The sequence below is a fragment of the Cryptosporangium minutisporangium genome, from assembly GCF_039536245.1.
Classification (GTDB): Bacteria; Actinomycetota; Actinomycetes; order Mycobacteriales; family Cryptosporangiaceae; genus Cryptosporangium; species Cryptosporangium minutisporangium.
The window spans coordinates 56,700-113,140 of sequence record NZ_BAAAYN010000048.1 but is presented as its reverse complement, the minus strand read 5'-3'; the positions used below and the strand labels follow the sequence as shown (position 1 = coordinate 113,140).

Below are 56,441 nucleotides of genomic sequence, written 5' to 3'. Positions count from 1 at the left end.
CAGTGCGTGGCGTGGTCGACGATGTGCTGCCGGACCTCCCAGTCGAAGATCTCGGCGCCACCGCCGGTCAGCGACTCCAGCCCGGCGTCGATCAGCTCGTCGAGGATCTCGTCGGCGGACAGGCCGGAGATCTTCTCGAACCAGTGGATCTCGGTAGCGGTGAACGCCTTCAGCGAGACGTTCGGCAGAACTTCCTTGAGCGCGCGCAGCGACCGCGGGTAGTACCGCCACGGCAGCGTCGGGTGCAGACCGTTGACGATGTGCAGCTCGGTGAGGCCCTCGGACTCCATGCCCTTGGCGAGTCGAACCGCCTCCTCGATGCGCATCGTGTACGCGTCCTTCTCGCCCGGCTTCCGCTGGAACGAGCAGTACGCGCACGACGCGGAGCAGACGTTGGTCATGTTCAGGTGACGGTTCACGTTGAACACGACGACGTCGCCGTTCTTGGCGGTGCGGACCTCGTGCGCGAGGCCACCGAGCCAGGCCAGGTCGTCACAGTCGTAGAGAGCGACGCCGTCGTCGTACGAGAGCCGCTCACCAGCTCGTACCTTCTGCTCGATCTCACGCTTGAGGCCGGAATCCATGCCAACCAGCGTACGCGCGCTCCGACGACCTGCGGCTAGGACCGCCTGTGTCGAGACCCACCCGGCACCAGCAACCGGACATACCGAACTAGCGAGCAATAACGATCAAAGACGTGACTGTTTACCCATATTTTGCTATACCCAGTTAGTGCCTCTAGACGGACATAACCGGCGAAGCCACCCTTCGGCGAGCCGGAGCCCAGAGAGCGGGAACCGAGGCTGATGGGCGGCGCACACCGGAAATCCACCCGCTTCTCCCCTCCTCGCTCGTTCTCCGGCGCGCTGCGCGCTCCGGCAGCACTCGTGCCACTGGCGAACGCGGTGCGCAACGTCCCCGCGCTGCTCCGCAGCCGGGAAAAGCAGGCCGCGATTCGGACGGTCCGGGCGTCGATCGCCGTCGGCACGGCTCTGACGCTCGTCACCGGCTCGGGCCTGGCACGAGCCGACGCCGGCCAGGCTGTCGCCGCACTGCACGGCAGCGCGTCCGGCGTACCGACGCGGGATACCGGCAACGCGCCGGGCCGCTCGGCGCTCAACCGGCCGCCGGTCGCCATCGACCTGCCGGACGGCGTGGACGGTCCGGCCATCTCCGCGACGTTCACGCTGCGACGGGCCGGCCGACCGACGGCCGACGCCGGACGGCGCCCCGGCGCATCGGCACGACCGGCGACCACGCCGGCCCGCCCGACCACCGATCCGGCACTGGCTCGGATCGCGCGCGAGTCCGCAGCCGCCGAGGCCGTCGCGGAGCAGCTCACCGACGCGCGCGAGGCGCTACCCCCGCTCACCGCAGCGCAGGCCACCGCGGCGTCCACGCTCGCCGCCGCCCGGGCGACCACGGCAGCGGCCGCGTCCGACGCGGAGGCCTGGGCTCGGGAGTCGTTCATCGCGGAGGCGAGCCGCCCGGAGGGCCTGGCGGTCGATCCGCGCGCCGCCATGCTCGGCCGTCCGAAACTCGGAACCGCGGTGTTGAGCCTGGAAGCTGCCGAGGCGCACGAGCGCGCGGCCGCCGACGCCGCCCGCCGCGCCGACGAGCGGCTGGCCGCACAGCAGAGCCGCGTCGATGCGCTCCGCCGGAACCTCACCGCCCGTGGTGAGGCGCTGCGCCGGTTGCGGGCAGCGCGGGCGTCCGCGCTGGCGGCGGCCGAACGTCGTCGGGACGCCGTCGAGGCCGCGCTGGCCCGCCGATACCTACGCGACGCGAAGGGCGCCGCCGGGAAGGCAGCGATCTCCGCGGTGGAGTACGCGCTCGCGCAGCGCGGGAAGCCGTACGAGTGGGGCGCGGAGGGGCCGGACCGGTTCGACTGCTCCGGTCTGGTGCAGACCGCGTACGCGTCGTCGGACGTGCTGCTGCCGCGTACCGCACGGCCGCAGTACCGAGCCAGCCGACCGGTGCCGATCACCGCGCTGCTCCCCGGTGACCTGCTGTTCTTCGCCACTGATCGAGCCGACTGGAACACGATCCACCACGTCGGCGTCTACCTCGGCCGCGGCCTGATGGTGCACGCGCCGACCACGGGGGACGTGGTGCGGGTGGCGCCGGTCTGGTGGTCGGAGTTCTTCTCGGCGGGGCGCGTGGTTCCGGGGCGCCCCCAAGACCGCGCGAGCGAACCGTCGCCGCGCGCAAGCAAGCCGACGCCGTCGCCGACCGTGCTCCGGCCCCGCACCGCGCCGCCGGCCGACCAGTCGCGGCGCGCGTCCGCCACCCCGCGAGCGTCGGGTACCCCGTCGAGCAGCCCCGAGTCAACGGGCGCCGGACGCCGGACGTCGGGTGCTCCCGCAACGTCGGGCAGCCCGCGCGCGTCGGGCAGCCCGACGGGGGCCAGCCGCCGGACGTCCGGGAGTCCGACGTCCTCGGCGAGCACGCCGGGGCGGGCCGGCAGCCCGCGCGCGAGCGAGCGGGGTACGGCGCCGCGGTCGGCGAAGGCGTCGGGGACCCCAGGACGGTCGGCGGACGCCCGCCGGAATCTGCGGTCAGCAGCGCCGACGCGGCCCGCGGCGCCGAGCGGCTCACGCCGATCGTCGACCGAACGGTCGAGCGCGGCGACCCTCGGTGACCATCGCTAACGAATCGACGGCATTTCCGCGCTGAACGGGGTTCTGTCAGCTGTCCAACGGAAATCCTTCCTCGCACGTGGGACGGTTTCGTCGGCCGCCCGAACGACCGAGAGGTAGGAGATCGTCATGGCCGAGGAGGAAGAGGGCCCCCGGACCGTACGGCTCGATCCGTCGCAGCTCCCGGGTGGTTCCCGCTTCACGCCGCCGGCCATCCCGGATCCGAAGCCGGCTACGCCGGCCGAGGGTGCCGCGACCGAGACGGCTCCCGACGCTCCTGGGGACGCGACGCCGCCGGCGCCGTCCCCCGCCGCGGAGGCTCAACCGACGAAAGCCCAACCGACGAAGCCCGAGCCGGTTGCGTCGCAGTCGGCACCGCCTGCCGAGGCCGCACCGCCCGCGGAGCCCGAGTCGGCGCCGTCCGGGACCGAGAGCTCGGCACCGGACGAGGAGGCAGTCCAGTCCAACGCGGAGACCCGCATCGCGCCGCTCCCGGCCGAGCTCGTCGCCCGCCTCGCCGAAGCCCGCCAGGACACACCGCCCACCCCGGCCCCGGAGAGCACGCCCGCCACTCCGGCTGCCCCGCAGACAGCGAGCCCGTCGACCGCGCCGGCCGCTGAGGCGGCGAGCACGCCCGCCGCAACCAAGGCTGAGACGAGCCCTCCGGCCACTACCCCGGCCGCTACTGCACCGGCCGCTGCTACCCCGGCGGCTGCTGCACCGGCCGCCACTACCCCGGCCCCCACGGCACCGGCCGCTTCCGCACCGGCCGCCAGCGACCCGGCCGCCACGAGCGAAAAGGCCGCGAGCCCGGCGGGCGACTCGCGTAGCGAACAGACCGCCGTCCACCAATCGCCGCTCGCGCCGGCTCGCACGGACGCGACCGCCGTGCACCAGGTCGCCTCCTCGACGCCGGTCGACCAGACCGTGGTGCGCCCGGTCAGCCCCGCCCCACCGGCATCGGGCAAGGCGTCGGTGCCGGTGGCGCCGAGTTCGGGCCCGGACGTCCAGCACGTTCCTCCGCCGCGCCCACCGGCCGGGGCCAGGGCCGCGGCCCGGGTACCGACGCCTCCGGTCGCCGCGCCGCCTCCGGTGTCCGCGCCGCCTCCGGTGTCCGCGCCGCCTCCGGTGTCCGCGCCACCGCCGGTGAACCGACCGGCGTGGACGATCGAGCCCGGTTGGTCGCCCTATCCGGACGGCGTCCGCCCGCCCGAGCCCGAGCAGCCGCCGAGTTTCGACGCACCGTTCGCACCGGGTCGCGCCACCACGAGGCGGGGCAGCCAGTCCCCGGAGAACGTGGAGAACACGTCGTCGCTGGCCGGAGCCCTGCTCGGCACCGGCACCGGCACCGTCGAGCCGGAACCGAAGGGCAGTGGACGCAAGACCGCGCTGATCGTGGCCATCGTCCTGATCGTCGCGGTCGCCGCCGGAGCCGGCATCGCGATGCTGGCCGGCGACGCGATCATGTCCGTCCTGGACGAGGTTCTCGCCTAGTGCATTGACCCCGCGAGGGCGTTACAAGGCTGCCGCTATGCGGGCGACCGCCTCCGCGAGGACTTCGGGGCGAGTCGCGAAGTTGAAGCGCGCGAATCCGGCACCCTCGGGACCGAAGTCGAGGCCGCGGTAGAGCGCGACCCGTCCACGGTCGAGCAGCGCAGCAGCGGGCTCGTCACCGAGTCCGAGGCCCCGGAAGTCGAGCCACGCGAGGAACGTCGCGTCCGGCGGCCGGTAGCCGATGCCCAGCGGCGCAAGCGCTTCCTCGAGCCACCGCCGGTTCACCTCGAGCGCCGCCCGCAGCTCGTCGAGCCACGCCTCTCCCTCGTTCAGCGCCGCGATCGACGCCACCACGCCGAAGAGCCCGGTGGACGACGTCGCGTCCTCCGGGATCCGCCGGAACTCCCCCACCACCTCGTCGCCACCGACGAGGAGCGCGGCCTTCAGCCCGGCGAGGTTCCACGCCTTCGACGCCGACACCGCGGCGAACCCGGTCCGCGCCGCCGGTCGATCCAGCGACAGGAACGGGGTGAAACGCGCGTCGCCGAGCGTCAGCGGCGCGTGGATCTCGTCGGACACGACGCGCACGTCGTACCGCTCGGCGAGTTCCGCGACCGCGTCGAGCTCGGCGCGGGTGTGGACGGTGCCGGTCGGGTTCTGCGGATTGCACAGCAGATGGACGCGGGCGCCGCCGGCGAACGCTGCCTCGAGCCCTTCCAGGTCCAGCCGCCATCCGTCCGGGCCTGGTCGGAGCGGGTTGGACACCAGCCGCCGTCCGGTCATCTCCAGCCACTCGTAGAACGGCGGATACACCGGCGGGTTGATCACTACCGCGTCACCCGGTTCGCTGACCAGCTCTATCGCGGTCCGCGCCGCCCGGGCGACGTCCGGCATGAGCGTCATCGTCGCCGGTTGCGGGTCCCATCCCCAGCGTCGGCCGGCGAAGCCGGCGAAGGCCTCCGGCAAGCCTTCCGGATGTGCGTAGCCGGTGTCGGAGTTGTCCAACGCGGACGCGAGCGCGGCCCGGACCGGCTCGGCGAGCGTCGAATCCATCTCGGCGACGAACACCGGGAGAACGTCCGCCGGGTAGTGCCGCCACTTCTCGCTCTGTCGCCGCCGCAAGTCGTCCAGGTTCGCCCAGAGGTCCATGACGCCATGATGCCTCTGCGGCAGAACCGCGAACCCGGAGCCCGGACGACGCTGTGGATCACCACAGGAAAGCGCCGCGACCGTGGCAGGGTTGTGCACGTCCGACAGCGACGGGTCGAGAGGAGCCGCGCACATGGAGCTGGCGTGGAATCGGTTGGGCTTCGGAGCAGAGCTGGCGGCTGTGAACACGGACCGCGGTCTCCGCGCCGCCGGATGGGCGCTCGGCGCGGCCCCCGAGCCGTACAGCGCCCGCTACACCCTCGCCACCGACGCGCAGTGGGCCACGATCGCGCTGGAGATCCAGACCGAGGGCGCCGGCTGGTCCCGCTCCCTGCGGCTGGCACGGCAGACCGGCCGTGATCCGTGGAAGGTACGGGCGAGCGAGACCGGCACGCTGGCCGGGCCGCCCGCCGGAGCCGAGTATCCGGAGACGTTCGCCGACGCGCTCGACATCGACCTCGAGTTCTCACCGCTCACCAACACGCTGCCGATCCGTCGGCTCGACCTGCTCCGGCAGTCCGTCGGCAGCGAATTCGAGCTGAACGTCGCGTTCGTCGAGCTGCCGTCGCTCGCGGTGATCGCCAATACCCAGCGGTACGCGGTGGCCGGTGACGGACAGATCGGGTTCCGCTCCGGCGACTACCGGGTCCAGATCTCCGTCGACACCGACGGCTTCGTCACCGACTATCCCGGGCTGGCGACCCGGGCGACGGATCGCCCGCGGGTCTGACGTCCGCTACCGGCTGGGTGGGCGCGGGGCGGAGGGTCGCAGGGCCGGAGCCTCGTAGGTCACGGTCGCGCTCGGACCGGCCGAGACCGGCAGGTCGTGGCCGGGGCCGATCACCGGCAGCTCCAGCCGGGTCTGGTGGATCACGGTGGCGCGGTGCCGGACGGCCAGGTGAACCCGGTAGACGTCCGGCCGCCGCGGGGCGACGAACGGCAGATCCAGCTGCTCGGACCGCTCCTCGGGCAGGCAGGTGTGCGGTCCGCCTGGCTCGCACGGACAGGTCCACGCAACGCCGTGCCGGGGCACGAACATCGCGTGCGGACCCACCGGCACCGTGACCGTCTCCGCGACGACCGACACCTGCACCCACGCGCCGACCGGGTCGGGCCTGGGATCCGGTGGCGCTGGGTCAGCGGGCGCTGGGTCAGTGGGCGCGGATCTCATCGTCAGCTGGATCAGGTAGTACCCACCCGGCGCCAACGGGCGATCGATCCGCATGCCGGTGGTGTCGGTGACGGCCACGGTGACGCCGACCGCGGGGTCCGAGGGCACCTCCTCGACGGGCTGCGCCGCGAACGGCAGGGTCCCTGGCTCCGGCCGCTGCCCGTCCGAACCGGGCGGAGGCAACGGTGGCTGCCCCAGCGGCGGCGGCCCGACCGGGGGCACGCCCAAGGCGCCCGGTGGCTCCGGCTCACTCCGTCGCCACCAGCGCCGACGCCGATCGTTTGACGCGTTGCCGCCGTCGGCCTCACGGGGTTCCGGCACTGCCGCCGGAGCGGTCCCGATCGCCGGCGGTGTGATCGGAACCGGCCTCGCCAATTCGGCGGCGGCATCCGCCCAGGCGCGCCGCTGCGGTGGTGCCCCCGGCCCGGCGGCGCCCTCACCCACCAGGTCGGCCACCGAGCGGACGTCGCGGATCGTCTGGTCGTCGACGGTCACCACGGCCCCGTGTCGTAACGCGACCGCACCGAACTGCTCGGCCTCGACCAGGTCGTCCAGCACCAGGACCACCGTCCGGCCGGGCGCCACCAGCGCGCTGACCGTCTCGGCCGCGCCGTCGTCGCCCAGGGCCGCGGACAACCCGCGGAACGTGTCGACGAGGACCACCGCCGGCGGAGCGGCCACCGCCCCGATCGCACCGGCGATGGCTTCCCAGCCTTTCCGCCCGACCGCCGACGGTGCTCCGTTGAGACGGACGGTGCGCGGCCGGTCGCCTGGCGGGTCGACAGCCATCCACAGCGCGCCGAGGTCGATCATCGTTCCCCCGGCGGCGGGACCAGCGAGGATCGTGATCGCCGCACTCCGCCCCGCGCCGGACGGCCCGACGACGAGGACCAACGGCTGCCGGGCGACCAGGCAGGCCGCTTTGTCGGCAGGACGGCTCGACGCCGCACCGGGCGGACCCGGCCCACCGTAGCCCGGCTCGTTTCTGCTCAACGTCTTCCCCGATACCTCCGGCAGTCGCCCCGCCAGCAGCCAATGCTGCCTTGCGCTCCGTGCGAATGCCAGCGTTTCCCCCGCATCCCAGGGTCACCGGGCCCTGACCCCAGGGTTACCGCTCCGGTACCCACTCCCCGGTCGCGTCGAATCGGGCCAGCGTCTCGGTGTAGGGCGCGAGGTCGAGGCCGGCGGCCCGCAGCCAGTCGTCGTCGTAGTAGGTGTGGGCGTAACGCTCGCCGCCGTCGCACAGCAGCGTGACGACGCTGGCGCCCGCGGCGCCGCCGGAGGCGCGGAGCTCGGCGAGCAGCTCGAAGACGCCCCACAGGTTCGTGCCGGTCGAGCCGCCGACCAGACGGCCCAGCCGCTGCGTGGCGTACCGGGCGGCTGCGATCGACGCAGCGTCCGGGACACCGATCATCCGATCGACGACGCCACCCACGAAGCTGGGTTCGACGCGCTGGCGGCCGATGCCCTCGATCCGGGACCCCCGTGCGGTGGTCACGTTCGGGTCGGCGGCCGACCACGCGGGCAGGAAAGCGGAGTTCTCCGGGTCGACGACGCAGAGCTGGGTCGGGTGCCGCCGGTAGCGGAGGTACCGGCCGATCGTCGCGCTGGTGCCGCCGGTTCCGGCGCCCACCACGATCCACGCGGGTACCGGGTGCCGTTCGGCGGCGAGCTGGCCGAAGATCGACTCGGCGATGTTGTTGTTGCCCCGCCAGTCGGTGGCCCGTTCGGCGTACGTGAACTGGTCCATGAAGTGGCCGCCGAGCTCGTCGGCCAGGCGGTGGGACTCCGCGTACACGGCACGAGGGTCGTCGACGAGATGACACCGACCGCCTTGGAACTCGATCAGTGCGACCTTCTCCGCGCTGGTGGTCCTCGGCATCACCGCGACGAACGGCAGCCCGAGCATCCGGGCGAAGTAGGCCTCGCTCACCGCCGTCGAACCGGAGGAGGCCTCGACGACCGTCGTGCCCTCCTGGATCCAGCCGTTGCAGAGCGCGTAGAGGAAGAGCGAGCGGGCGAGCCGGTGCTTCAGCGAACCGGTCGGGTGGGTCGACTCGTCCTTGACGTACAGGTCGAGGCCGGCCTCGGCGTAACCGTCGGGCAGCGGGAACGTCAGGAGGTGGGTGTCGGCGGACCGGTTGGCGTCCGCCTCGACCCGCCGAACCGCCTCGTCGGCCCACGCTCGGGCCTTGGTCATCCGTAGTACTCGCGGTACTTCGCCGGGTCGACGTTGCCGCCGGACACCACGGCCACGGTCCGCGACGCGGCGGGCAGCTCGGCCGCGTGGAACAGGTAGGCCGCGGTCGTCACCGCCCCCGACGGCTCGGCGACCAGCCGCGACTTGCGACCGAGCACGCGGACGGCTTCGGCGATCTCGTCCTCCGACACGGTGACGACGCCGTCGACGTAGCGCCGGAAGTGCTCGAACGGCAGTACCCCGAGCGACGTCGTCCGCAGGCCGTCGGCGATGGTCCGGTACGTCTGCTCCGGCGTCCAGGTGACGCGCTCGCCGGTGCGGAAGCTCTCCGCGGCGTCGGCGGCGAGTTCGGGTTCCACCGCGATCACCCGCGTGTCCGGGGAGAGCGCTTTGATCGCCGTCGCGACGCCGGAGATCAGCCCGCCGCCGCTGACCGGCACCAGGACGAGATCCGACGCCGCGTCCGGAGCCCCTGCGGCCTCACCGAGGCCCGCCCCCGCAGAGGCCAGCAGGTCCTCGGCGATCTCCAGCCCGGCCGTGCCCTGGCCGGCGATGATCCGGGCGTCGTCGTAGGGCGGGATGTGGCCGTAGCCGTGCTCGGCGACGAGTTCGTGCGGGCGGATGTCCCGCTCGGCCGGAGGAACGATCACGACCTCCGCGCCGAACCCGCGGGTCGCCTCGAGCTTCACGGCCGGTGTCGTGTCCGGCATGACGATCGTGGCCCGGACGCCGAGCCGCTGGGCGGCGTACGCGACGGCCTGCGCGTGGTTACCGCTCGACTGCGCGACCACGCCCCGGGCGCGCTGCTCGGCGTCCAGCTGCGCCAGGGCGTTGCTCGCGCCGCGGAGCTTGAACGCTCCGGTTGCCTGCAGGCTCTCGGGCTTGAGCCAGAGCGGGCGTCCGTCCTCCGCCCAGGCGCACGGGAGCAAGGGCGTGCGCACCACCAAGTCCCGAATCCGGACGGCTGCTGCCTGAATGTCGCTCAGCGTCACCAATGCGGGGGATGTGGTCGGGATGGCACTCATGAGCGCCACGATAGCCAGCCGACCTGCGCAGATCCTCAGGGCTGCCCCCGCCGAGCAGGAGCCGCGACCCGCAACCAGGGTTGCTTTATCCGCTTTTAGACGGATGCTAATTCGATCCAGAAAACGCGGCCGACCTTTCGACCATCCCCCGACCCGGCGAATCCGGAACCCCGTTCGACGTCGGCTCGCCGACCGTTCCCCCTATCGGCCAACCACTCTCGGTATCGACGGTAACGCTTCTCCACGCAAACGGGCACGCGACATTCACTCTGCGATTCCGAAACCGACGAGCGTAATCGACGCAGAGCCGCGGTAAATTGTCGCTACCGAGAACCGTCGCACGCAGCCCTGGTCCTAATAAGCGTGAGCGCGCGGATCCAATCTGCATTTCGTTGGCCACCGAAACAACGTCTCACCAAGCGAGACCGCGGATTACGAGGAACCCTCTTGTTTTTATCCGGACGGCTCGCGTGCCAACGTTTACCTCGGTTCGTCGAGCGGGCGCGCGCGCCCCTCCCATTTGGTTGAGAGGACAACGGTCGTACGTGTGCGTGCGACTCCGTTGATCCGGTTCAGCCGACCGATCGTGTGCTCCAGCGCCGCGACGTCCGGCACCCGCACCAGCAGCAAGAACGACTCTTCACCAGCGACGAACCAACACGACTCCACTTCCGGCAGTCGGTGCAGCGCGTCGGCGATTTCGTCCTGTTCGGAGCTCTCGGCCTGGAGCACACCGATGAGCGCGGTGACGCCCAAACCGATCGCCGTCGTGTCGACAGCGGCGTGATAACCGGTGATGACACCGGAGGCTTCGAGCTTGCCGACGCGATCGTGCACGGCCGGCGCAGACAGCCCCACCCGGCGCGCCAACTCGGCGTACGTCTCGCGACCGCTGCTCCGCAGCGTGTCCAGCAACCGCCGGTCGATCTCGTCCACGGGTTCCTCCCCGGTGGTAGCGGCTACTGCACCGACTCGGACCGCTCCGGCACCGGCCCTGCGCATCGTAAGCCGCCCAGGCGGCGAACGTTGACCCCCTTGATCCGTACGGTTCCGGGGACACGTCGGTCATCCACCACAGAACCGCAGGTCACAAACCGAGATACCGAGGGAAAGCACTGAGGTTGTCGCGAGGAAGTGCAACGGTCCGCGGTACGAACCCGTTCGTTGCGGACCGTTGCGTACTCGTTGATCAGGGCTCGACAATTCGTGACCACAGACACATCGCTGGTCAAGCGATTGAGAGAGCGGCCCGACGCGTCTTCCATGCACTGCGGGTCGAGCCGTCCAAATCTCCGTAGTCGCAGGTCATCGTAGGTAGACAGACGCTTCCTACCTGGCGAATCACGGTTCGCCCACACAATCGGTGACGCATCGTCCATCGGATCCCGATCGATAAGTTTTGCCGTTTCCGGTCTGCAACCGTACCCGCAGTGCTTGAATGACTCGCGAACCAATAACGCCGCGCCGTAGGGCGCATCATCGTGCGATTTCGCACCGGCGAAGAAGAGAGGCGAAAGTGGAGGTTGGCGAGCGTCTACTCACCCCTGGTGAGGTTGCGGCGCTTTTCCGGGTGGACCCGAAGACCGTTACGAGGTGGGCGGCGGCCGGGCGAATCAGCAGCATCCGTACCCCTGGGGGTCACCGTCGGTTCCGGGAATCCGAGGTTCGCGCGCTGCTAGCTTCGGGCGACCCGGATGTCGAGCTCGAGGAGCGCAGGGCAGCCGGGCACTAGAAGGCTCAGTCGGCCGGTGCGGAGCCGACGCGGCCGATACCCGCGTGTTCCCCCAACGACCTGGCTGCGCCCAATTCACCGCGCCATCGGGTGAACAGGGTGTGGTCGACCCCGAGACTGTCGAGCACCTTGCCCGCGACGAAGTCGACCAGCTCCTGCACCGTCGAAGTACCGGCATAGAAGCCGGGGCTGGCCGGCAGCACCACCGCTCCGGCGTCGTGAAGCGCCAGCAGGTGGACGAGGTGCCCCCGGGACAGCGGGGTTTCCCGGGGCACCACGACCACGGGTCGCCGTTCTTTCAGGTTCACATCCGCGGCCCGCTGCAACAGATCCTTCGAGAGCCCGAGCGCGATGCCGGCGACGGCCGCCGTGCTGGCCGGCACCACCACCATCCCGCGCACGGGATACGACCCGCTGCTCGGTCCCGCCGCGAGATCACCGGCCGACCAGTAGCGGACTTCTGACACGTCGCGTCCGAGCCAGGCCGCGACGTCGTCCGACCAGTGCGCGTCCCGGATGGTGCGGCCCACCTCGTCGAGCAACGTGAGTCTGGCCGCGCGCGAGACGATGAGATCGACCGGCTCCCCGGCGTCCAGGAGCCCGCAGAGCACCGCCTGCGCGTACGGCGTTCCGCTCGCGCCGGAGACCCCCACCACCCAGGGGAGTCTCACCACCGGAGCTCCTGCAGGACGACCAGGTCGGCCAGCGCGAACAAGAACAACACGATGCCGATGACGCCGTTGGCGGTGAAAAACGCGCGGTTGACGCGGGATAGGTCGTTCGGGCGGACGATCGTGTGTTCGTACGCCAGCACCAGCGCGGTGATCACCAGCCCGGTCCACCAGAGCCAGCCGTACCCGGTCAACGCACCGAACCACGCGTAGAGCGCCACCGTGACCACGTGCACCACGGTTGAGGCGTGCAGGGACGCAGCGATGCCGAACCGCACCGGCACGCTCCGGACACCGATCCGGCGGTCCACCTCGACGTCCTGGCAGGCGTAGATCAGATCGAACCCGCCGATCCAGGTGCCCACCGCCAACCCGAGCACGAACGCCGACCAGGACCACTCACCGGTGACGCCGATCCAGGCGCCCAGCGGTGCGATCGCCTGCGCCAAACCGAGGAACGCCTGCGGGTAGTCGGTGAAGCGCTTCGCGTAGGAGTAGATCGTCAGGAAGAACAGCGCGATCGGTGAGAGCACGAGGCAGAACCAGCCGAGCCACGCCGCGGACGCCAGGAACACCACCAGCGCCACGCCGAGCCCGACCCAGGCCGAGCGCACCGAGAGAGCGCCGGTGACCAACTCCCGCTGGGCCGTGCGCGGATTCTGCGCGTCGATCCGGCGGTCGATGATGCGATTCGCGGCCATCGCCACCGTGCGGGCGGCCACCATCGCCACCGTGATCACCAGCAGCGTCACCCACTGGACGTTCGGCCCTTCGGACCGCATCGCGGTGAGCGCGGCGACGTAGGCGAACGGCAGCGCGAACACCGAGTGTTCGATCATGACCAGCCGGAGGAACGCCTTCACCTTGTTCGGCGCCTCGACCGCGCTCGTCACAGGCCGTACTCCCGCCAACGCTGGTCGACGGTGGCGACTACCTCGGGGCTCATCCGCATCTCCTCCGGCCAGCCGCGGTGATAGCCCTCTCCGGGCAGCTTGCGGGTGGCGTCCACTCCCAGCTTGCCACCCCAGAACTGCTGGTAGGAGGCGTGATCGAGATGGTCGACCGGCCCAGTGGTGAGCAACACGTCGTGGGCGTAGTCGACGTTGCCGAACGCGCGGAACGCGACCTCCCGGTAATCGTGGACGTCGCAATCGGCGTCGACGACCACGACCAGCTTGCACAGCGAGAGCAGCCCGGCGCCCCACACCGCGTTCATGACCTTCATCGCGTGCTTCGGGAAGCGCTTGTCGATCGAGACGATGCAGCAGTTGTGGAACACGCCGGCTTCCGGCAGGTCGTAGTCGACGATGTCGGGGATCAGAAGCTTGATCAGCGGCAGGAAGATGCGCTCGGTGGCCTTGCCGATCGGGCCGTCTTCCTGGGGCGGCTGGCTGGTGATGATCGACTGGTAGATCGGCGTGCGCTGCGTCGTCATGCACTCGACGTGCAGCACCGGGAAGTCCTCGACCGGTGTGTAGAACCCGGTGTGGTCGCCGAACGGCCCCTCGGGCGCGCGCTCACCGGGCTCGAGGTAACCCTCCAGCACGACCTGGGCGTGCGCGGGCACCTGCAGCGGCACGGTGAGGCAGTCCACCATCTCGACCCGCTCGCCGCGCAGGAAGCCGGCGAAGAGGTACTCGTCGATGTCACCGGGCAGCGGCGCGGTGGAGGCGTAGGAGACGGCCGGGTCACAGCCGAACGCGATCGCGACCGGCAGCCGCTGGCCGAGGCGCTCGGCGACCGCGTGGTGCGCGGTCGAGTCTTTGTGGATCTGCCAGTGCATGCCGAGCGTGTTGTGGCTGTGCTGCTGGAGGCGGTAGAGCCCGAGGTTGCGGGCGCCGGTCTCCGGGTGCTTCGTGTGGGTCAAGCCCAGGTTGTGGTAGATCCCGCCGTCGCCGGGCCAGATCTGCAGCCCGGGGAGCTTGTTCAGGTCGACTTCGTCGCCCTTGTAGACGACCTCCTGGCAGGGCGCGGACTTGACCTTCTTCGGGGGGACGTTCTTCAGCTGGGTGACCTTGCCCAGCGCTTCACGGAAGCCGCTGAAGCCCTGCGGCAGTTCGGGCTTGAGCATGGCGCCGATGCGCTGCCCGATCTCGTCCAGCGAATCGACCCCCAGCGCCATCGCCATCCGGCGCTCGGTGCCGAACAGGTTGATCACGATCGGCATCTCGCCGCGCGTCGGGTTCTCGAACAGCAGGGCAGGCCCACCGGCCCGCACCACCCGCTGGGTGATCTCGCTGATCTCCAGCGTCGGATCGACCGGCGCGGTGATCCGCTTGAGCTCACCGGCCTTCTCCAGCCGCTTCAGGAACTCGCGAAGGTCGGTGTGGGCCATGGCCCCAGTATTCCTGGGCCCGCGAGCGCCCCGGCAGTTGCCCGCCGCACAGAGCCTCGGCCCACGGCGCCGCAAAGGCACGAGCCCCGACCCGCAGTACGGGTCGGGGCTCGGCGAGCACGGCGTTACGGGCGGCCGGCGCCCGCGTACGGCATGTTGTTGACGCTCTCCACCTGGACCGACTGTCCCTCGGTGGGCGCGTGCACCACCTGGTTGTTACCGATGTAGATCGCGGAGTGGTGCAGGTCGCTGTAGAAGAACACGATGTCGCCCGGCTGCAGGTCGCCCCGCGAGACGTGCCGGATCGAGTTGTACTGCTGCCGCGACGAGTGCGGCAGCGACACACCGACCTGCTTCCAGGCCATCATCGTGAGGCCCGAGCAGTCCCAGGAGCCGGGGCCGGAGCCACCGAACACGTAGGGCTCACCCTGCTGCGCCATCGCGAACTGCACGACGGTCGCGGCGTTACCGCTGGCCTGACCGTTGTACGTGACGGTCGCGGGCGCGCTGCCGTACTTCTTGGCGTACGCCGTCCGGCGGATCTGCTCCCACTTGTCCCGGTCCTTCTTGATCAGCTTCTGCTGGGAGTCGAGCTGCTTCTTCAGCCGCTCCGCGCTCCGGACCTGGAGGTCGACCCGCTTCTTGGTGTCGTCGTACTTCGCCTGGTACGCCTTCGCCTGCTTGATCGTGTCGCGCTGCTGGGCGGACAGCCACTCCACCGCGGCCAGCTGGTCGAGGTAGTTCGTCGGCGAGCCGTTGTTGAGGAGCGACGAGGAGAGCCGCATGCCGCCGTCGCGATAAGCCGCCGCAGCGATCTTGCCGACCTCCGCCTGGGAGGCGTCGAGTTTCGCCTGCGAGGCGGCGAGCTGACGGTTCAGCCCGGCCTGCTGCGCCTGGACCCGCTTCAGCTGGACCTTGGCGCTGTTCATCTGCTCGTTGACCCGGTCCATCTTCACGCCGAGGGAGTCGAGTTGCTTCTCGGCCTCGGAGAGTGACGGAGCCGCACTGGCGCCGCCTCCGGGTAACAGCACCAAGCTCAGAATCGCAGCGAGGACGCTAACCAGGACGATGGGACGACGGGCGTGAGTCCGAACGGATCTCACTAGTGCAGCACTCCTCACTCCCCCTAAGGCCGCCTACCGGGTTAGCTGACGGGTTCGGGCGGGAGCTGCCCTACCGCCCGTAAAGGCGGATTCACCCCGAGATCTCGGATCCCCGGCTCATACGTGACGCAGCGATTCGGCGGCAACTGCCCGACGCCATCCTGGTGAACGGCGGACGCTCGGGAAGTCGTGGGTCACGGTAAGGCATCTGTGACGGGCTGGTCCAGCCTCGCGCGGGAATCTGGGCGAACGTCCAGCAGACTACGACAACACGTAGTTAGTCCACTCCGGAACGTCTTCTTAAGTGCGTCTTAATGCGGTTTCACCGACACCTCGGCCGAATGGTGGATGGGTCTGACCACTATGGACAGATCAACGGACGATAACCGGCCGGTAACTCGTGAGGTAGGAGTGCCGCAGGCTGCTTAACGTCCCAAGAAGTCCATTTGTAGTAATTTGTCGGAAACAAAGAGTGGACTGAGGGGGACAAAACGATGCCGCAGCAGACCGAGCACGAAGACGTGATCGTCGTCGGCTGGCTCCGTGGGGACGACTACGAGGCCGCGCTGGCGTACCGGCGGCGCGAAGAACCCACCCGAACGGACGATCAGCCGCCAACACCGGCGCCGACACCGCCGAGCGCTGATCCCGCACCCCAAACTTAAGGTCGCGCCAACCCCTGAAGTGGCGCGCCCCACAGCGTCCCCCAACGCAGTACGCACTTGAAGCGCCGCCAGGCGCGTGTTCTCACGCGGAGCCCGTCCAGGGTCACAGCCCTGAATACGAGTGGAGTCCGGAGACGGCGAAGTTGATGACGTAGAGGTTGATCATCATCGTGGCAAAGCCGAGCACCGCGATCGCGGCCGCCCGGCGTCCGCGCCATCCGGTCGTGGCCCGCGCGTGCAGGTACGCCGCGTACACGACCCACGAGATGAACGCCCAGGTCTCCTTCGGGTCCCAGCCCCAGTACCGGCTCCACGCCGCCTCGGCCCAGATCGCTCCGCAGATGATCGCGAACGTCCAGATCGGGAACCCGAACGCGTGCAGCCGGAAGGTCAGCCGCTCCAGCCCCGCCGCGGCGGGCAGGTGCCGCCCGACGCCGTACGGGAAGCCCGGGGCGTTCGCCGGACGCCCGGCCGCCACCCGCTGGTCGTACCCCTCGCGCAGCAGGTAGAGCACCGACATCACGCCACCGATCAGGTAGATCCCGACCGAGATCGACGCGGTGGAGACATGGATCCAGAGCCAGTACGAGTTCAGCGCCGGCATCAACGGGCCGGCCTCGACGTAGAGCACGGTTCCGGCCAGCCCGAGCAGCAGAACCACCGGCAGCATCACGAACATGCCCAGGTAGCGCACCGGACGACGGGCCGAGACCACCAGCCAGGTGATCGTCCCGACCGCGCAAGCCACCGAGACGAACTCGTACATGTTGCCCCACGGCACCCGGTCGGCCGCGAAACCACGGGCGGTCAGGCAGCCGATCTGGGCGAGCGCACCGATCACCGCGGCGACCACGCCGAACCGACCGAACCAGGCGGCCCGGCCGCCGGTCGGCGCGGGCTCCGCGGGCGGCGTGACCGGCCCGGCCGGGGACACCGGAGCGTCCTCCTCCGGACCGCCCACGCCGACCAGCACACGCTGGCGCGGGGCCGGGGCCGCCGCACGGGCCGCCACCACGCCCTTGCGTCCGAACGCGTACTCGATGGCGTAGCCGAGCATCGCAACCGTGTACGCCACGATCGCGACGATGAGCAACGTGTTCGAGAGATCGGCGAGTTGGGCGTCCGTCATCACGATCCTTCTTTCCCGATGAGCTCGGACTGTTTCGGGTCTGCGGGCGGAGCGGCGTCCGCGGTGAGCTTCTCGACGATCTGCCGGAACTCCTCGGCGTACCGGTCCGGATCGGTACGCGCCAGACCGCCGACCGTGAGCTCGCCGGGCGTCACCCGGACGAAGATCCGGCGACGCCGGACGGTGAGCGACGTGATCAGGCCGACCAACATGAACCCGGCGGCGATCAACACGACCATGTCGCCGGGGTCGTAACCCACCTGGACGGTCATGAACTCGCGGTAGCCGACGAACTGGAGCGACGAGCCGTCGTCGAGCGTCCACACCTCGCCGACCGAGAGCTTCTTCGAGCCGACCGACTTGAGCGCGCCGCTGTCGACCTGATTCTGGTCGATCGAGTACACCGAGCGCGGGATGCCGGAGTTCAGACCGGTGTCACCGCGGTATCCGACCAGCGTGACCGCCGGGTCGTCCGGCTCCGGGCGCACCGACTGGATCGGCGGGCCGGACGGCGGTGCGGTCGGCAGGAAGAACCCGGTGAACGCCATCTCGACGTCCGCGGCACGGGCAGTCGACTTCGGGTCCTGGTTGGCGTCGGGGAGGACGAACGCACCCTCGCTGGTGAGCTGGGAGTCCTGCGGCAGGAACGCCGGGGCCTCCTCGAACACGGTGCCGTACCGATCGGTGTACTTCAGCACCGGCGCGTACCCGTGGTTGATCAGGTAGACGTTGGCCCCGTCCAGCCGGAGCGGGTGGTTGACCTTCAGGTCGTAGGCGGTGTCCGGGTCCTGGGTGAACGCCCGGTCGCCCTGGACGTACTTCACCTTGGCGAGGAAGTCCTCGGGCTGGCCGTTGGCGAGGTAGGTGCCCTGGAAGTCGTCCAGCTGGACGCAGAAGGACGGCAGGGCCGCGTCCCGCATCCGGGTGCCCGGGGTGAACGAGTCGTAGGCCTGGACGGTGTCGCAGAACGCGTTGCCCTCGACCACCAGCACGCTGGCCCGCCAGCCCCACAGCGAGCCGGACGCGACGCCGACCAGCAGCGCCACCAGCGCGAGGTGGAACGCGAGGTTTCCGGTCTCGCGGAGGTAGCCCTTCTCCGCGCTGATCGTGACCGCACCCGACGCCTCGGTGTGCACCGCCGTTCGCCAACGTGCGCGCCGCAGCACGCCCCGGGCGGTGTTCGCGATTGCGGACGGGTCGCCGGCCACGGGGGTGGAGGACGAGAGCGGCAGCCGCTGCAGGTTCCGGGGTACCGCGGGCGGCCGCTTGACCAGCGCGCGGGTGTGCACCCGGATCCGCGGCACCAAGCAGCCGACCAGCGAGATGAACAGCAGCAGGTAGATCGCAGCGAACCAGGGTGCCGCGAAGACGTCGAACGCCGACAGCTTGTCGAGGAACGGCGCCAGCTTCGGGTGTTCGGTGAAGTACTCGTCGACCTTCGCCTGGTTCAGCGACCGCTGCGGGAACGTACTGCCCGGCACCGCGGCCAGCGCCAGGAGGAAGAGCAGCACCAGCGCGGTCCGCATGCTGGTGAGCTGTCGCCACCAGCGGCGCGGCGCGGCGGTGAACCCGCTGAGCTTGCCGGGGCCGGGCCGTCGGTCCTCGGGTGCGGTGGCGTCCTGCGGTGCGGTGGCGAGACCGGTGACGGCTGCCTGCTCGTCGGAGGGCGTGACGGTGGCCATCAGAGCGCCACCTCGCCGACGCCGTAGACGCTGCGGATCCAGATCACCAGGTCGTCCCAGACCCCGAGCATCAGGGCGGCGCCTACCGCGACGAGCAGCACCCCGCCGATCCGGACCACCCAGCGGCTGTTCCGGCGGACCGCCGCGAACCCGCCCAGCAGCCGCCGGAATCCGAGGCCGAAGAGGACGAACGGAACGCCCAGCCCGGCGCAGTACGCGAGGGCCAGCAGCGCACCGCGCCCGGCACCGCCCTGGACGGCCGCCAAGCCGAGCACCGCGCCGAGCGTCGGACCGACGCACGGGATCCAGCCGAGGCCGAACACCGCGCCGAGCAGCGGGGCGCCGGCCAGCCCCGAGGCCGGGAGCCACCGCACGCGTGCCTCGCGCTGCAGGCCGGGCAGGACGCCGAGGTAACCGAGTCCGAAGACGACGACCAGCGCGCCGACGACCCGTTGCAACGTGGCCTCGTGCTCGAGCAGGAAGCCGCCGATCCCTCCGGTCGCGAACGCCAGCAGAGTGAACACCGCACTGAACCCCGCGACGAACAGCACGCTGCCGGCCAGTACCCGTCCCCGCACCCGGCCACGGGTCCAGCGACGGCGGTCCGGTCGGATGCCGACCCGGGTGGCGGTGGCGACGGCTCCGCCGGCCACGGCGGCCGTGCCGGCTGCCCCGGCGGTCTCCCCCGCGGGAGCCTCCGCCGCGGGCGCCTCCGCCGCGACGGGGCGGCCCGACGGGTCGCTCCCCAGCGCGGCGTCCAGATCGGCGCCGGCGATTCCGGTGACGTACGAGACGTAACCGGGCACCAGCGGCAGGACGCACGGCGAGAGGAAGCTGACCAGCCCGGCGAGCGCGCTGACGCCTGCCGCTGCGACCAGCGGCCCGTCGGTGACGAGGTCGGCGACGCTCACGGCTTCTCCGCCGCGATCCGCCCGACGACCGGCTGCAGTTCGTCGTCGAGCAGGCCTTTGCGGAACACCGCGGCGATCCGGCCCTCGCGGTCGATGACGATCGTGGCCGGGATCGCGTTCGGGGGCGCGGCCTTCAGCTGCAACGCCACCCGGCCGGCCTGGTCGAACAGGCTCGGGTAAGTGATCTTGAAGTTGACGTCGAACGCCGCGGCGCGCGACCGGGTGTCCTTGACGTTCACGCCGACGAACCGGACGCCACTCGCCTTCGTCGCGGTGTACACGCGCTCCAGGTCGTCGGCCTCGGCCCGGCACGGCGCGCACCAGGAACCCCAGAAGTTCAATACGACGACGTCGCCGCGCGCCTCGCTGAGCCGGAACTGCTCGCCGTCCAGCAGTTCGCCGGAGATGTCCGGCGCGGACGCCCGATCGTCCACTGCATAGACCGTCGACGCCCCCGACCCAGCGACGAACCGCTGGCTACCCCCCGATTCCTGGTCCACGGCATCAGCGCCCGTCGAGCAGGCTCCGACGGCGATCAGGCAGGCGGCCGCCGCTCCGCGGCGGATCCAGGAGGAGAGGGGAGACATCTTCTCAAGCGCCTCGCTCGGTTTGCGCGGTCTTCGACTGGGCGATCAGGGCGGCGGCCGGGTCGGCGTACTCCACACCGACGACCTCGTCGTCCTCGAACTTCACCGACGTGACGCTGGCCAGCGAACACTGCCGGCGACGGGGGTCGTGCCAGAGCGTCTTCTTCTCCAGGTAGCGGCGGAGGATGACGATCGGCGACTGGTGGGAGATGCAGACGGCCTCGTGCCCCGCAGCAACGTCCCGGGCGTCCTTCACCGCGGCGAACATGCGCTTCGCCTGGTCAGCGTAGGGCTCGCCCCACGACGGACGAAAGGGGTTGCGCAGGTAGTGCCAGTACTTGCGATGCCGCCAGAGACCGTCACCAGGGCCGAACGGCTTGCCCTCGAACAGGTTCGTCGCCTCGATCAGCCGCTCGTCGACCACCGGCTCGACGCCGAACTGCTCGCTGAACGGCTCCATCGTCTGCTGCGCTCGCTCCATCGGGCTGGTGACCAGATGGGTGATGTCACGACCGGCCAGATGCTGGGCGGCCATCTTGGCCATCTGCTCGCCGAGTGGCGACAGCTTGTAACCGGGCAGGCGTCCGTAGAGGATGCCGCCGGGGTTGTACACCTCGCCGTGGCGGATTACGTGCACGGTGGTCGTGACCGTCACTCTCAGGCCCCCATTCTCAGGCGTCTGCTCGGGTCGATGCAGCAGCGCGCGCCGCCACGGGCAGCGCTGCCGCGATCCGACCCAGTGCCTCGTCGTCGTGCGCGGCCGACAGGAACCACGCCTCGTAGGCGCTGGGCGGCAGGTAGACGCCCTCGGCCAGCATCGCGTGGAAGAACGCCGCGTACGCCGCGGTGTCCTGCCTGCGCGCGCCGTCGAAGTCCACGACTTCACCGGCGCCGAAGAACACTGAGAACAGGTTGCCAGCCGCTTGCACCCGGTGGGGCACACCGACCTCAGTCAACGCCTCCGACGCCGACCTGGCCACTTGCGCGGCCGAGGCGTCCACCGCGGCGTAGACCTCGGGCGTCGCCGCCCGGAGCGTCGCGAGGCCGGCGGCGCAGGCCAGCGGGTTACCGGAGAGAGTGCCGGCCTGGTAGACCGGCCCGGCCGGCGCGAGCGCGGCCATCACGTCGGCCTTGCCGCCGAACGCCGCAGCGGGCAGCCCGCCGCCCATCACCTTGCCGAACGTGAACAGGTCGGGGACGACGCGACCCTCGGAGGCACCGAACCAGCCCGCCCGGGAGATCCGGAAGCCGGTCATCACCTCGTCGCTGATCAGCAGCGCGCCGTTCGCGGTGCACTCCTCGCGCAGCAGCAGGTCGAAGCCGTCCTTCGGCGGGACCACACCCATGTTCGCCGGGATCGCCTCGACGATCACCGCGGCGATCGCCTCGCCGTGCTCGGCGAACGCCGCCGTCAGCGCTTCCTTGTCGTTGTACGGCAGCACGATCGTGTCCGCAGCGCTCGCCCCGGTGACGCCGGGCGTGTCCGGCAGGCCGAACGTGACGACGCCGGAGCCGGCGGCGGCGAGCAGCGCGTCGACGTGGCCGTGGTAGTTCCCGGCGAACTTGACGACCTTGCTGCGGCCCGTGACGCCGCGCGCGAGCCGGATCGCGCTCATCGTCGCCTCGGTGCCGGAGTTGACCAGGCGGACCTGCTCGACCGGCTCGACCCTGGCGACGATCTCCTCGGCCAGCTCGACCTCGCCGGGGCTGGGCGTGCCGAAGCTGGTGCCCTTCGCGGCGGCGGCGGTCAGCGCGGCGACGACCTCCGGGTGGGCGTGGCCGAGCAGCAGCGGGCCCCAGGAGCAGACCAAGTCGACGTACTCGCGCCCGTCGGCGTCGTAGAGGTAGGCGCCCTCGCCCCGGACCATGAACCGTGGCGTACCGCCGACCGCCCGGAAAGCTCGGACCGGCGAGTTGACCCCGCCGGGCACGACGGTGCTGGCACGCGCGAACCAGTCGGCCGAGAGGGGCGCGTCGTCGGGATAGCTCACCGCGCCATTGTGACAACTACCGGCCGTAGACGTCCTGCCGGGTACCGTGGTGACACCCACATCCTTGGCCCCTCACGGCGATTTCGTCGTATACAGAGCTTCGGGCCCCACTCCCCGGGGCCCAGACGACTCCCGAGGAGCCGCCTTGTCTGCGATGCCCGATCCGACGCCACTGCCGGTGGCGCCCGAACAGCGTCCTTCCCGTCCGACTCCGGATGAGGCGTACGCCCTGATGGTGGCGGGCAACGCCCGCTTCGCCGCCGGTACGCCCGCCCGCCCGAACCAAGACGACGTCCGACGCGCGCAGATCGTCGCCGGCCAGGAGCCGTTCGCGGCGGTGCTCGGATGTGCCGATTCGCGGGTGCCTGCCGAGATCGTGTTCGACCAGGGGCTCGGCGACTTGTTCGTGTGCCGCACCGCCGGGCCGATCGTCGACTTCGCCGTCCTCGGAAGCATCGAGTTCGCGATCACTCAACTTCACGTGCCGCTGGTGGTCGTGATGGGGCACGAGTCGTGCGGTGCGCTCAAGGCCGCTGCCGAGACCGCGTCCGGGAAACTCGAACCGGGCGGGTCGGTGCGTGACCTGGTGGAGCGGGTGTTGCCGATCACGCTGCAGGCCCAGCGCGAGGGTGGCACGAAGGAGGAGCAGCTGTCCCGGGCGATCGCGTACAACGTGACGCGGGTGATCAAGCTGCTGATCGAGCGCTCGCCGGCGATCGCGGACGCCGTCGCCGACGGCTCAGTGAAGCTGGTCGGGGCGGTCTACGAACTCGACGGCGGCCGGGCCCGCTTCCTCTAGCCTCGCCGCCCGCGCCCGGCGCAGGCCTTGGTGATGACGGATCGGGCGGGTGATCACCCGCCCGATCCGTCGTCGCGCGCCGGTTGGGCGGGGCCCACCCCCGTACGACGAGCCGCGCATTTGTCATGCGCGAACGAGGCCACACGACGGTAATTCGTGCCCGCGTCACAGCCGCATCGGCATTTCGCGGAAGTTGCCAACTTCCACTGGCGCAACCCGGTTACTCGTCAGTAAGGTGACCGCTGCCACACAGCCGAAAACGGTGACCGCGCTGCTCTCCGCCGTTCTCCGGCCCCGCCGTCAAGGAGGAACCGTGCGTCCCCTGCGTCGCCTGCTCGCCACGTTGACCGCCACTCTGGCGGCCACCGCCACTGGTCTCGCCCTCGCACAGCCGGCTCAGGCCGCCCCGATCGACCTGGTGTTCGCGAACACCACGGGAACGACCTTCATCGCCAAGCAGAAGGTGACGGCCCAGATCCCGACGTCGGTCGTGAAGACCTCGATCGATCTGGACGCCAAGACGCTCACCGGTACGGCCGAGATCCCCGACCTGACGGTGAAGCTGAAGCTGGCCAACCTGATCCCGACCACGTCGATCGTCCGGATCGTCCCGCAGAGCGGCCTGACCGGCACCGTCGACCTGGCCGCCAACAAGCTGACGACCACCACCACGTTCAAGCTGCAGGTCCTGAAGGTCTACCAGGACGCGCTGCCGAACCTGAACCTCGTCAGCCCGAACTGCATCAGCAAGACCGCCACCAGCGCGACGCTGACCAACACCACGCCGATCGACATCTTCGCGACGACGACGGTGTCCGGCACCTACAAGATCCCGGCGTTCACCAAGTGCGGCCTGCTCACGCCGCTCCTGACGACGCTGCTGGCCGGTGACGGCAACACGCTCACCCTGAACCTGAAGGGCTGAGCCGACACGACGGTGGCCGCCGACCCGGGAGGGGGTCGGCGGCCACGGTCGTGCGTACGGCAGATTTCTGACCGCTTATCGACGTATGGCGCGCCGCCGATACGTCGATAAGCGATCAACTTTCTTCAGGCTGCGGCTAGCTCGCGGCGGAGGCGCACGAACGTCCGCGGGATGCGCGCACCGAGCACCGCGACCAACCGCCCGTCCCGCCGGTACGTGGCAACGAACCGGTGCTCGCCCGGGTCCCCGTCCACGACTTCCACGGAATCCCCCGGCCGTACGAAGCCGGCGAACTGGATCATCACGCCGTACTGCTCGCTCCACACGTACGGCACCGGGTCGTACTCCACCGGCGTCCCCAACAGCCCGGACGCCACCGCGGCACCGTGCTCGCGGGCATGCGTCCAGTGCTCCACCCGGATCAGCCCGCCACCCCGCACCGAGGGGTAACGCGCCACGTCGCCGCAGGCCCAGACCCCCGGCACCGACGTCCGCCCGGCGGCGTCCACGACGACGCCGTTGTCCAGGGCGACCCCCGAGTCGGCGAGCCACGAAACCGCCGGCGCCACCCCGATCCCCACCACGACGACGTCCGCCGGCAGCTCCCGCCCGTCGGCGAGCACGACCCCGCTGACGGCGCCGTCAGCGGACGAGAGCCCGGCCACCGACACCCCGGTCAGCAACGACACGCCGTTCAGCCCGTGCAACGACGTGACCACCGCAGCCATCGAAGGCCCGAACACGTGGGCCATCGGCTCCGCCGCCGCGTCCAGTACGGTGACCGATGCTCCGAGCTTGGACGCCGTCGACGCCACCTCGGACCCGATGAATCCGGCCCCGATGACGACTACCCGCGCGCCCGGCACGAACGCCGCGCGCAGAGCGTCCGCGTCGTCGGTGGAGCGGAGCGTGTGCACGCCCCGCAGCCCGGCCGCGGCGGGCAGGCTTCGCGGCGAGGTGCCGGTCGCGATCACCACCGCGTCACCGGTGATCGACGTCCCGTCAGCCAGAGCCACCGTGCGGTCGCGCAACGAAACCGCCGGCACCCCCAGATGCCAGGTGACCGGTACGTCCTCGTCCGGGACGAGCAGCGAGATGCCGTCGAGGTCGAGGTCACCGGCGAGGTACGCCTTGGAGAGCGGCGGACGGTCGTAGGGGCGGTGCGGCTCGTCGCCGATCAGGTCGATCGCGCCACCGAACCCGGCCGACCGCAGGGAGCGCGCCACCGACCAGCCGGCGAGCGAGGCCCCGACGATGACGACCCTGGCGATGACCTCGTTAGCCACCGGCGCTCTCCCATTCACAGGAACTAGGCTTCTCTTCAGATCATCGTCCCGTAACAATCGCCGCACGCGCCGGGGCGTTCTGCTCTCCGGCACCCACGCGGGAAGGGGAGTCGCAGTGACGCAGGAGGTACGCGGAGTAGTTTCCCGAGGCAAGGGCGCCCCGGTGGAGGTCACGACCGTCCTGGTGCCCGACCCCGGTCCCGGCGAAGCCGTGGTGAAGGTGCAGGCGTGCGGCGTTTGTCACACCGACCTGCACTACCGCGAGGGCGGCATCAACGACGAGTTCCCGTTCCTCCTCGGCCACGAAGCGGCCGGCATCGTGGAAGCCGTGGGAGCGGGCGTTTCCAACGTGGCCCCCGGCGACTACGTCGTCCTGAACTGGCGCGCGGTCTGCGGCGACTGCCGGGCGTGCCTGCGCGGTCAGCCCTGGTACTGCTTCAACACGCACAACGCGACCCAGCCGATGACGCTCGAGGACGGCACGAAGCTCTCCCCCGCGCTCGGCATCGGCGCGTTCATCGAGAAGACGCTGGTCGCGGCCGGGCAGTGCACGAAGGTCGACCCCGAGGCTGCTCCGGCCGTCGCGGGCCTGCTCGGCTGCGGTGTCATGGCCGGCATCGGCGCGGCGATCAACACCGGCGGCGTCGGCCGTGGGCACAGCGTCGCGGTGTGGGGCTGCGGCGGCGTCGGTGACGGCTCGATCGCCGGTGCCTACCTCGCGGGTGCGCGCCGGATCATCGCGATCGACGTCGACCCCCGAAAGCTCGAGTGGGCGAAGGAGTTCGGCGCCACCCACACGATCAACGCCCGTGAGGTCGACGACGTGGTGACCGCGGTCCAGGACCTCACCGACGGTTTCGGCGTCGACGTCGCGATCGATGCGGTCGGCCGTCCGGAGACCTACAAGCAGGCGTTCTACGCCCGCGACCTGGCCGGCACCGTCGTGCTGGTCGGCGTCCCGACGCCCGACATGACCCTCGAACTGCCGCTCATCGACGTGTTCGGCCGCGGCGGCGCGCTGAAGTCGTCCTGGTACGGCGACTGCCTGCCGAGCCGCGACTTCCCGATGCTGATCGACCTGTACCTGCAGGGACGTCTCCCGCTGGACAAATTCGTCACCGAGACGATTCCGTTGGACGGCGTCGAGGCGGCGTTCGCGAAGATGCACCACGGCGACGTGCTGCGCTCGGTGGTGACCTTCCCGTGAGCCCTCGGATCGATCGTCTCGTCACCTCCGGGATCTTCGCGCTCGACGGCGGGGAGTGGGAGGTCGACAACAACGTCTGGATCGTCGGCGACGACTCCGAGTGCCTGGTGATCGACGCCCCGCACGAGGCGGACGCGATCGCCGCCGCGGTCGGTGGCCGGACGGTCACCGCGATCGCCTGCACCCACGCCCACAACGACCACGTCAACGCCGCGGTCGAACTGGCCGGGTACGTCGGGGCGCCGATCCTGCTGAACCCGGCGGACCAGGTGCTGTGGGACATGGTCTACCCCGACCGCGCGCCGGACGGGCCGCTCAGCGACGGCCAGAAGCTCACCGTCGCCGGGGTGACCCTGGAGGTGCTGGCGACGCCGGGACACGCTCCTGGCGCCGTCTGCTTCTACGCGCCGGAGCTCGGTGCGCTGTTCTCCGGCGACACCCTGTTCCAGGGTGGACCGGGCGCGACCGGTCGGTCGTACAGCGACTTCGGCACGATCATCGACTCGATCCGGGACCGGTTGCTGTCGCTGCCTGCAGAGACGGTCGTGCACACGGGCCACGGCGACACGACGACGATCGGCGCCGAGGCGCCGCATCTGCAGGAGTGGATCACCCGAGGTAGCTAGTGACACGAAAGTGTGGTGTGGGCGCTTGCCCACACCACACTTGCTGTCACGTCACGTCACGGGCCGGGGACCGGCGCGGGCGGCGGGCCGCCGGGGCGACGCGACAACAGCGCGACCCCGCCCGCCACCAGCAACAGGAGTCCGACCAGCGCCACCGCGAACCCGGCCGCGAGCAGGCTGTCGAGGATCTGCGCCAGCGCGGTCGCCGGCACGACGAGCGCGATCAGCACCGCAGGCACCAGCGCCGGCCAGCGACGAGTCCCGAGATAGAGCGCGAAGCACCCGGCGGCGAACGCCACCCCCATGAGCAGCCCGACGATCGCGAGCAGCGGTCCGTCGCCCAGGTACGAATCGTTGGTGACCGCCTCAGCGGCGCCGAATCCGGTCAGCCCGCCGAGGAGTACCGCCACGCCGGGCTCGCGGATCGGGGTGCCGCGCACCGGGATCGCCAGCAGCATCCAGAACGCGCCGAGCACCGCATACGCGATCCCCCAGGGCAGGATGTCGTCCACGTTCGCCCGGCCGAGGAAGTCACCGACCAGCATCGCCGACGCCAACCAGGCGGTGAACATCAGCGGGGCTCCCCGGACCAGCGCGTACCCCGATACCGCGACCAGCAGCGCCGCCAGCGAACCGGCCAGCACCTCGGCCGAGTCGGAGGCCGGCACCGCAGCCGCAGTGGCCGCCGCACCGGCGGCCAGCGCTCCGAGCACGGACGCCAGCCGGAGCCGCGCGTCGAGCGTGTCGTCGCCGAGGCGGGCGAACCGGGCCGCGACCGCACCGCCGCCCAGCACGAGCGTGGCGACCACCGCCAGCAGGAACCGCATGATCGACGGGAACGCGTCCCAGGTCGGGACAACGATCGCGGCCGCACCACCCAGCACCATCGCGCCACCGACGTAACCCGCGATCTCGACGATGCGCGTGCGGGTCCGGTGCTCACCCGGGGCGGGCCCGGCCGGGATCGGCGTGGCCCAGAGCGGACCGAGACGGTGTGCCACCGCGTCGGCCTGGCCGGGCGCGAGGACGCCGTCACGCACGAGGTCAGCGAGGGCGGCTCGCATGGCGGCGTGCGTTGCGGCGGAGGCGGACCCCTGCTCGGGTCTCGGGCTGGTCATGCGCACATCATGACTCCTGCTCCGACCTGCGCACATGAGTTGAACTACCTGCTCGGCAAGCGTGCACACACCGGTCGGAAGCGGCACCCTGGGACCGTGCGCAGCGAAACGGGCAAAGATAGCGAAGACGGGGCTAACCGGACGGCTGAGTTCGAGGGCGAAGAAGCGGCTGGTCCGCCCGTGAGCGGGGCGCCGCCACCGCCCGTCGAGCCGTGGCGACAGACCGCCGTCGCGTGGACCCACCACGCCGAAGCCTGGGCCGCACGGACCGGGGCGCGCGTCCAGCAGGCCTCGGAGCCACCGCCCGACGCCTCCTCGCCCGCCACCGAGCTCCCGCCTGCGCAGACGGAGGCGGGCGTCCAGGAGACCCTCGGGGAGCCCACCCACCCGGCCGCACGCCGGTACTGGATCCGCCGCTACTGGGCCCCGGTCGCGGGGGCAACCGCGTTCGTTCTCTGCCTCGCTAGCGCCGGCTGGGTCGTGTGGAGCTGGAGCCGCCCGGAACCCGAACCACCGCTCACCGCTCCACCCCCGCTGGAGTCCCCACCCGCCGCCCCGACCGCCGCGCCGCCGAGCCTCGCCGCCACCACACCGCCGCCGCCCTCGGAGAGCGCTGCCAGCGCGCCGCTGAACGCCGCCCGCCCCGAGGAGACCGCCGGCCGCCCAGCCGACCGGCTCGCGTCCTGGGCCGGCGCACTCCGACAGCTCGGGATCCCAGCGGTCGCGCTCCAGGCCTACGGCTACGCCGAAGCGGTACTCGCCACCGCGAAGCCCCGCTGCCGGCTCTCCTGGACGCTGCTCGCCGGCATCGGCGCCGTCGAGTCCAATCACGGACGCTACGGCGGTGCCACGCTCCGGCCGGACGGCACCACCAGCCGCCCGATCATCGGCGTTCCGTTGGCCGGCGGCGTCGGCGTCGAACTCATCCGGGACACCGACGGGGGCACGCTCGACGGCGATCGCACCTACGACCGCGCGATCGGTCCGATGCAGTTCCTCCCGACCACCTGGCGGGCCTGGGCGGTGGACGCCGACGGCAACAACCGTGCAGACCCCTACGACATCGACGACGCCGCGCTCGCGGCCGGCTACTACCTCTGCGCCGGTGATCAGAATCTCGCCACCGGCGCCGGCTGGTCGTCCGCCGTGTTCAGCTACAACCGCGTCCCCGCGTACGTCGAACGGGTCTACCAGGTCGCCGACTCCTACGGCCGGACCTCGTAACGAAGCGGCCACGGCCTGGCACCGGTTGACTCGACCAGTAACGATGGTCGCCGGGGCCCGGGCACCGCGATTCCGACACCGGGATCCGGGGACGGCCTCGACGCGGAGCGCCGGGCACGCAGGAAGTGCCGGGCCCCGGGCGAACGGGGAAGGAGCCGCGGGTCAGTGACTGCGCCGACGGTAGGACAGCTGGGGCACTACCGGCTGGTCGGTGTGCTCGGAACCGGCGGCATGGGCACGGTGTACCTGGGCCGGTCGCCGGGCGGACGCCTGGTCGCGGTCAAGGCCGTGCACGGGCATCTCGCGCTCAACCCCGACTTCCGGACCCGCTTCCGCCGTGAGGTGGCGCTGGCCCAACGGGTCGGTGGACCGTTCACCGCCGCGATGCTCGACGCCGACCCGGACGGTGATCCGCCCTGGCTCGCGACCGAGTACATCCGTGGCCAGTCCCTCGCCCAGGTGCTGAACGAGCACGGCGCGCTGCCGGAGGACACGGTCCGGGCCCTGGCCGCCGGTCTGGCCGAGGCGCTGCAGGTCATTCACGCCGCCGGGGTCGTCCACCGCGATCTGAAGCCGTCGAACGTGTTGCTGTCCGAGAACGGGCCCCGGGTCATCGACTTCGGGATCGCCAAGGTGGTCGAGGGCATCGACCTCACGGGGGACGGCCCGCTGCTCGGGACGCCCGGCTACATGTCGCCGGAGCACCTCGCGGGTACCCCGCTCGCGCCGAGCAGCGACGTGTTCTCGCTGGGTGCGGTGCTGGCGCACGCGGCGACGGGCGTCGCGCCGTTCGGGGCGGGGCAGTCGTTCGCGGTGGCGAACCGGGTGGCGACCGCACCGCCCGACCTGTCCGGGCTGCCCACCGGCCTCGCCGAGTTGATCGGGAGCTGCCTGGCGAAGGAGCCCACTGAGCGGCCCTCGCTGGACTGGATCGTCCGCCACGTCGGCTCGTTCGCCGACCAGGACAGCTGGCTCCCCTCCGAGGTCGGTGCCGCGATTCGGCACCGACCCGCGCCGACGCGGCCGTTCACGAGCGCCGACGCCCCGCCTCCTGGTGCGCACGCCGCGGCGGACGACGAGCCGCTGGACTTGGTCGCGTACCTCGCCGACCGGTTCTCACGCCGTTCCGGGGGCGCCCCGATCGAGGTGCGCGCCGGCCGCGTGGGATCGTCCTCCCCGATCGCCGCCCGGCCGACCGCCGCCGCTCCAGCCGCCGCGGGCGCCGCCGCCGCGACCACTGCCGCCGCTGCGGGCACCGCGAAGGCGGGCACCGCCGCTCCGCCGGCCCAGATGGCTCCGCCGGCCCAGGTGGCGGCCAAGCTGAAGGAGGGCGCGGCCCGCCTGCAGGGCGCCGCTGCCCGCCTCCGAGCCGCGACCGCCGCCCCACCCCCGACCCAGCCGCCGCCCGCTGTCCCGCCGCCCGGCGGTGCCTCGCTCAACGGCCGGCCACCCGGCGCTGCCCCGCGGAACGGCGTCCGGCCGCCTCACGGGGTCGCGCCGCAGCAGCGCGGCCCGCTACCGCCGGGCACCCCGGACAGCCGTGCCGCCGCCGCGCCGCTGCGCAGGCCGCGCCAGCTGCCGTGGCAGCGCCTCCAGTGCCCGCCGATCGGCACGGCGTCCGGACGCCGTGCCTGGAGCCGCGGACTGCTGATCCTGATCGTGCTGGGCCTGCTCGACGCCGTGGCGCAGGCGCCGTTCGTCCGGCAACTGCTGGTCGACGGAGCGCTGACCGCGCCCTCCTGGCTCGCCGGCGCGTTCGAGGCGAGCACGACGATCCGCGAGCAGACCGACTGGATGCCCGATCCGGTCACCGGCTGGGTCACCGCCGACGGCGCGGACGCCGCCACGGTGGCGAGCCGCCTCGCCGCGGTACCGCTGGCGCTGCTGGCCTGCGTCGCGCTGATCCGGCGTGGTGGCACGACGACCTGGATGATGACCGCCAAGACCGCGGCCGGTTGGCTCGGGACGCTGGTCGCGGTGTTCCTGGTCTGCCGCTACCTGGCGACCGGCTTCGCGTCCCTGCTCTGGGCGGTCGCGACGCTCGGCTGGGGCTTCCTCTTCGTCTTCCCGGTACTAGCGTTCCTCACCAAACGCCTCGCCGGCTCCCCCCGCTGACCCTCAGTCGAGAAGACCGGCCGCCTCGGTGGCCCAGTAGGTGAGGACGAAGTCGGCGCCGGCGCGGCGGGCGCCGAGCAGGGTTTCGAGCATGACCTGCTCGCGGTTGATCCACCCGTTCGCCGCTGCCGCCTCGACCATCGCGTACTCGCCGGAGACCTGGTACGCCGCGACCGGCACGTCCACCGCGTCGGCGACCTGGCGCAGCACGTCGAGGTAGGGCAGGGCCGGCTTCACCATGATGATGTCGGCACCCTCGGCGACGTCGAGCGCCACCTCGCGCAGCGCCTCGGCCGCGTTCGCCGGGTCCTGCTGGTAGGTCTTCCGGTCGCCCTGGAGCTGCGACTCCACCGCGTCCCGGAACGGCCCGTAGAACCCGGACGCGAACTTCGCCGCGTAGGCGAGGATGACGGCGTTCGTGTGGCCGGCCGCGTCGAGGGCGGCCCGCACCACGCCGACCTGCCCGTCCATCATCCCGGACAGCCCGAGCACGTGCGCTCCGGCATCGGCCTGGGCGACCGCCATCTCGGCGTACCGCAGCAGCGTGGCGTCGTTGTCGACCGTGCCGTCGGCGGCCAGGACACCACAGTGACCGTGATCGGTGAACTCGTCCAAGCAGAGGTCGCTCATCACGACCGTGTCGCTGCCGACCTCGGCGATCACGTCGGCGATCGCGGTGTTCAGGACTTCGTCGGTCGTCCCGCAGTGGTCGCGCTCGGTCGGGACGCCGAACAGCATCAGCCCACCGATACCCGCCTCGACGGCCTCGGCAGCGGCCTTGCGCAGCGAATCCCGCGAGTGCTGGACGACGCCCGGCAGCGACGCGATCGGTCGTGCCTCGTCCAGCCCTTCCTTGACGAACATCGGAAGGACCAGGTCGGCGGGGTGCAGCCGGATCTCGGAGACCAGCCGACGCATGGCCGGGCTCTGCCGCAGCCGCCGCGGGCGGACGCTCGGGAACCCGCCGCCACCGCCGCCGCTACCCGGCACCATCCCGGGGCAGAGCTTCTCCAGCGACGGCGCACCCGCAGTGGTTCGCCGCAACGTTCCGCTCATCGGTCTCCCTCTCCGGCCGCGTCCACTGTCACTCCCACAATGCAGGACGCGACCCCGTGTTTGCTGGTTCAGGTGACGTTTGGTGCGTCACCTGAACCGGTCAGGCGAGAACGGTCAACGCGCGAGCCGCCCAGCGGTCGGGCCCTGGGCCTTCGCGCCACGCCGCGGCTTGGCCGGCAGCGACGCGAGCTTCTCGCGGAGCTCGAGCGCGTACTCGGCCAATGCCTCCACCAGCGACGGCACGTTCGCGGTCTCCGGCTGCACGTCGACACGGAGGCCGAGCTCGCGAGCGGTGTCCGCGGTCTTCGGCCCGATGCAGGCGACGACCGTGCGTGCGTGCGGCTTACCGGCGATGCCGACCAGGTTCCGGACCGTGGACGACGAGGTGAACAGCACCGCGTCGAAGCCCCCGGACTTGATCGCGTCGCGGATCGGCGCCGGCGGCGGAGCGGCCCGGACGGTGCGGTAGGCGGTGACGTCGTCGACCTCCCACCCGCGCTCGATCAGACCGGCGGCGAGCGTCTCGGTCGCGATGTCGGCCCGCGGCAGCAGGATCCGGTCGATCGGGTCAAGGACCTCGTCGTACGGCGGGAAGTCGGCGAGCAGACCGTCGCTCGACTGCTCACCACTCGGCAGCAGCTCCGCCCGGACGCCGAACGCCTCCACGGCCGCCGCGGTGGCGTCGCCGACGCAGGCGATCTTGACGCCGGCGAACGCGCGAGCGTCCAGACCGAACTCGGCGAACTTCTCCCAGACCGCCTTCACCGCGTTGGTCGAGGTGAAGATGACCCACTCGTACCGGCCGGTGACCAGGCCCTTGATCGCCCGTTCCATCTGCGCCGGGGTCCGGGGCGGCTCGACGGCGATCGTCGGCACCTCCTCCGGGATCGCACCCCAGCCACGGAGCTGCGCGCTCATCGCACCGGCCTGCTCCTTGGTGCGGGGCACCAGGACCTTCCAGCCGTAGAGCGGCCGCGACTCCCACCAGGAGAGCTTGTCCCGCAGACCGACGCCGGCGCCGATGGAGACCACCAGCGTGCCGTAGAGGCCGATCGCGGCGTCGACGATGCCGTCCAGCGTGGAGACCGAGGTCGACTGGGTGTCGGTGGTGCCGTCGCCGGTCACCAGCACGGTCGCCTGACCGCTCATCCCGGCCGCGAGCAGCCCGTCCCGGACGGCGGGCAGGTCACCCGCGTCCAGCGTCAGCGTCAGCGAGCCGGGGACCGCGACCATCGCGTCGAAGTCGAGCGCGGTGACGTCCCGCACCTCGACCGTCGTGCGCAGGCCGCCGGTCGGCGCGCCGGCGTAGCCGGTGACGCCCTCGGCGAGCGGAACGCCCGGAACGACCTCGAACGGGATCGAGGTCCGGGCGACCGCCTGCACCTCGCGGACGATCGACTCCGCGGTCAGCGGGTCGCCGGCGACCAGGCGGGCCACCGTGCGGCCGGAGCGGGCTCCGGACAGCAGCACTTTCGCGACGTCACCCGCCGCACCCTCGGCGACACTCACCTCCACCTCGGCGGGCGCCCCGGCGACCACCGCGGCCAGCAGGGTGGCCGGAAGAGACCGGTCGTGCAGGATGTGGTCGGCGTCAGCGACGGCATCGAGCGCACGCCGGGTCAACAGACCCGGGTCGCCGGGGCCTGCCCCGACGAACGTGATCCGGCCAGTCGTGGAGCGACGGGTCATGCGGTTCTCCCCATCAGGGTGTCGGCGCCGGCAGCGAGAAGGTCAGCAGCGAGCTGCCGACCGACCGTTTCGGCGTCGGTGTGCAAACTGTCGTACGAGATCGTCCGCGCGTCGGTCAGCACGGTGGAACCGTCCAGCGACGCGACCCGGGCTCGCAAGGTCAAATCGGTGTTGCGTGCGGTGGCCCAGGCGGCGACCGGGGCACTGCATCCGGCCTCGAGCGTGGACAGCAGGGCTCGTTCCGCCAGGACCTCGGCCCGTGCGCTGGGTGACTCCAGCGCGCCGAGCAGCGTCACCAGCGCGGTGTCGGCGGACCGGCACTCGACCGCGAGCGCACCCTGAGCCGGCGCGGGCACCACGACGTCGGGGTCCAGGGCCTCGGTGATCTCGGCGGACCGGCCGAGCCTGGTGAGCCCGGCCACGGCCAGCACGACCGCGTCGAGTTCACCGCTGCTGACCTTGCCGAGCCGGGTGTCGACGTTGCCGCGGATCGGCACGCAGACCACGTCCGGACGCGCGGCGAGCAGCTGGGCGATCCGGCGCGGCGCGCCGGTTCCGATCCGGGCGCCGGCCGGCAGCTTCTCCAGCGTCAGGCCGTCGCGGGCGATCAGCGCGTCCCGAGTGTCCTCGCGGACCGGTACCGCGGCGATCGTCAGCCCTTCGGCGGCGGCGGTCGGCAGGTCCTTGTACGAGTGGACCGCGAAGTCGATCTCGTCGGCGAGCAACGCGTCCCGCAGCGCGGACACGAACACGCCGGTGCCGCCGATCTGGGTCAGCGGCGTCGTGCGGTCGCGGTCGCCCTCGGTGCTGATGTGCACCAGCTCGACCTCACGGCCGGTGGCGGCGGTGAGCGCGGCGGCGACGTGGCCGGACTGGGCCAGGGCGAGCGCGGACGCCCGCGTGCCCAACCGCAGCGGCCGGCTCATCGGTGCACTCCGTTCTCGGTTACCGGGCTGTCCCTGACGATCCAGGGGTTGCCGTCGACGACGCTCTCCGGGCCGACCGGCTCCACCGTGACGGCCGCCGCCGGGCGGGCGTGGCCATCGAGCAGGAACAGTTCCCGGACCGCCGCAGCGTAGCGGTCTCCGCCAGGCGCCGTAGCCAGCTCTTTCATCCGCACCGTCGGCGTGTGCAGAAGCGTCGAGACGACCCGGCGGACGGTCTTCTCCACCTCGCGGCGGGACGCGTCGTCGAGGTCGGGCAGCCGGGTGTGCAGCCGCTCGAGTTCCCCGGCCACGACCTGGTCGGCCCGGGCGCGCAGGGCCACGACCGTCGGCGCCACCTCGGTCGACCGCTGCCACGCGGCGAACGCCTCGACCTCGCTCTCCACGATCGACGTCGCGGCGCCGACCGAGGCCGACGCGGGCTCGTGGGCCAGCGCGGCAGCGAGCGCCTCGATGTCCAGCACGACGACGCCCGGCAGCGTGTCGACCGCCCGCTCGGTGTCGCGCGGCACCGCCAGGTCGAGGATGGCCAGGTCGGGCGCGTCCGGCCCACGTTCCTCGATCGCGGCGGAGACGTCCTGGTAGGTGAGCACGGCCTCGGTCGCGCCGGTGGCGGTCACGACGACGTCCGCCTCGGCGAGCGCGGCCCGGATCTCGGAGAGGTCGCCACCCCGCCCGCCGACGCCGGCGGCGACCCGGTGGGCGGTCTCCGGGGTGCGGTTGAGGACGGTGATCGCGCCGATGCCGTCGCGGCGGAGCGTGGCCGCGGCGAGCGCCCCGAGGGAACCGGCGCCGACGACCAGGGCGCGACGGCCGGACAGGGAGCCGACCCGCTCGGCGCCCAGCCGCAGGGCGGCGGTCACCACCGACTGGCCGGCGTGGTCGATGTCGGTGTCGGTGTGGACGCGCTTGCCCACCCGCAGGGCCTGCTGCATCACCTCGTGCAGCATCCGGCCCGGCGCACCGTGGCTGTCCGCCGCGTTGTAGGCGTCGCGGAGCTGCCCGAGGATCTGTGGCTCACCGACGACCAGCGAGTCCAGCCCGGACACGACCGTGAAGATGTGCCGGACGGCGGCGTCTGCGTAGTGGACGTAGAGGTGGTCGGCGAGCTCGGCGATGTGGACGCCGGTACGGGTCGAGAGCACCTGGCCGATCTCGTGCAGCGCGCCGTGGAACGTGTTGACCGCGGCGTACACCTCCACCCGGTTACAGGTGGAGAGCACTACCGCCTCCGCGACGTGCGCACCGCTGATCAACTCGGCCAGGACACTGCCGAGCTCGGCGGGCGGCACCGACGCCCGCTCGAGCAGGCGCACCGGCGCGGTGCGGTGGTTGAGACCGACGACGACAACGCTCATGCCTGGTGCACGCTCCGCTCGGGGCTCCCGGTTCGGTACACGCTCACTGAATTCTTTTCGACCGACCCTTGCGGACGACGTTCACCCCGCGGGGGCACGTGAGGTTGAAAAGAGTTCATCGACCGACGACCTCCCGGGCGTCGACTCGGGGAGTCGGCAGTGGCGTGACGGTGCCCGCTGCGGCGGACTTCATGCTGCCGTTCACACCGGAGGCACTCCCGGCGTCGTCCGCCTTCCGCTGCTCGTGGAAGGACAGGATCTGCAGCTCCAGAGCGAGATCGACCTTGCGCACGTCCACGCCGTCGGGGACCTGCAGCACGCAGGGCGCGAAGTTCAGGATGCTGGTGACCCCGGCCTCGACCAGGCGGTCGGCGACCTCCTGGGCGGCGTCGGCAGGCGTGGAGATCACGCCGATCGAGACCTGCTCCTCGGCGACGACCCGGTCCAGGTCGTCGATGTGCCGGACGTCGAGGCCCGCGATGCATTCACCGACCCGCTCGGTGTCCGCGTCGAAAAGCGCCGCGATCCGGAAGCCGCGCGAGGCGAATCCGGCGTACCCGGCCAGCGCGTGACCGAGGTTTCCGACCCCCACCAGGACGACGGCCCATCGCTGGGTGAGTCCGAGCGCACGGGAGATCTGGTCGACCAGGAGAGCGACCTCGTAACCGACCCCGCGGGTGCCGTAGGAGCCGAGATGAGAGAGGTCTTTGCGTAGTTTCGCCGAGTTCACCCCGGCCGCGACCGCCAGCTCTTCGGACGACACGGTGTTGTGCCCGGCGTCGGCGAGCGCGTGCAACGCCCGCAGATAGACCGGGAGCCGGGCGACCGTCGCTTCGGGCACACCGCGGGCACGACCCGCGGCGCGGATGCGCGGACGATCTCCGGACATCGGTCTCCTCGACGGTGCGGACGCCGACTGTGGTACGCGTGATCGGCACGCCGGGAGGTGGTTCCGAAGGTCTACGGCCAGGGACGTGTGGCGTACCCCGACCGCTGTACCTGCACCCGGCACGGGAACAGCGCTTGTCCTCACCGTAGCCGCTTGTGAACGCCTGCACAAAGTCGACGCCGCAGGCCAGAGGCTCGGTGACGAGCGCCACAAGCACCGCGAGTGTCGAGAAGATCACAGAACGCTAGTTCGACGCTCGACCGATCGTCCCACTCAGCCGGTCACCGGCGAGGTCGCCTCGATTCAGCGCTCGAGATCGCGGCGGAGCCGGGCCTCCTCGACCCGCCAGAAGCCGTGCTCTTCGTTGTCGAGCAGGACGACCGGCACCCGATCGCCGTATTCGTAGGCCAGCTCGGGATCGGCGTCGACGTCGACCTCGCTCCACTCCACACCGGTGTCGGACGCGATCCGCGCCAGCACACCCTTGGCGTCGTCGCAGAGATGGCATCCGACGCGAGTCAGCAGCGTCACGGTGTGGTCGGTCGCCGCCATTCCCGCCTCCGGTCATCCACGATGGACCGGCCGCCGGCCCGAGGCCTCGAAGTCTGCCACGCGCGCCCGCGGCAGCGTCCGTCACCACAGGGCAGCGAGTGCTCAGGTCTCCGAGCGCCGAGGGGCGTTCGGGGGCCAATCGCAGAACTCCACGCGTGGCGCTGCCCCCCGTACGGGGGCGGTGACTAGGTTTTTCAACTCTGAGTGGCACGGCAGTGCCAGGATGTGCCGCAGTGCACGACAAGGGGGCCGGAATGGAAGAAATGTCGTGGTGTGTGCGTCCCCGACGCGGCGAGAGCCTTGGGGAAAGTATGATCTCTGCGTTATCGGTCAAGTACATGCTGTAGTCGGTCCGTCCGGACGTCGTCCGGCCGGCGGGCTCGCCACTTCCGGGGCACCGCTGGTGACCGCTCGGCCGAGGCCGTCGCTCACGGCCTCCCCGGCGGGCGCGGCGGGCCACATGGGGGGACGAGCATGATCGGCGGGATGGCGGGGTACGGCGCGTTGCCGGGCGGCATCGAGCTGGAACTCGACCTCTCCGATCTCCGGAGCGCGCTCGCCGACCTTCGGGCACGGACCGGCCTCCGCAGCCGTACCGGCCTGGGCGGGTTGGGCCTCGGCCTCGGCGGCAGCCTGGGGGGTGGTATGCGCTGCCTAACCGGCCGACGGGAACCGGTCCGTGTGCCCTGGGCCCGCGCTGCCATGCACGTGACCCGGACCGACGCCGGGGGCGGCGGCCTGGACGCAGACAGCACGCCGACCGCGGCACTGCCCCTGCCGACGCTGCCCGCTGTACCGGGTCCGACAGCTCCGACCCCGGGCAGCGGCGGTTCGCCGACCGGTCCGGTGCTGCCTGCCCAGCCGGGCGTCGACGGCAGCGGAAACGGCGGCAGCGGTGGCTCGACCGCAACGCCGTCCGAACCGCACCGCGCCGACCCGCGGCCGGGCCGTCCGTCCTCGCGTGCACTGCGCAACCCGTCGCCGCGCCGACCGGTGGATTCGGAGACCGGCAGCACCGTGGTCGTCGGACGCCCGTCCGGCGGAGCCGGTCCGGGTGGACCACCGGGTGGGCCGCCGGGTGGACCACCAGGCCAGGGTCCGGAAGACCCCGGCCAGCATGGCTCGTACAGCGACGAACCACCCGGCTACCGCGTTCCCGGCCCGACCAGGGGTCGCCGCGGCTCCGCGCCCGGTCCAGCGGTCGCCGACGACGAGGACGTCTGGGACCTCGTGCGGCTGGCGCAAGCCGGCGACACCCAGGCGTTCGCACGGATCTACGACCGGTACTTCGACACCGTCTACCGGTACATCTCGTACCGGATCGGGTCGCGCACCGTCGCCGAGGACCTGACCAGCGAGGTCTGGCTCCGCGCGCTACGGCGGATCGGCAGCGTCACCTGGCAGGGCCGGGACCTCGGCGCGTGGCTGGTCACCATCGCGCGCAACCTGATCGCCGACCACTACAAGTCGGCGCGGGCCCGCCTCGAGGTGACCACCGCCGACATGCTCGACGCCGACGACGCCGACACCGGTCCGGAAGGCCGGCCGGAGGCCGAGGTACTCACCCGACTGGACAACGCGACGCTGCTGGACGCCGTTCGCCGCCTCAACCCCGAGCAACAGGAGTGCATCACGCTCCGGTTCCTCCAAGGCCTCTCGGTCACCGAGACGGCGCAGATCATGGGCAAGAACGACGGCGCGATCAAGGCACTCCAGTACCGGGCGGTACGGACACTCGGCCGCTTGCTCCCGGAGGGATTCACTCCGTGACGCTTGCGAACCGACTCGCCCCCGTAACCCCGAGGCGGCGCGGCGCGTTATCCGGGTTGCCGAGGCGATGGTCTCCTCGGCACCGGCAGCGAACGGCCGGGACGTGGGGGGCGGAGAGGAGGTGCCCACGGTGATGCTGAGCCCAGCGGAACGCCGACGAGCGCGAGACTTCAACGCGAGAGTGTCGGCCCGCCGTGGTGCCGAGCACCGCCACGCCGAGCGGACCACCGATCGCGCCGCCGGTGAGCGTCGGACGATCGACCACCCCGGTCGCTCGCGACATATCGGCCAGCACGCGGCGGGGCAGCACGCGGCGCCGTCGCACGTGGTCGGCGTCCACCGCGCTCCGGCGGATCGCGGGTCGGACGAGGTCGCCGACCTGGTGCTGCTCGCCGAACGCCTGGGAAGCGCCGGTTCACAGGTACAAGCCGACGACGAGTTCCGCGACCGGCTCCGGCAGCGGCTCATCGCGGTCGCCTCGGTGCACGGCATCAACGCCGAACCCGGCTTCCGGCCGCCGCCCTCGGTGGACGTCGAGCCCGGTGCCCGTCCGTTCCCGGCGGTCCGCCGCCGGATACCCCGCCGGGTCACGGTGGCGAGCGGAACGCTGGCCGGCCTGGTCGCGCTCTCCGGTGTCGGCTTCGCCAGCGGTGGTGCCAACCCCGGCGACGCGCTCTACGGCGTCAAACGGAGCCGTGAGGCCGCGCAGCTCACGCTGGCCCGCTCCGCCGTCGCCCGTGGTCAGCTCCACCTCGGGTTCGCCCGCAACCGGCTGTCCGAGGCCGGGGCGGCGACCAGCGACCCCACCCAGCTCGACCGGCTGCTCGACGACATGGACAGCGACAGCCGCCTCGGCATGGCCGACCTCGGGACCGCGGCAGCCACCCAGCACCACCCCGCTCCGCTCGACCTGGTGGACGAGTTCACGGTGTCGCAGCGCCGCGGGCTCACCCGTCTGGAGAGGGGTCCGGCCTCACCGCCGGCGGCCGTCCGCCGGATCCGTGCCTCCCTCGCGCTGCTCGAGCAGATCGGGGCCCGGTCGTCCGACCTGCGCGGCGTACTGCACTGCACCGGCCCATTGACCAGCGACGAGCTGGGACCGATCGCACAGCCCTGTGCCGGGTCCGCAGCCGAACAATCCCCGCTACCCTCGGACGAGCCCGCACCACCGGAAGCGACGTGGACCGTGCGTCCGCGTCCGGAAGAGTCGGACCGCACGTCCGACGCACCGAGCAAAGACCCCGCTGGCAGCGCGGCCAGCACCGGCCAGAGCTCCCCCGGAGTCTCCGGGCGGAAGTCGTCCGCAGCCGTCCCGGACGATGGCTGGGAGATCAACCCGTCGAGCGCCGTGGAAAACCTGGTTCCGCAGTCCGGTTCCGTCCTCCCCTCGCCGACCACCGGATCACCGATCGATCCGCTCGTCGGCTCGGCCGACAACACCATCGACAGCGTCGTCGGAAGCGCCCTCACCAGTAGCGTCGGGCAAACCGGCAGGGACTAGAAACCTCCGCCCCGAGCGTTCACTCCGGGGGCGCGCACGCCTCACGTCCTGTTGCCCCGACGGGCACAGAGGCGCACAGACGGCCGCCCGTACACTTGAGGCCGGCCGCCCCGCACGCGCCCCGGGGGTCTACAGGCGCGTTTCTGCACGTCAGTGTTTCGGAGGTAGCGCGTGATCACGCTCACTAACCGACGCGGCCGGATCCGCGGCGACGCCCGGGCAGTGGTCGCCGGGGCCGCGAGTGCGGCTGCTGCGGAGGTGGAGGCGCCGTCCAGGGTGACGCCGGACCTCGGCGCCGCCGCGTTCTTCGACGTCGACAACACGATGATGATGGGCGCGTCGATCTACCACTTCGCCCGTGGCCTCGCCGCGCGGAAGTACTTCAGCAGCCGGGACCTGTTCGGCTTCGCGATGCAGCAGATGAAGTTCCGGATGTCCGGCGTCGAGGACACCGCCAACATGGTGACGGCCCGCCAGGCCGCGCTCGCGTTCGTCGCCGGCCGAGAGGTCACCGAGATCGTCGGCCACGCCGAGGAGATCTACGACGAGGTGATGTCCAAGCGGATCTGGTCCGGCACCCGCGCGCTGGCCCAGATGCACCTCGACGCCGGTCAGCGCGTCTGGCTGGTCACCGCGACGCCGGTGGAGCTGGCCAGCATCATCGCCCACCGGCTCGGGCTCACCGGTGCGCTCGGCACCGTGTCCGAGATCGTCGACGGGAAGTACACCGGCCGGCTGGTCGGCGAGCCGCTGCACGGCCCGGCGAAGGCGGAGGCGGTGCTCTCGCTGGCCCGTCGCGAGGGCCTGGACCTGACCCGCTGCACCGCCTACAGCGACTCGGTCAACGACGTCCCGATGCTCAGCACGGTCGGCACCGGAGTCGCGATCAACCCGGACTCGGCGCTCCGCCGGGAGGCCCGGGAGCGCGGTTGGCAGGTCCGCGACTACCGCACGGCTCGCAAGGCCGCCAAGGTCGGTGCCCCGGCCGTAGCCGCCGCCGGCGTCATAGCCGGCGGCGTCGCCGGCACGTTGGCCGTCCGCCGCAAGATTGCCTGAGTGGGCGGTGCACACTTTTCGCCTCGATAGCGGCCAAAAGTGTGCACCGCTCGGGGCTCAAAGCCCGACGCGGCCCTGCTCGGCGGTGTCGGGGGTGGGGCGGGTGTCGTCCGGGGCGTCGTCGGGGCGGTCGGCGCCGCGGTCCTTCCAGATTTCGGCCAGGGCGTCGCCGCCGGTGGCGTCGTCGTTCTGCCCGTCACCGGAGTAGGTCGCCATCGCGGCCTGGATGTCCTCCTGAGTGACCTCGCCAGCCGGCTCCGAGCCTCCGGCGGCCGGTCCTTCACCCTGCGCGTATCGGTTGTCCGTCATGCCGGACGGTTACCCGGCTTGGGCACTCCCTAACTCAGCCGAAGACGCTGCGCCGCCGCATCAGCAGCTGGAAGAGCATCTGCTGGATCGTCTCCCGCACCTGATCGGTCAGGTTGAACACCTGCATCGGGTCGTCGGCTCCGGACGCCAGGTCCGACGTTTCGATCGGCTCGCCGAACTCGATGTACCACTTCGACGGCAGCGGCACCACGCCCAGCGGCCCCAGCCAGGGGAACGTCGGGGTCAGCGGGAAGTACGGCAGCCCGAACATCCGCGCGATGACCTTCGCGTCCCCGATCTTCGGATAGATCTCCTCCGCGCCGACGATCGCGCACGGAATGATCGGGGCCTTCGTGGCCAGCGCCGCCGACACGAAGCCACCCCGCCCGAAGCGCTGCAGCTTGTACCGCTCGCTGAACGGCTTCCCGACGCCCTTGAAACCCTCCGGGAAGACGCCGACCAACTCGCCGCCGGAGAGCAGCCGCTCGGCGTCCGGCTGGCACGCCAGCGTGCTCCCGGACTTCCGCGCCAGCTCACCGACGAACGGCATCTGGAACACGAGGTCCGCGCCGAGCAGCCGCAGGTTCCGCTGCGCCGGGTGGTGGTCGAGGAGACCGAGCTGCAGCATCGTCGCGTCCACCGGGATCGTCCCGGAGTGGTTGGCCACCACGAGCGCGCCGCCGGTGTCGCTGACGTGCTCCAGCCCTGAGATCTCCACCCGGAACCACTTCTCGTAGATCGGGCGCAGCGCCGGTGCCAGCACCGAGGACGCGAACTCGGGGTCGAACCCGAATTCGTCGGTCTCGTACTCGCCGGTCAGCCGCCGGCGGAGGAAGGCGAGCGCCCCGGCGACCCGCCGGTCCCAGACGTCCGGCTCACCGGTGCTGCCGCCGGCCGTGCTCGGTGCCGGCTCGGAGGCGGCCTTCCCGGCCGTGCTCACTTTTTCGGTGGACGCCCGGGCAGCGGCCGAACGGCGGCCACGCGCACCACCGTCCTCCGCGGGGCGCCTCGACCGGCTACTCGCGGCCCGGCCGTTCCCCGCGGACGTGGTGGCGCTGCCCCGGCCGGTGGCCGTGGTGCCGTCCTTCGCAGCGGCGGTGCGGGAACCGGTCGCACCCTTGCTCCGCCCCTTGGCCGGCGCATCGGGGCTCGTGGCTGCGGTGCCCGTGCCCTTGGCGGCGGCGCTACGGCCCTTGGTGGACGTACTGCGGCTGGGCGCCGTGCCTCGACCCTTGCCTGCCGTGCCGCGTCCGGCTCCTGCGGTGGTGCGCCGGCGCTGCGCGGGGGCGTTCGCGGTCCCGGAAGCGTCCTCGGTCGTCTCGACGGTGACGGTCTCCCCCGCGGCCAGCTGGTCGGAGTCCGCGTCGGCGGTGACGCCCTCGTCCGTCGTCACCACCGGTTCGGCGGGGAGGGTCGGGTCGGCAGCTGCGGTCTCCTCCGTGTCGACCGGCGCCTGCTGTTCGGTGCGCTGAGCACGGGACGCACCGCCGTCGAAGGGGATGATCTGGGCGTCGGGCATCTGCGGCACTCCTTGCCAACCGGGGGTCTCGCCCTACCGGGGTTCCACCAGGGTCGGGGGCCATACGTCGGGTGATGGGGACCGAAAGCTCGGGACGTGGGGGTGGCCGGACACTCGTCAGGGGCGGGGGGCGCCCGCGCGGACCGACTCCACCAGGCGCCGCGCGACCGACCAGCGGCTCTTCAGCGCCCGTTCGACCGCGCTCAGGTTTTCGGCGGACAGCACGGAGGCGAGGTCGCTGCCCCGGACGAAGTCGTCGAACGCCGCCGCGGTCGTGTAGGCCGGGGTCAGGCCGAACTCCTGCTGGAGCCGGGAGATGTCGACGACCCGGCCGTAGGTGAGCAGCCGGGTCTGTTCGGGGGAGAAATCGATCGAGCCCGCCTGCCGGACGACCAGGCCCAGGTACGGGGCGGTGATCGACGGCACCGGCACCGGAACGCGTCCGGCCCGGCGGATGGCCTGCGAGAGCAGCAGCGATCCCGGCCCGGCGACGTTGTAGGTGCCGGGGTGGTCCTCCAGCACGGCCCGGCAGAGCGCGTCCAGACCGTCCTCCACGTGCAGGAACTGGAGCCGGGCGTCGTAGCCGAGCACGGTCGGCACCACCGGCAGCGCGAAGTACCGCGCCAGCGGTGTGTCGATCCGCGGGCTGAGCATGTTCGCCAACCGCAGCGTCGTGACGATGACGTCCGGACGTCGTCGGGTGAATCCCCGGACGTACCCTTCGACCTCGGTGGCGTCTTTGGCGTAGCCGCTCGGCGGGCTCTGCTTGGCCTGGATGTTCTCGGTGAACACCGCCGGATCGCGCGGCGACGCACCGTAGACGGCCGTCGACGACCGCACGACGAGCTTCCGGACGGTCGGCGCCTTCTGGCACGCAGCCAGGAGCTGCATGGTGCCGATCACGTTGAGCTCTTTCATCGACGCCCGCCCGCCGAGGCCGGCCGGGGTCGCGAGCACGCTCATGTGGACGACGGTGTCGACACCGGCGTCGGCGATGACCTTCGCGATCAACGGGTTGCGGATGTCGGCTCGCACGAATTCCGTGCGGCCGATCCGCTCGGCGGTCTCCGCGTCCGGTGCCACGGTGTCGACCCCGAGTATCCGCTCGATACCCGGGTCGGCCGCGAGCCGCGCGGCCAGCCGACCGCCGAAGTACCGGCTGACGCCGGTGACCAAGACGACCCGGGGCAGACCCGGCGGTGTTTCTTCTGCCGGCATGCTGCCTCCCCGGGTGCGGCCCGATGAATTCTTTTCGACCTCCGACCTGCTGTCAGGTCAAGCGACCGCAGCTGACTCCGGTCGAAAAGAATTCACTTCTTGTTGCGACGCTGGACGCGGGTCCGCTTCAGGAGCTTGCGGTGCTTCTTCTTCGCCATCCGCTTGCGGCGCTTCTTGATGACCGAACCCATACGACTTCCTCGATGCTCTTGGTACGACAACAGTGAGACGGAAGTACACCCTATCCCGAGCCGGCCCGCTCGCCCTGCCCGGGCTGCCGTCGCCCGGGTCGAGCCCTCTTGACAGGGGTCGCCGAGCGTGCAGCTCGCCGTACCAAAAGTGAGCATAGGTCGGAGTTCCCGCCCCCGCGACCCGATCGAGAAATACCCCGCAAAGCCGCTGCCCGCGTCCGCCAGGCCGCTGTTCAAGCGCCGCCAGGCGCGAATGTTCTGACCTGGAGCCCGGTGAGGGCGGCGCTGACAGTCGAGCGCGCCGACGCCGTGACATAAGGGGGCCCGTCATAAGGAGGCGCGCTCGCCTGTCAGCGTCGTCCTCACCGGGCCGCCCACAAAGAGAAGCCGTGGGTGGGAGGGGACTCCCACCGCACGGCTCTTCTCGGTGGACGGCGTTACGCCGCCCGGTCAGGCCAGGTTCCCCCACCCGGAGCGGAGGTTGCAGCGGACTCCCCGGCCGCTACTGCCCCTCTCCGGGTCGAGGCCGTCTCTCAAGCGGAGTCGGTGAACGCGTCGCGAAGATAGTCGTGCACAGCGCGTTCGGGAACCCGGAACGAGCGCCCAACCCGTACTGCGTTCAGCTCTCCAGAATGGACAAGCCGGTACACGGTCATCTTCGAGACTCGCATCAACGTCGCCACTTCAGCGACGGTGAGGAACCTGACGTCGGACAGATTCGACGGTCCTGCCATTGCCATACGACCCACCTCACCCGGGCACGTATCGGGTGCCGGCTTCCCCTCCGGCACGGTGGTCACGCACGTGCTCCTAGTAGAGTAACGGTGCAAGTGGGAGCGAGCGATACCCTCAGCAACTCTGCCTATGCTGATCGCAACAATACTCGTGAGTTCGCCCGGGTTTGGCCCACTTTAGACCGTCCGGATTCATGTTTTGTCATGTCCCGGACAGCTCGATCCGCCCCACGATTGCCCACCAGCCGCCGCCGGATCGGCCTCACTGGCCACATGAGTCACTCCCACAACGCGCCGAGGCCCCCACCAGAACGCCGCGCTGCCCGTCGTCCACATGAAGCAGTTGCCGTTGAAGCGCCACCAGGCGCGCGCCCTTTGTTCGAACCTGGACGGGCCGCTCTAATAAAGGTGGCCTAGTTCTGTGGAGCGGTCACGGGCGGCCTCGATCGCGTCGAGCAAGGCGGCGCGGACGCCGTGGCGCTCCAGCTCGCGGATCGCCGCGATCGTCGTTCCGCCCGGCGAGGTGACCGCCTCCCGCAATTGCACCGGGTGCTGCCCGCTGTCCCGCAGCATCGTCGCGGCACCCAGCGCGCTCTGCACGATCAGGTCCGCCGCGACCTCTCGGGGGATTCCGAGCAGGATCCCCGCGTCGATCATCGCCTCGACCAGGAAGAAGAAGTACGCGGGCCCGGATCCGGACAGCGCGGTGACGGCGTCCTGTTGCGACTCGGGCAGCCGCCGCACCTTCCCCACCGGACGCAGCAACGCCTCGGCGGCGGCCAGGTGCTTCTCCTCCGCATGGGCTCCCGCGGAGAGGACGCTCATCGCCTCGTCGACGAGCGCCGGCGTGTTCGGCATCACCCGGATCACCGGGACGCCCTCGGCGAGCCGCTGCTCGTAGTACTTCGTCGGGATCCCGGCCGCCACCGAGACGACGAGCTGCTCCGGGACGACCAGCGGCGCGAGCGTGTCCAGCAGGCCACCGACGTCCTGCGGCTTCACCGCGATGATCAGCGTCCGGGCGTGGGCGACCGCCTCGGACGCTGGGACGGCCCGCACGTCGTACCGCTCCAGCAAGTACTGCGCCCGCTCCTCGGAGCGCTCGACGACGACGATCTCCTCCGGCGACCGGCCGGCCCGCCGCAGGCCGGAGAGCAGTGCCTCGCCGAGCTTGCCGGCACCGAAGAGCGCCAACGAATCCACAGGGGTTCCTTCCAGGTGTTCAGCGACTCGAGACCAGCGACCGGGCGAACAGCGCCACGTACGCCGGACGCTCCGCGAGGCGGCGCATCAGGTAGGGGTACCAGTCCCGTCCGTACGGCAGGTAGATCCGCACCGTGTAGCCGTCCCGTGCGAGTCGGCGCTGCTCGTCCGAGCGGACCCCGTAGAGCATCTGGAACTCGAAGGTGTCCGGGGTCCGGTCGTACCAGCGGGCCCGCTCCTCGCCGATCGCTACCAAGCGCGGGTCGTGTGTGGCGATCATCGGGTAGCCCTCGCCGGCCATCAGCACGTTCAGACAGCGGACGTACGACCGGTCGACGTCCAGCGCGTTCTCGAACCCGACCGACTCCGGCTCCGCGTAGGCGCCCTTGCACAGCCGCACCCGGGAGCCGGCGTGGGCCAGCTCGCGGCAGTCGGTCTCGGTGCGACGCAAGTACGCCTGCAGCACCGCGCCCGTGCTCGGGTAGTCGACCCGCAGCGTGCTCAGCGTGTCGAGCGTGAGGTCGGTGGTGGTGTGATCCTCCATGTCGAGGGTCACGGTGGTGCCGACCGCAGCGGCGGCCTGACAGATCTTCCGCGCGTTCTCGGTCGCGAGCTTCGGGTCGAGGCGCTGGCCCACGGCCGAAAGCTTCACGCTCACCTCGGCCGGCGGCGCGAGACCGGCGTGGGCCAGCGCGTCGAGGAGGCCGCAGTAGGCCTCCGTGGTCGCCGCCGCACCGGCCTCGTCCTCGGTGTCCTCGCCGAGTTGGTCGAGGGTGACCGCGAGGCCGTCCGCGATCAGCTCCTGACTCACCCGCACCGCATCGGCGACCTCGTCACCGGCGACGTAGCGGGCAACCAGGCTCCGGGCGACCGACGCGTTCGTAATCAGGCGCTCGACGGTCGGGGTGCGGGCCGCCGCGAGGATCGCCGTTCGAAGCATGGCTGGAGCCTAACGCGGCACCTCCGGCGCCCCTGCCCAGGGAATACCTCGCGTCGGCGCCCGGAAAGACCAACGCCCCCGGACGGGTGGGTCTCCCGGTCCGGAGGCGAGGCTCGGGGCGCCTTGGTGAGGCGTCCTTCGAAAGAGTACGAGCGTCCTACGAAATCTGCACGATATCGGGGGTCGCTGTCGCAACATGTGAGACGCACGGCCTCACGGCGTCATACCGCACCGAGGTGCGCGGCGGGCGCGGCCGGTGCGGCGAGATGGAGCCGCGCGAACGCCAGCGACTCGGCCAGGTCGGCTTCGCGCTGCTCGCGGTCGAGCCCGCGGGTCGAGACCTCGACCACGACCGAGCCGTTGAAACCGCGGCCGGCCAGGCGTTCGAGCACCGTTCCGCACGGCTGGTCGCCCCGGCCGGGGACGAGGTGCTCGTCCCGGAACAACCCGCTGCCGTCGCCGAGATGGACGTGCGCGAGCCGTCCTTCCATCCGATCGAGCAGCGCCAGCGCGTCGGTCCGCGCGACCGCGGTGTGCGACGTGTCGAGCGTGAAGTGCCGGTAGGGCGACGAGGTCGGGTCCCAGTGCGGCGCGTACGGGATGAACTCCCGGCCGCGGGCGCGCAGCGGGTACATGTTCTCGACGGCGAACTTCACCGGGGTCTCGGCGCTCATCTGCTCGACGCCCTCGACGAAGTTCCGCGCGTAGTCGCGCTGCCACCGAAAGGGCGGGTGCACGACGACGGTCTCGGCGCCCAGCACCTCCGCGGCCTCCTTCGACCGGCGCAGCCGCTCCCACGGGTCCGGGCTCCACACCCGCTGGGTGATGATCAGGCAAGGCGCATGGATCGCGAGCACCGGCAGGGCGTACCGCTGCTGCAGGTCGCGGAGGGCGTCGATGTCCTGGCTGACCGGGTCGGTCCACACCATGACCTCGACGCCGTCGTAGCCCAATGCGGCAGCCAGCTCGAACGCTGCCGGGGCACTCTCTGGGTACACCGAGGCAGTGGAGAGCCCGACTCTCGCGGCCGGAACCCGGACCGCCTGCGGTGTGTCGCCTTCCCTGGTCACTCCATCCAGGGTAGCCCCCGGCTGTTACCGACAACCGCCCCGTGTCCGTCCGTCCCGGTCTCCGAATGCACCAGACGCGTGACTAGGCGTTGGCCGGCTGCCGGTCGGTGACCACCTCGGGTAGCGAGGGATCCTGGATGCCGCTGTCGAGCCAGTCCAGACGCTGCAGGATCACGCCCTCGCGCAGGGCCCACGGGCAGATTTCGACCTCGGTCAGCCCGAGTCGGCGCATGGCCGCCTCGGCGACGACCGCGCCGGCGAGGAGCTGGTGAGCCCGGCCCGCGCTCACGCCCTCCAACTCGGCGAGGTCGGTGGCGGAGATGCGGGAGATGAACTCGGTGACCTGGCGGAGGCCGTTGAGGGTCAGTACCCGGCGGACGCGCGGTCCGGCGGCGGACGGCGCTGCGCCGGACAGCCGGGCCAGCGTCCGGAACGTTTTGGACGTGGCCACCGCACGGTCGATCTCGCCGGCCTCGGCGACGCCCTCCGCGACCGGATCGAGCGTCCCCTCCACGTACTCCCGGAGCTCGGCGATCTCCTTCCGGCTCGGCGGGTCGTTCGACAGCCGCTCCCGCGTCAGCCGCCCGGCCCCGAGCGGCACCGACAGCGCCAAGTCGGGGCTCTCGTCGACGCCGACCGCGATCTCCAGTGAGCCGCCGCCGATGTCCAGGCAGAGCAGCCGCCCCGCCGACCAGCCGAACCATCGGCGCACCGCGAGGAACGTCAGCCGGGCTTCGTCGTCGCCGGAGAGCACCGAGAGGTGGACGCCGGTCTCCTTCCGGACCTTCTGCAGGACCTTCTCGCCGTTGCGCGCCTCCCGGATCGCCGAGGTGGCGAACGCGAGTATGTGGTCGACCTCCAGGCGCCGAGCCGCGTCCTTGGCCGACGTCACGGCGTCCAGCAGGGAGTTCGCGCCCTTGTCCGAGAGTTTGCCGTTGTTGCCGACCGCCTCGGCGAGCCTGAGCACCGATTTCTCCGAGTAGGCCGGTGTGGGGTGACCACCCCGGCGAGCGTCTACCACCAGCAAGTGGACGGTGTTCGACCCAACGTCCAGAACCCCCAGGCGCATACCCGAACGGTACGCCCTGCTTCATCCCGCCTACGGCCTGGTCACCCAGAGTTCATCGCAGCCAACGTACGCTGGCGATCGTGGCTCGCACGGTGGAACTTCCGATGCCCCGCCCGCGCGATGCGGAGGTCGGGCTCGACTTCCCTCGCGAGTGGCTGGAGTTGATCGACCCGGCCGACCCGGAGCACGTCGTCAAGGCCGATCTGACCTGGTTGCTCTCCCGGTGGACCTGCATCTACGGCGCCGGCTGCCACGGGGTGGTGGAGGGTCGCGCGGAGACCGGCTGCTGCAGCCACGGCGCCTTCTTCACCGACCAGGACGACGTGACCCGCGTCGCCGCGTTCGTGAATCGCCTCGGCCCGGCGGACTGGCAGTTCTACCGGCCGGGGGACGCCGACGCGTGGACCGAGCGCGACTCGGTCGGCGACGAGGACGACCGGCTGCGTACCGCCGTGGTGGACGGCGCGTGCCTGTTCCACAACCGCGAAGGCTTCCCGGGCGGCGCCGGGTGCGCACTGCACGCGCTGGCGCTGCGCGAAGGGCTGCATCCGCTGGAGACCAAACCGGACGTCTGCTGGCAGCTGCCGGTGCGCCGGGAGCAGGAGTGGGTGACGCGGACCGACGGGACCCAGGTCCTCGTCGACACGCTCGGCGAGTTCGACCGACGTGGATGGGGCGAGGGCGGGCACGACCTGCACTGGTGGTGCACGTCCGCGCCGGAGGCGCACGTCGGCGTCGAGCCGCTGTACCGGACGTACGGGCCCGAGCTCACCGCGCTGATCGGCGAGAGCGCCTACGCGGAACTCGCGCGCCTCTGCGCGGCACGGGAGGCGCGCGGGCTGATCGCGCCCCACCCCGCCACCGTGGAAGCCTCCCGCCTCGCCGGCGAGTAGCGACCCCGCGCTCAGTTACGCCGAATCCGTCCCCACGGCGCCCGTGGAGACGGATTCGGCGTCAATCGGCGCGGATCAGGCGGCGCCCTCTTCCTCGGGGCACTCGGAGGCGGCGCGGAACGCGCGGCGGTAGTCGCGCGGCGGCACCCCCCGGCGGCGGACGAATTGGTCACGCAGTGCCGCGGCGGTACCGAACCCGACCCGCCTGGCGACCTCCTCCACCGGCAGGTCGCCACCCTCGAGCAGCTCCTCGGCCCGGTGCAGCCGCTGCGCGAGCAGCCAGGCGCGCGGCGTGGTGCCGGTGGTGGCCCGGAAGTGCCGCGCGAAGCTGCGCGGGCTCATCAGCGCCTTGGTCGCCAGCACCTCGACGGTGAGCGGCTGGTGCAGGTTCTCCCGCATCCAGGCCAGCACCTCGACGAGCCGGTCGGAGTCACCGACCTCGGGCAGCGGCGAGACGATGTACTGCGCCTGTCCCCCGTCCCGGTGCGGTGGAACCACGACCGAGCGGGCCAGTGCGTTCGCCACCCGGGCGCCGTACTCGCGGCGCACCCAGTGCAGGCAGAGGTCGAGCCCGGCCGCACTACCGGCGCCGGTGAGCACCCGCCCCTCGTCCACGTAGAGGACGTCGGCGTCGATCGTCACCTGCGGGAACGCGTCGGCGATGAAGGTGGAGCTGCGCCAGTGCGTCGTCGCGCGGCGTCCGTCGAGAAGACCGGCCGACGCGAGCACGAACGTGCCCGAACAGAAGCCCATCAGCGTGGCGCCCCGGTCGTACGCGCGGCGGAGGGCGTCGAGGTAGGGCTCCGGTGGGTGGGTGTAGTCCTCCCACGGCAGCACCAGGACGAGATCGGAGTCGTCGATCCGGCTGAAGTCGCCGTCGAGCTGGATGGTGGCACCGTAGCGGGTGCGGATCGGGCCCTCTTCGGCCGGCACGATCGCGAAGTCGAAGGGGGGCAGGCCGATATCGGTGCGGTCGTAACCGAAGACTTCGGTGACGATCCCCCACGTCAGCGCGCCGACGTTGGTAGGCGAAACGCCGGTAACGATCATGGGGACCATGATGGCAGTTTTCTTGCGCTCAGAGGAACCCTGACATTGGCAGTTTTCTTGGGGTGGTGGTCACGATTGCCACTCACACCCCGAACCGCTCGGACGCGAAGCTTCTCGCATGTTCGCTATCGATTGCCACCACCACGGCGCACGCACCCTGGCCAGCACTGACGACATCCGGCGTATGGACCACACCGACCACGGCATCGTGATGGAGGTGGAGTGCTGGTGCGGCGGGATCGTCACGGTAGTCACCGGCCGCGCCGCCACCACCCAGCCCGCACGAGCCGCCTCCACCCCGGCTGCCCCGGCCGCAGTCGCCACCCCCGCCACCGTTGCCGCCTCGGCCACTTCCGCTACCGCGGTCACCTCGGCCATCGCTGCCAGCCCGACCAGCGACCGGGAGTTGGTCGGCTGCGGCACCGCGGCGTGACCCGAACTGCGCCGCTGCCCGACGTCCACCAGAAGCAGTTGCGGTTGAAGCGCCGTCAGGCGCGCCGCAGTTGTCTGAACCTGGAGCCCGCTGAGGGGCGTCGGGGACAGTCGAGCGCCCCGACGCCGTGACCTTGGCCCTTGGCGTCATAAGGAGGCGCGCTCGCCTGTCATCCGTCGTCCTCAGCGGGCCGCCCACTCAAGCTTCGAATTTGTAGCCCAGCCCTCGCACTGTGACGAGGTACTGCGGGTGGCTCGGCGACGGCTCGATCTTGGCCCGCAGCCGCTTGACGTGGACGTCGAGCGTCTTGGTGTCGCCCACGTAGTCCGCACCCCAGATCCGGTCGATGAGCTGCCCACGCGTGAGCACCCGCCCGGCGTTCCGCAGCAGCATCTCCAGGAGCTCGAACTCCTTGAGCGGGAGCGAGATGCTCGTACCGTTCACCGTGACCGTGTGCCGGTCGACGTCCATCCGGACCGGACCGGCCTCCAGGGTCGCCGGCGTCAGCTCCTCCGGCTCGGTCCGCCGCCGCAGCACGGCCCGGATCCGGGCGACCAGCTCCCGCGGTGAGTACGGCTTCGTCACGTAGTCGTCGGCGCCGATCTCCAGCCCGACGACCTTGTCGATCTCCCCGTCCCGCGCGGTGACCATGATGATCGGCACCGTCGAGCGCGCCCGCAGGGTCCGGCAGACCTCGGTGCCGGACAGGCCCGGCAGCATGACGTCGAGCAGCACGATGTCGGCGCCGGCCCGATCGAACTCGGTCAGCGCGTCCGGGCCGGTGGCGGCGAGCCCGACCTCGAATCCCTCCTTACGGAGCATGTACGACAAGGCGTCCGAGAACGACTCCTCGTCTTCGACCACCAGAACTCGGGTCACGCTTCACCTCTCGTTACTGCTGTGGGGCGTTGGGTCGGGGTCTCGAGGCCCCGGGTTTCGTCCGCGTTCGCCTCGTCGGGCGCGTCGGTGCGCTCCGTGGCTTCCGCATCGGCTGTTTGCCGGTCTCCGGACCGGACCGGGTCGGACTCCCGGGCCGTCAGGACCGGAGCGGGTACCGCGTCCGGGCCGTCCGCTGCACTGGCGGCTACGGGGGGCGCCGTCTCCCTGGCGGTCGAGGCATCCGCGTCTAACTCCCCCGGGCGGTTCGGACGGCCGGGATCGGCCTCGCCGCCGGAGAACTCGGCCAAGCCGTCGAAGTCCTCGAGAGCGTCGAAGTCCTCGAAGCCGGGCGAGTCGCAGCCGGGGTCGGGCAGGCGCAGCGTGAACGTCGAGCCGGATCCCTCCACGCTCCAGACGTCCACGCTGCCACCGTGGTTGGTCGCGATGTGCTTGACGATCGCCAGGCCGAGGCCGGTGCCGCCGGTCGCCCGCGAGCGCGCCGGGTCGGCCCGGTAGAAGCGCTCGAAGATCCGGTCGAGGTCGGCCTCGCCGATGCCCATGCCCTGGTCGGACACGGAGATCTCGATCAAGTGGCCGCGCCGCCGCGTGCCGATCGCGACCCGGGTGCGCTCCGGGCTGTACGTGACCGCGTTCTCGACCAGGTTGACGATCGCGGTGACCAGCTGGCTCTCGTTGCCTTCGACGACCAGGCCGCGCTCGCCGCCGGAGACGACCGTGATCGACTTGCCCTCGGCCAGCGTCCGGGTGCGGTCGACCACCTCGGAGACCACGCGGTCCACCGGCACGGCGACGGGCTCGGGCAGCGGGTCGGCGCCCTGGAGGCGGGACAGCTCGATGAGCTCCTGCACCAGGCGGCCGAGCCGGCCGGACTCCAGGCGGATGCGCTCGGCGAACCGCTGCACGGTGGCGGGGTCGTCGACCGCGTCGAGCATCGCCTCGGCGAGCAACGAGAGCGCGCCCACCGGCGTTTTGAGCTCGTGGCTGACGTTCGCGACGAAGTCACGGCGGACATTGGCCAACCGGTGCGCCTCGGTGACGTCCTCCACCTGCATCACGGCGTGGCCGCTGACGCCGAGCGGGGCGGCCCGGACCCGAACCCCCAACGGTTCCAGGCCGCGCCCGCGCGGCAGCTCCACCTCGGTCTCGCGCACCTCGCCGATCTGCCGAACCTGTCGGCTGAAGGCGCGAAGCACCGAATGTCCGATCCGACCGTCCCGGACAACCCCTAGCCTACGTGCCGCGGGGTTCGCGAGCACGACATCGTCGCGCGGATCCAGAACAACTACGCCGATTCCCAACCCGTCCAGGCTCCGACGGGCCAGATCGAGGTCCAGCGGGGTCACCGGCGCGGGTGCCACCTCGGGTTGCTGCGGACGCCGGACCAGGGCGAAAAGGACGGCACCGACGACCGCCCCCAGCAACACAGCGGGGACGCCGATGAGCAGCGCCGATGCAAGATCCACGGCAACGATCGTAAGAGGCTGCACGTCCGTGGTGACCCTAACGTGACCTGCTGACCGAAATCTGCGGCAGCTGTTCACCGGAAAGCCGCCCAAGCTTCAAGGGATCGACACCGGTCGGGAAAGCCCGGCGCGCCCCCCACGCACTAACGTCGAGGAAACTGCCGGGCATCCCACGGAGCTTCCATGCGTGACTCGTTCCACGGCGAGCTCTCGAAGATCAACGAGATCCTCGTCCGGATGACCGACCTTGCGCGCGTGGCGATGGATTCAGCCACGACGGCGCTGCTCACCTCCGACCTCCGACTCGCCGAGGCCGTCATCTCCGGTGACGCGCAGATCGACGCGCTCCACCGCGAGCTGGAGGAGCGCTCGATGGACTTGCTGGCTCGCCAGCAGCCGGTCGCGGTCGACTTAAGGACGATCATCGGCGGTCTGCGGATGGTCTCGTCGCTCGAGCGGATGGGCGACCTGGCGCGGCACGTCGCGACGATCGCCCGGATGCGGTACCCGGAGTGTGCGGTCCCCGCCGACCTGAAGCCGATCTTCGTCGAAGCCGCACTGGTGGCCGACAAACTCGTCGTGAAGACCCGCGACGTCCTGGTCGAGAGAGATGTGTCACTCGCGGTCGAGATCACCAAGGACGACGACCGGATGGACGAGCTCCACCGGGAACTGTTCGCCCGGGTGCTGGACGAGAACTGGACCCACGGCATGGAGGCGGCGATCGACGTGACGCTGCTCGGCCGGTTCTACGAGCGCTACGCCGACCACGCGGTTTCGCTGGCCAGGCGGATGGTGCAACTAGTGACGGGTGTGCTGCCGGCCAGCGCCTGAGGAAGAATGCGGTCGT

52 protein-coding genes, 1 pseudogene and 1 riboswitch (1 of these 54 only partly in view) are annotated in these 56,441 nt (G+C 71.2%); of the genes and pseudogenes, 17 read left to right on the top strand and 36 right to left on the bottom strand.

Annotated elements, in window-relative coordinates:
* A protein-coding gene (mqnE, locus tag ABEB28_RS34490; protein ID WP_345732452.1) for an aminofutalosine synthase MqnE crosses the window boundary here: on the bottom strand, positions 1 to 584 show its beginning. 586 nt of this gene lie to the left of the window's left edge; only the first 584 of its 1,170 coding nucleotides appear in the window; the start codon lies at positions 582 to 584; its stop codon lies beyond the left edge, outside the window.
* Between the two features lie 222 nt (positions 585 to 806).
* On the opposite strand from mqnE, the gene ABEB28_RS34485 reads away from it, so the two are divergent.
* Both ABEB28_RS34485 and ABEB28_RS34480 read left to right on the top strand, forming a co-directional pair.
* The gene (locus ABEB28_RS34485) at positions 807 to 2,651 is read left to right on the top strand and encodes a C40 family peptidase (RefSeq protein ID WP_345732451.1); all 1,845 of its coding nucleotides are present in this window, start codon (positions 807 to 809) and stop codon (positions 2,649 to 2,651) included.
* Between the two features lie 117 nt (positions 2,652 to 2,768).
* Positions 2,769 to 4,133: a hypothetical protein gene (locus ABEB28_RS34480; protein WP_345732450.1), complete on the top strand. Its 1,365-nt coding sequence runs from the start codon at positions 2,769 to 2,771 to the stop codon at positions 4,131 to 4,133.
* 21 nt (positions 4,134 to 4,154) lie between these two features.
* On the opposite strand, the gene ABEB28_RS34475 is transcribed toward ABEB28_RS34480, so the two are convergent.
* On the bottom strand, positions 4,155 to 5,282 hold the full coding sequence (locus ABEB28_RS34475; protein WP_345732449.1) for a MalY/PatB family protein: 1,128 nt from the start codon (positions 5,280 to 5,282) through the stop codon (positions 4,155 to 4,157).
* Between the two features lie 133 nt (positions 5,283 to 5,415).
* Here ABEB28_RS34475 and ABEB28_RS34470 point away from each other — a divergent pair, with 133 nt between their 5' ends.
* Positions 5,416 to 6,012, top strand: a complete 597-nt coding sequence (locus ABEB28_RS34470; RefSeq protein WP_345732448.1) for a putative glycolipid-binding domain-containing protein — start codon at positions 5,416 to 5,418, stop codon at positions 6,010 to 6,012.
* 6 nt (positions 6,013 to 6,018) lie between these two features.
* Here ABEB28_RS34470 and ABEB28_RS34465 read toward each other — a convergent pair whose 3' ends face one another.
* From ABEB28_RS34465 to ABEB28_RS34450, 4 genes are all read right to left on the bottom strand, one after another.
* Entirely contained in the window at positions 6,019 to 7,446 is a 1,428-nt protein-coding gene (locus ABEB28_RS34465) for a P-loop NTPase family protein (protein WP_345732447.1), read from the bottom strand.
* A 115-nt stretch (positions 7,447 to 7,561) separates the two neighbouring features.
* Positions 7,562 to 8,653, bottom strand: coding sequence for an L-cysteine desulfhydrase Cds1 (cds1, locus tag ABEB28_RS34460; protein WP_345732446.1), 1,092 nt, complete (start codon positions 8,651 to 8,653; stop codon positions 7,562 to 7,564).
* The gene (locus ABEB28_RS34455; protein WP_345732445.1) at positions 8,650 to 9,678 is read right to left on the bottom strand and encodes a threonine ammonia-lyase; all 1,029 of its coding nucleotides are present in this window, start codon (positions 9,676 to 9,678) and stop codon (positions 8,650 to 8,652) included. The genes cds1 and ABEB28_RS34455 overlap by 4 nt, the downstream gene beginning before the upstream one ends.
* Positions 9,679 to 10,158: 480 nt before the next feature.
* Positions 10,159 to 10,614, bottom strand: coding sequence for an Lrp/AsnC family transcriptional regulator (locus ABEB28_RS34450; RefSeq protein WP_345732444.1), 456 nt, complete (start codon positions 10,612 to 10,614; stop codon positions 10,159 to 10,161).
* A gap of 580 nt (positions 10,615 to 11,194) precedes the next feature.
* Here ABEB28_RS34450 and ABEB28_RS34445 point away from each other — a divergent pair.
* Complete coding sequence (locus ABEB28_RS34445) at positions 11,195 to 11,410, top strand: BldC family transcriptional regulator (RefSeq protein ID WP_142709843.1); 216 nt, start codon at positions 11,195 to 11,197, stop codon at positions 11,408 to 11,410.
* A gap of 5 nt (positions 11,411 to 11,415) precedes the next feature.
* Here ABEB28_RS34445 and ABEB28_RS34440 read toward each other — a convergent pair whose 3' ends face one another.
* The 4 genes from ABEB28_RS34440 to ABEB28_RS34425 form a co-directional block, all read right to left on the bottom strand.
* Positions 11,416 to 12,081, bottom strand: a complete 666-nt coding sequence (locus ABEB28_RS34440) for a UbiX family flavin prenyltransferase (RefSeq protein ID WP_345732498.1) — start codon at positions 12,079 to 12,081, stop codon at positions 11,416 to 11,418.
* Complete coding sequence (mqnP, locus tag ABEB28_RS34435) at positions 12,078 to 12,974, bottom strand: menaquinone biosynthesis prenyltransferase MqnP (RefSeq protein ID WP_345732443.1); 897 nt, start codon at positions 12,972 to 12,974, stop codon at positions 12,078 to 12,080. The genes ABEB28_RS34440 and mqnP overlap by 4 nt, the downstream gene beginning before the upstream one ends.
* Positions 12,971 to 14,416: a menaquinone biosynthesis decarboxylase gene (locus ABEB28_RS34430; RefSeq protein ID WP_345732442.1), complete on the bottom strand. Its 1,446-nt coding sequence runs from the start codon at positions 14,414 to 14,416 to the stop codon at positions 12,971 to 12,973. Before ABEB28_RS34430 ends, mqnP begins: the two co-directional genes overlap by 4 nt.
* A gap of 125 nt (positions 14,417 to 14,541) precedes the next feature.
* Positions 14,542 to 15,447, bottom strand: coding sequence for a C40 family peptidase (locus ABEB28_RS34425; RefSeq protein WP_345732441.1), 906 nt, complete (start codon positions 15,445 to 15,447; stop codon positions 14,542 to 14,544).
* 86 nt (positions 15,448 to 15,533) lie between these two features.
* A riboswitch (cyclic di-AMP (ydaO/yuaA leader) is annotated at positions 15,534 to 15,671 on the bottom strand.
* 342 nt (positions 15,672 to 16,013) lie between these two features.
* On the opposite strand from ABEB28_RS34425, the gene ABEB28_RS34420 reads away from it, so the two are divergent.
* Positions 16,014 to 16,184, top strand: coding sequence for a hypothetical protein (locus ABEB28_RS34420; protein WP_345732440.1), 171 nt, complete (start codon positions 16,014 to 16,016; stop codon positions 16,182 to 16,184).
* 103 nt (positions 16,185 to 16,287) lie between these two features.
* On the opposite strand, the gene ccsB is transcribed toward ABEB28_RS34420, so the two are convergent.
* The 6 genes from ccsB to hemL are packed head-to-tail and all read right to left on the bottom strand — an operon-like array spanning position 16,288 to position 22,484.
* Positions 16,288 to 17,313, bottom strand: coding sequence for a c-type cytochrome biogenesis protein CcsB (ccsB, locus tag ABEB28_RS34415; RefSeq protein WP_345732439.1), 1,026 nt, complete (start codon positions 17,311 to 17,313; stop codon positions 16,288 to 16,290).
* Positions 17,313 to 18,995, bottom strand: a complete 1,683-nt coding sequence (gene resB / locus ABEB28_RS34410; RefSeq protein WP_345732438.1) for a cytochrome c biogenesis protein ResB — start codon at positions 18,993 to 18,995, stop codon at positions 17,313 to 17,315. The genes ccsB and resB overlap by 1 nt, the downstream gene beginning before the upstream one ends.
* Positions 18,995 to 19,906, bottom strand: a complete 912-nt coding sequence (locus ABEB28_RS34405; protein ID WP_345732437.1) for a cytochrome c biogenesis CcdA family protein — start codon at positions 19,904 to 19,906, stop codon at positions 18,995 to 18,997. The genes resB and ABEB28_RS34405 overlap by 1 nt, the downstream gene beginning before the upstream one ends.
* Positions 19,903 to 20,493, bottom strand: coding sequence for a TlpA family protein disulfide reductase (locus ABEB28_RS34400; protein WP_345732436.1), 591 nt, complete (start codon positions 20,491 to 20,493; stop codon positions 19,903 to 19,905). Before ABEB28_RS34400 ends, ABEB28_RS34405 begins: the two co-directional genes overlap by 4 nt.
* A gap of 4 nt (positions 20,494 to 20,497) precedes the next feature.
* A complete protein-coding gene (locus ABEB28_RS34395; RefSeq protein ID WP_345732435.1) occupies positions 20,498 to 21,148 on the bottom strand; it encodes a histidine phosphatase family protein in 651 nt (216 codons plus the stop codon).
* Positions 21,149 to 21,164: 16 nt separating this feature from the next.
* A complete protein-coding gene (gene hemL, locus ABEB28_RS34390) occupies positions 21,165 to 22,484 on the bottom strand; it encodes a glutamate-1-semialdehyde 2,1-aminomutase (RefSeq protein WP_345732434.1) in 1,320 nt (439 codons plus the stop codon).
* Between the two features lie 154 nt (positions 22,485 to 22,638).
* Between hemL and ABEB28_RS34385 the strand changes: the two genes are divergently transcribed.
* Together ABEB28_RS34385 and ABEB28_RS34380 are read left to right on the top strand one after the other, a co-directional pair.
* Entirely contained in the window at positions 22,639 to 23,283 is a 645-nt protein-coding gene (locus ABEB28_RS34385; protein ID WP_345732433.1) for a carbonic anhydrase, read from the top strand.
* A 313-nt stretch (positions 23,284 to 23,596) separates the two neighbouring features.
* Positions 23,597 to 24,208, top strand: a complete 612-nt coding sequence (locus ABEB28_RS34380; RefSeq protein WP_345732432.1) for a hypothetical protein — start codon at positions 23,597 to 23,599, stop codon at positions 24,206 to 24,208.
* A 125-nt stretch (positions 24,209 to 24,333) separates the two neighbouring features.
* On the opposite strand, the gene ABEB28_RS34375 is transcribed toward ABEB28_RS34380, so the two are convergent.
* Positions 24,334 to 25,494: an NAD(P)/FAD-dependent oxidoreductase gene (locus tag ABEB28_RS34375; RefSeq protein WP_345732431.1), complete on the bottom strand. Its 1,161-nt coding sequence runs from the start codon at positions 25,492 to 25,494 to the stop codon at positions 24,334 to 24,336.
* 115 nt (positions 25,495 to 25,609) lie between these two features.
* On the opposite strand from ABEB28_RS34375, the gene ABEB28_RS34370 reads away from it, so the two are divergent.
* Complete coding sequence (locus tag ABEB28_RS34370; protein ID WP_345732430.1) at positions 25,610 to 26,701, top strand: S-(hydroxymethyl)mycothiol dehydrogenase; 1,092 nt, start codon at positions 25,610 to 25,612, stop codon at positions 26,699 to 26,701.
* A complete protein-coding gene (locus tag ABEB28_RS34365; protein WP_345732429.1) occupies positions 26,698 to 27,327 on the top strand; it encodes an MBL fold metallo-hydrolase in 630 nt (209 codons plus the stop codon). Before ABEB28_RS34370 ends, ABEB28_RS34365 begins: the two co-directional genes overlap by 4 nt.
* Before the next feature lie 56 nt (positions 27,328 to 27,383).
* Here ABEB28_RS34365 and ABEB28_RS34360 read toward each other — a convergent pair whose 3' ends face one another.
* Positions 27,384 to 28,445 (bottom strand): hypothetical protein, encoded by a 1,062-nt coding sequence (locus tag ABEB28_RS34360; RefSeq protein WP_345732428.1) that lies wholly within the window; start codon positions 28,443 to 28,445, stop codon positions 27,384 to 27,386.
* Between the two features lie 180 nt (positions 28,446 to 28,625).
* Here ABEB28_RS34360 and ABEB28_RS34355 point away from each other — a divergent pair, with 180 nt between their 5' ends.
* Positions 28,626 to 29,669, top strand: a complete 1,044-nt coding sequence (locus ABEB28_RS34355; protein WP_345732427.1) for a lytic transglycosylase domain-containing protein — start codon at positions 28,626 to 28,628, stop codon at positions 29,667 to 29,669.
* A gap of 165 nt (positions 29,670 to 29,834) precedes the next feature.
* On the top strand, positions 29,835 to 31,784 hold the full coding sequence (locus tag ABEB28_RS34350) for a serine/threonine-protein kinase (RefSeq protein ID WP_345732426.1): 1,950 nt from the start codon (positions 29,835 to 29,837) through the stop codon (positions 31,782 to 31,784).
* Positions 31,785 to 31,787: 3 nt separating this feature from the next.
* On the opposite strand, the gene hemB is transcribed toward ABEB28_RS34350, so the two are convergent.
* The 6 genes from hemB to ABEB28_RS34320 all read right to left on the bottom strand — a co-directional run bounded on the left by hemB (position 31,788) and on the right by ABEB28_RS34320 (position 38,272).
* A complete protein-coding gene (gene hemB / locus ABEB28_RS34345; RefSeq protein ID WP_345732497.1) occupies positions 31,788 to 32,777 on the bottom strand; it encodes a porphobilinogen synthase in 990 nt (329 codons plus the stop codon).
* Positions 32,778 to 32,954: 177 nt separating this feature from the next.
* Positions 32,955 to 34,529 (bottom strand): bifunctional uroporphyrinogen-III C-methyltransferase/uroporphyrinogen-III synthase, encoded by a 1,575-nt coding sequence (locus ABEB28_RS34340; protein WP_345732425.1) that lies wholly within the window; start codon positions 34,527 to 34,529, stop codon positions 32,955 to 32,957.
* Positions 34,526 to 35,455 carry a hydroxymethylbilane synthase gene (gene hemC / locus ABEB28_RS34335; protein WP_345732424.1) on the bottom strand — a complete coding sequence of 310 codons (930 nt, stop codon included), beginning with the start codon at positions 35,453 to 35,455 and terminating at the stop codon, positions 34,526 to 34,528. Before hemC ends, ABEB28_RS34340 begins: the two co-directional genes overlap by 4 nt.
* Entirely contained in the window at positions 35,452 to 36,831 is a 1,380-nt protein-coding gene (locus ABEB28_RS34330; RefSeq protein WP_345732423.1) for a glutamyl-tRNA reductase, read from the bottom strand. The genes hemC and ABEB28_RS34330 overlap by 4 nt, the downstream gene beginning before the upstream one ends.
* Positions 36,832 to 36,946: 115 nt before the next feature.
* Positions 36,947 to 37,720 (bottom strand): redox-sensing transcriptional repressor Rex, encoded by a 774-nt coding sequence (locus tag ABEB28_RS34325; RefSeq protein WP_345732422.1) that lies wholly within the window; start codon positions 37,718 to 37,720, stop codon positions 36,947 to 36,949.
* Between the two features lie 303 nt (positions 37,721 to 38,023).
* Positions 38,024 to 38,272 (bottom strand): glutaredoxin family protein, encoded by a 249-nt coding sequence (locus tag ABEB28_RS34320; RefSeq protein WP_345732421.1) that lies wholly within the window; start codon positions 38,270 to 38,272, stop codon positions 38,024 to 38,026.
* Positions 38,273 to 38,746: 474 nt separating this feature from the next.
* Here ABEB28_RS34320 and ABEB28_RS34315 point away from each other — a divergent pair, with 474 nt between their 5' ends.
* The 3 genes from ABEB28_RS34315 (at position 38,747) to ABEB28_RS34305 (ending at position 42,599) form a co-directional block, all read left to right on the top strand.
* Positions 38,747 to 40,042 carry an ECF subfamily RNA polymerase sigma factor, BldN family gene (locus tag ABEB28_RS34315; protein ID WP_376981590.1) on the top strand — a complete coding sequence of 432 codons (1,296 nt, stop codon included), beginning with the start codon at positions 38,747 to 38,749 and terminating at the stop codon, positions 40,040 to 40,042.
* 133 nt (positions 40,043 to 40,175) lie between these two features.
* Positions 40,176 to 41,543 (top strand): DUF5667 domain-containing protein, encoded by a 1,368-nt coding sequence (locus tag ABEB28_RS34310; RefSeq protein WP_345732420.1) that lies wholly within the window; start codon positions 40,176 to 40,178, stop codon positions 41,541 to 41,543.
* Positions 41,544 to 41,714: 171 nt separating this feature from the next.
* A complete protein-coding gene (locus ABEB28_RS34305) occupies positions 41,715 to 42,599 on the top strand; it encodes an HAD family hydrolase (protein WP_345732419.1) in 885 nt (294 codons plus the stop codon).
* 57 nt (positions 42,600 to 42,656) lie between these two features.
* Here the strand turns inward: ABEB28_RS34305 and ABEB28_RS34300 are convergent, their stop codons facing one another.
* The 9 genes from ABEB28_RS34300 to ABEB28_RS34260 all read right to left on the bottom strand — a co-directional run bounded on the left by ABEB28_RS34300 (position 42,657) and on the right by ABEB28_RS34260 (position 50,852).
* Positions 42,657 to 42,908: a hypothetical protein gene (locus tag ABEB28_RS34300; RefSeq protein WP_345732418.1), complete on the bottom strand. Its 252-nt coding sequence runs from the start codon at positions 42,906 to 42,908 to the stop codon at positions 42,657 to 42,659.
* A 34-nt stretch (positions 42,909 to 42,942) separates the two neighbouring features.
* Positions 42,943 to 43,848 (bottom strand): lysophospholipid acyltransferase family protein, encoded by a 906-nt coding sequence (locus ABEB28_RS34295; RefSeq protein ID WP_345732495.1) that lies wholly within the window; start codon positions 43,846 to 43,848, stop codon positions 42,943 to 42,945.
* 696 nt (positions 43,849 to 44,544) lie between these two features.
* Positions 44,545 to 45,645, bottom strand: coding sequence for an NAD-dependent epimerase/dehydratase family protein (locus ABEB28_RS34290; RefSeq protein ID WP_345732417.1), 1,101 nt, complete (start codon positions 45,643 to 45,645; stop codon positions 44,545 to 44,547).
* A gap of 92 nt (positions 45,646 to 45,737) precedes the next feature.
* On the bottom strand, positions 45,738 to 45,836 hold the full coding sequence (locus tag ABEB28_RS34285; protein ID WP_003948845.1) for a 30S ribosomal protein bS22: 99 nt from the start codon (positions 45,834 to 45,836) through the stop codon (positions 45,738 to 45,740).
* 533 nt (positions 45,837 to 46,369) lie between these two features.
* Complete coding sequence (locus ABEB28_RS34280; protein ID WP_376981594.1) at positions 46,370 to 46,576, bottom strand: helix-turn-helix domain-containing protein; 207 nt, start codon at positions 46,574 to 46,576, stop codon at positions 46,370 to 46,372.
* A 393-nt stretch (positions 46,577 to 46,969) separates the two neighbouring features.
* Complete coding sequence (proC, locus tag ABEB28_RS34275) at positions 46,970 to 47,773, bottom strand: pyrroline-5-carboxylate reductase (RefSeq protein WP_345732416.1); 804 nt, start codon at positions 47,771 to 47,773, stop codon at positions 46,970 to 46,972.
* Positions 47,774 to 47,792: 19 nt separating this feature from the next.
* Positions 47,793 to 48,713 carry a proline dehydrogenase family protein gene (locus ABEB28_RS34270; protein WP_345732415.1) on the bottom strand — a complete coding sequence of 307 codons (921 nt, stop codon included), beginning with the start codon at positions 48,711 to 48,713 and terminating at the stop codon, positions 47,793 to 47,795.
* Between the two features lie 221 nt (positions 48,714 to 48,934).
* A complete protein-coding gene (locus ABEB28_RS34265) occupies positions 48,935 to 49,783 on the bottom strand; it encodes a sugar phosphate isomerase/epimerase family protein (protein WP_345732414.1) in 849 nt (282 codons plus the stop codon).
* An 82-nt stretch (positions 49,784 to 49,865) separates the two neighbouring features.
* On the bottom strand, positions 49,866 to 50,852 hold the full coding sequence (locus ABEB28_RS34260) for a Ppx/GppA family phosphatase (RefSeq protein WP_345732413.1): 987 nt from the start codon (positions 50,850 to 50,852) through the stop codon (positions 49,866 to 49,868).
* A gap of 104 nt (positions 50,853 to 50,956) precedes the next feature.
* On the opposite strand from ABEB28_RS34260, the gene ABEB28_RS34255 reads away from it, so the two are divergent.
* Complete coding sequence (locus ABEB28_RS34255; RefSeq protein ID WP_345732493.1) at positions 50,957 to 51,745, top strand: DUF3109 family protein; 789 nt, start codon at positions 50,957 to 50,959, stop codon at positions 51,743 to 51,745.
* Positions 51,746 to 51,820: 75 nt separating this feature from the next.
* On the opposite strand, the gene ABEB28_RS34250 is transcribed toward ABEB28_RS34255, so the two are convergent.
* Positions 51,821 to 52,795, bottom strand: coding sequence for a helix-turn-helix domain-containing protein (locus ABEB28_RS34250; RefSeq protein WP_345732412.1), 975 nt, complete (start codon positions 52,793 to 52,795; stop codon positions 51,821 to 51,823).
* 118 nt (positions 52,796 to 52,913) lie between these two features.
* Between ABEB28_RS34250 and ABEB28_RS34245 the strand changes: the two genes are divergently transcribed.
* Complete coding sequence (locus tag ABEB28_RS34245; protein ID WP_345732411.1) at positions 52,914 to 53,228, top strand: hypothetical protein; 315 nt, start codon at positions 52,914 to 52,916, stop codon at positions 53,226 to 53,228.
* 198 nt (positions 53,229 to 53,426) lie between these two features.
* Here ABEB28_RS34245 and ABEB28_RS34240 read toward each other — a convergent pair whose 3' ends face one another.
* Together ABEB28_RS34240 and ABEB28_RS34235 are read right to left on the bottom strand one after the other, a co-directional pair.
* The gene (locus tag ABEB28_RS34240) at positions 53,427 to 54,107 is read right to left on the bottom strand and encodes a winged helix-turn-helix domain-containing protein (protein ID WP_345732410.1); all 681 of its coding nucleotides are present in this window, start codon (positions 54,105 to 54,107) and stop codon (positions 53,427 to 53,429) included.
* A 368-nt stretch (positions 54,108 to 54,475) separates the two neighbouring features.
* Positions 54,476 to 55,591, bottom strand: a pseudogene (locus tag ABEB28_RS34235) (sensor histidine kinase); the annotation flags it as partial.
* A 183-nt stretch (positions 55,592 to 55,774) separates the two neighbouring features.
* On the opposite strand from ABEB28_RS34235, the gene phoU reads away from it, so the two are divergent.
* Entirely contained in the window at positions 55,775 to 56,425 is a 651-nt protein-coding gene (gene phoU, locus ABEB28_RS34230) for a phosphate signaling complex protein PhoU (protein ID WP_345732409.1), read from the top strand.
* Positions 56,426 to 56,441: the final 16 nt, after the last annotated feature.

What these genes read in the sequence shown, in the direction of transcription:
- hemB (WP_345732497.1), bottom strand. Translation starts at nt 32,777, where the DNA reads ATGGTGCCGGGTAGCGGCGGCGGTGGCGGCGGGTTCCCGAGCGTCCGC.
- ABEB28_RS34285 (WP_003948845.1), bottom strand. Translation starts at nt 45,836, where the DNA reads ATGGGTTCGGTCATCAAGAAGCGCCGCAAGCGGATGGCGAAGAAGAAG.
- ccsB (WP_345732439.1), bottom strand. Translation starts at nt 17,313, where the DNA reads ATGACGGACGCCCAACTCGCCGATCTCTCGAACACGTTGCTCATCGTC.
- ABEB28_RS34250 (WP_345732412.1), bottom strand. Translation starts at nt 52,795, where the DNA reads ATGATCGTTACCGGCGTTTCGCCTACCAACGTCGGCGCGCTGACGTGG.
- ABEB28_RS34475 (WP_345732449.1), bottom strand. Translation starts at nt 5,282, where the DNA reads ATGGACCTCTGGGCGAACCTGGACGACTTGCGGCGGCGACAGAGCGAG.
- resB (WP_345732438.1), bottom strand. Translation starts at nt 18,995, where the DNA reads ATGGCCACCGTCACGCCCTCCGACGAGCAGGCAGCCGTCACCGGTCTC.
- ABEB28_RS34400 (WP_345732436.1), bottom strand. Translation starts at nt 20,493, where the DNA reads ATGTCTCCCCTCTCCTCCTGGATCCGCCGCGGAGCGGCGGCCGCCTGC.
- ABEB28_RS34455 (WP_345732445.1), bottom strand. Translation starts at nt 9,678, where the DNA reads ATGAGTGCCATCCCGACCACATCCCCCGCATTGGTGACGCTGAGCGAC.
- ABEB28_RS34315 (WP_376981590.1), top strand. Translation starts at nt 38,747, where the DNA reads ATGATCGGCGGGATGGCGGGGTACGGCGCGTTGCCGGGCGGCATCGAG.
- ABEB28_RS34245 (WP_345732411.1), top strand. Translation starts at nt 52,914, where the DNA reads ATGTTCGCTATCGATTGCCACCACCACGGCGCACGCACCCTGGCCAGC.
- ABEB28_RS34470 (WP_345732448.1), top strand. Translation starts at nt 5,416, where the DNA reads ATGGAGCTGGCGTGGAATCGGTTGGGCTTCGGAGCAGAGCTGGCGGCT.
- ABEB28_RS34320 (WP_345732421.1), bottom strand. Translation starts at nt 38,272, where the DNA reads ATGGCGGCGACCGACCACACCGTGACGCTGCTGACTCGCGTCGGATGC.
- phoU (WP_345732409.1), top strand. Translation starts at nt 55,775, where the DNA reads ATGCGTGACTCGTTCCACGGCGAGCTCTCGAAGATCAACGAGATCCTC.
- ABEB28_RS34280 (WP_376981594.1), bottom strand. Translation starts at nt 46,576, where the DNA reads ATGGCAATGGCAGGACCGTCGAATCTGTCCGACGTCAGGTTCCTCACC.
- ABEB28_RS34310 (WP_345732420.1), top strand. Translation starts at nt 40,176, where the DNA reads ATGCTGAGCCCAGCGGAACGCCGACGAGCGCGAGACTTCAACGCGAGA.
- ABEB28_RS34360 (WP_345732428.1), bottom strand. Translation starts at nt 28,445, where the DNA reads ATGACCAGCCCGAGACCCGAGCAGGGGTCCGCCTCCGCCGCAACGCAC.
- ABEB28_RS34420 (WP_345732440.1), top strand. Translation starts at nt 16,014, where the DNA reads ATGCCGCAGCAGACCGAGCACGAAGACGTGATCGTCGTCGGCTGGCTC.
- cds1 (WP_345732446.1), bottom strand. Translation starts at nt 8,653, where the DNA reads ATGACCAAGGCCCGAGCGTGGGCCGACGAGGCGGTTCGGCGGGTCGAG.
- ABEB28_RS34290 (WP_345732417.1), bottom strand. Translation starts at nt 45,645, where the DNA reads ATGCCGGCAGAAGAAACACCGCCGGGTCTGCCCCGGGTCGTCTTGGTC.
- hemC (WP_345732424.1), bottom strand. Translation starts at nt 35,455, where the DNA reads ATGAGCCGGCCGCTGCGGTTGGGCACGCGGGCGTCCGCGCTCGCCCTG.
- ABEB28_RS34260 (WP_345732413.1), bottom strand. Translation starts at nt 50,852, where the DNA reads ATGCGCCTGGGGGTTCTGGACGTTGGGTCGAACACCGTCCACTTGCTG.
- ABEB28_RS34480 (WP_345732450.1), top strand. Translation starts at nt 2,769, where the DNA reads ATGGCCGAGGAGGAAGAGGGCCCCCGGACCGTACGGCTCGATCCGTCG.
- ABEB28_RS34270 (WP_345732415.1), bottom strand. Translation starts at nt 48,713, where the DNA reads ATGCTTCGAACGGCGATCCTCGCGGCGGCCCGCACCCCGACCGTCGAG.
- ABEB28_RS34255 (WP_345732493.1), top strand. Translation starts at nt 50,957, where the DNA reads ATGCCCCGCCCGCGCGATGCGGAGGTCGGGCTCGACTTCCCTCGCGAG.
- ABEB28_RS34385 (WP_345732433.1), top strand. Translation starts at nt 22,639, where the DNA reads ATGCCCGATCCGACGCCACTGCCGGTGGCGCCCGAACAGCGTCCTTCC.
- ABEB28_RS34340 (WP_345732425.1), bottom strand. Translation starts at nt 34,529, where the DNA reads ATGACCCGTCGCTCCACGACTGGCCGGATCACGTTCGTCGGGGCAGGC.
- ABEB28_RS34330 (WP_345732423.1), bottom strand. Translation starts at nt 36,831, where the DNA reads ATGAGCGTTGTCGTCGTCGGTCTCAACCACCGCACCGCGCCGGTGCGC.
- ABEB28_RS34430 (WP_345732442.1), bottom strand. Translation starts at nt 14,416, where the DNA reads ATGGCCCACACCGACCTTCGCGAGTTCCTGAAGCGGCTGGAGAAGGCC.
- ABEB28_RS34485 (WP_345732451.1), top strand. Translation starts at nt 807, where the DNA reads ATGGGCGGCGCACACCGGAAATCCACCCGCTTCTCCCCTCCTCGCTCG.
- ABEB28_RS34300 (WP_345732418.1), bottom strand. Translation starts at nt 42,908, where the DNA reads ATGACGGACAACCGATACGCGCAGGGTGAAGGACCGGCCGCCGGAGGC.
- ABEB28_RS34325 (WP_345732422.1), bottom strand. Translation starts at nt 37,720, where the DNA reads ATGTCCGGAGATCGTCCGCGCATCCGCGCCGCGGGTCGTGCCCGCGGT.